At 69.9% G+C, this 45,495-nt stretch carries 44 protein-coding genes, 1 rRNA gene and 2 pseudogenes; 27 read left to right on the top strand and 20 right to left on the bottom strand.

Features of this window, described 5'->3' with window-relative positions:
* Nucleotides 1-155: 155 nt before the first annotated feature.
* Both HN013_RS27985 and HN013_RS27990 read right to left on the bottom strand, forming a co-directional pair.
* On the bottom strand, nt 156-1,040 hold the full coding sequence (locus HN013_RS27985; RefSeq protein WP_171171091.1) for a hypothetical protein: 885 nt from the start codon (nt 1,038-1,040) through the stop codon (nt 156-158).
* Complete coding sequence (locus HN013_RS27990; protein ID WP_171171093.1) at nt 1,037-1,420, bottom strand: RusA family crossover junction endodeoxyribonuclease; 384 nt, start codon at nt 1,418-1,420, stop codon at nt 1,037-1,039. Before HN013_RS27990 ends, HN013_RS27985 begins: the two co-directional genes overlap by 4 nt.
* Nucleotides 1,421-2,060: 640 nt before the next feature.
* On the opposite strand from HN013_RS27990, the gene HN013_RS27995 reads away from it, so the two are divergent.
* The 3 genes from HN013_RS27995 to HN013_RS28005 are packed head-to-tail and all read left to right on the top strand — an operon-like array spanning nt 2,061 to nt 6,125.
* Entirely contained in the window at nt 2,061-2,717 is a 657-nt protein-coding gene (locus HN013_RS27995; RefSeq protein ID WP_312018734.1) for a TnsA-like heteromeric transposase endonuclease subunit, read from the top strand.
* The gene (locus tag HN013_RS28000; RefSeq protein ID WP_171171095.1) at nt 2,714-4,981 is read left to right on the top strand and encodes a transposase; all 2,268 of its coding nucleotides are present in this window, start codon (nt 2,714-2,716) and stop codon (nt 4,979-4,981) included. Before HN013_RS27995 ends, HN013_RS28000 begins: the two co-directional genes overlap by 4 nt.
* On the top strand, nt 4,959-6,125 hold the full coding sequence (locus HN013_RS28005; protein WP_249375501.1) for an AAA family ATPase: 1,167 nt from the start codon (nt 4,959-4,961) through the stop codon (nt 6,123-6,125). The genes HN013_RS28000 and HN013_RS28005 overlap by 23 nt, the downstream gene beginning before the upstream one ends.
* A gap of 358 nt (nt 6,126-6,483) precedes the next feature.
* Here the strand turns inward: HN013_RS28005 and HN013_RS34250 are convergent.
* Nucleotides 6,484-7,029 (bottom strand): annotated as a pseudogene (locus HN013_RS34250) (TniQ family protein); the annotation flags it as partial.
* Nucleotides 7,030-7,155: 126 nt separating this feature from the next.
* Here HN013_RS34250 and HN013_RS33360 point away from each other — a divergent pair.
* Nucleotides 7,156-7,518 (top strand): hypothetical protein, encoded by a 363-nt coding sequence (locus tag HN013_RS33360; RefSeq protein ID WP_249375503.1) that lies wholly within the window; start codon nt 7,156-7,158, stop codon nt 7,516-7,518.
* An 839-nt stretch (nt 7,519-8,357) separates the two neighbouring features.
* On the opposite strand, the gene HN013_RS33795 is transcribed toward HN013_RS33360, so the two are convergent.
* Nucleotides 8,358-8,936, bottom strand: a complete 579-nt coding sequence (locus tag HN013_RS33795; RefSeq protein WP_312018738.1) for an endonuclease domain-containing protein — start codon at nt 8,934-8,936, stop codon at nt 8,358-8,360.
* Between the two features lie 157 nt (nt 8,937-9,093).
* Between HN013_RS33795 and HN013_RS28020 the strand changes: the two genes are divergently transcribed.
* From HN013_RS28020 to HN013_RS28030, 3 genes are all read left to right on the top strand, one after another.
* Complete coding sequence (locus tag HN013_RS28020) at nt 9,094-9,477, top strand: helix-turn-helix domain-containing protein (RefSeq protein ID WP_171171100.1); 384 nt, start codon at nt 9,094-9,096, stop codon at nt 9,475-9,477.
* A gap of 43 nt (nt 9,478-9,520) precedes the next feature.
* The gene (locus HN013_RS28025) at nt 9,521-10,141 is read left to right on the top strand and encodes a hypothetical protein (protein ID WP_171171102.1); all 621 of its coding nucleotides are present in this window, start codon (nt 9,521-9,523) and stop codon (nt 10,139-10,141) included.
* 116 nt (nt 10,142-10,257) lie between these two features.
* A complete protein-coding gene (locus tag HN013_RS28030; RefSeq protein ID WP_171171104.1) occupies nt 10,258-10,596 on the top strand; it encodes a DUF2516 family protein in 339 nt (112 codons plus the stop codon).
* Nucleotides 10,597-10,632: 36 nt separating this feature from the next.
* Here the strand turns inward: HN013_RS28030 and HN013_RS28035 are convergent, their stop codons facing one another.
* Both HN013_RS28035 and HN013_RS28040 read right to left on the bottom strand, forming a co-directional pair.
* Nucleotides 10,633-11,925, bottom strand: coding sequence for a PP2C family protein-serine/threonine phosphatase (locus HN013_RS28035; RefSeq protein WP_171171105.1), 1,293 nt, complete (start codon nt 11,923-11,925; stop codon nt 10,633-10,635).
* 520 nt (nt 11,926-12,445) lie between these two features.
* The gene (locus HN013_RS28040) at nt 12,446-13,471 is read right to left on the bottom strand and encodes an NlpC/P60 family protein (RefSeq protein WP_171171107.1); all 1,026 of its coding nucleotides are present in this window, start codon (nt 13,469-13,471) and stop codon (nt 12,446-12,448) included.
* 483 nt (nt 13,472-13,954) lie between these two features.
* On the opposite strand from HN013_RS28040, the gene pstS reads away from it, so the two are divergent.
* The 4 genes from pstS (at nt 13,955) to pstB (ending at nt 18,083) form a co-directional block, all read left to right on the top strand.
* A complete protein-coding gene (gene pstS / locus HN013_RS28045; RefSeq protein ID WP_171171110.1) occupies nt 13,955-15,085 on the top strand; it encodes a phosphate ABC transporter substrate-binding protein PstS in 1,131 nt (376 codons plus the stop codon).
* Nucleotides 15,086-15,196: 111 nt separating this feature from the next.
* Nucleotides 15,197-16,186, top strand: coding sequence for a phosphate ABC transporter permease subunit PstC (gene pstC / locus HN013_RS28050; protein WP_171171158.1), 990 nt, complete (start codon nt 15,197-15,199; stop codon nt 16,184-16,186).
* Between the two features lie 11 nt (nt 16,187-16,197).
* Nucleotides 16,198-17,265, top strand: a complete 1,068-nt coding sequence (gene pstA / locus HN013_RS28055; RefSeq protein WP_171171160.1) for a phosphate ABC transporter permease PstA — start codon at nt 16,198-16,200, stop codon at nt 17,263-17,265.
* Nucleotides 17,266-17,303: 38 nt separating this feature from the next.
* Entirely contained in the window at nt 17,304-18,083 is a 780-nt protein-coding gene (gene pstB, locus HN013_RS28060) for a phosphate ABC transporter ATP-binding protein PstB (protein WP_171171111.1), read from the top strand.
* 286 nt (nt 18,084-18,369) lie between these two features.
* Here pstB and HN013_RS28065 read toward each other — a convergent pair whose 3' ends face one another.
* Entirely contained in the window at nt 18,370-19,368 is a 999-nt protein-coding gene (locus HN013_RS28065; protein ID WP_171171113.1) for an inorganic phosphate transporter, read from the bottom strand.
* Between the two features lie 6 nt (nt 19,369-19,374).
* On the bottom strand, nt 19,375-19,995 hold the full coding sequence (locus HN013_RS28070; RefSeq protein ID WP_171171115.1) for a DUF47 domain-containing protein: 621 nt from the start codon (nt 19,993-19,995) through the stop codon (nt 19,375-19,377).
* Between the two features lie 288 nt (nt 19,996-20,283).
* On the opposite strand from HN013_RS28070, the gene HN013_RS28075 reads away from it, so the two are divergent.
* The gene (locus tag HN013_RS28075; protein ID WP_171171117.1) at nt 20,284-20,709 is read left to right on the top strand and encodes a metal-sensitive transcriptional regulator; all 426 of its coding nucleotides are present in this window, start codon (nt 20,284-20,286) and stop codon (nt 20,707-20,709) included.
* 141 nt (nt 20,710-20,850) lie between these two features.
* Here HN013_RS28075 and HN013_RS28080 read toward each other — a convergent pair whose 3' ends face one another.
* Together HN013_RS28080 and HN013_RS28085 are read right to left on the bottom strand one after the other, a co-directional pair.
* Nucleotides 20,851-21,039, bottom strand: a complete 189-nt coding sequence (locus tag HN013_RS28080; RefSeq protein WP_171171119.1) for a hypothetical protein — start codon at nt 21,037-21,039, stop codon at nt 20,851-20,853.
* A gap of 117 nt (nt 21,040-21,156) precedes the next feature.
* Nucleotides 21,157-22,149, bottom strand: a complete 993-nt coding sequence (locus HN013_RS28085) for a hypothetical protein (RefSeq protein WP_171171120.1) — start codon at nt 22,147-22,149, stop codon at nt 21,157-21,159.
* Nucleotides 22,150-22,271: 122 nt separating this feature from the next.
* On the opposite strand from HN013_RS28085, the gene HN013_RS28090 reads away from it, so the two are divergent.
* On the top strand, nt 22,272-22,454 hold the full coding sequence (locus HN013_RS28090) for a hypothetical protein (protein ID WP_171171122.1): 183 nt from the start codon (nt 22,272-22,274) through the stop codon (nt 22,452-22,454).
* 128 nt (nt 22,455-22,582) lie between these two features.
* A complete protein-coding gene (locus HN013_RS28095; protein ID WP_171171124.1) occupies nt 22,583-24,175 on the top strand; it encodes an FAD-binding oxidoreductase in 1,593 nt (530 codons plus the stop codon).
* An 83-nt stretch (nt 24,176-24,258) separates the two neighbouring features.
* Here the strand turns inward: HN013_RS28095 and HN013_RS28100 are convergent, their stop codons facing one another.
* From HN013_RS28100 to HN013_RS28115, 4 genes are all read right to left on the bottom strand, one after another.
* The gene (locus HN013_RS28100; protein ID WP_171171126.1) at nt 24,259-24,987 is read right to left on the bottom strand and encodes a phosphatase PAP2 family protein; all 729 of its coding nucleotides are present in this window, start codon (nt 24,985-24,987) and stop codon (nt 24,259-24,261) included.
* A gap of 191 nt (nt 24,988-25,178) precedes the next feature.
* On the bottom strand, nt 25,179-26,183 hold the full coding sequence (locus HN013_RS28105; RefSeq protein WP_312018735.1) for a bifunctional lytic transglycosylase/C40 family peptidase: 1,005 nt from the start codon (nt 26,181-26,183) through the stop codon (nt 25,179-25,181).
* A gap of 184 nt (nt 26,184-26,367) precedes the next feature.
* Nucleotides 26,368-28,101: a serine/threonine-protein kinase gene (locus tag HN013_RS28110; RefSeq protein ID WP_171171130.1), complete on the bottom strand. Its 1,734-nt coding sequence runs from the start codon at nt 28,099-28,101 to the stop codon at nt 26,368-26,370.
* Between the two features lie 114 nt (nt 28,102-28,215).
* Nucleotides 28,216-28,677 carry an ATP-binding protein gene (locus tag HN013_RS28115; RefSeq protein WP_171171132.1) on the bottom strand — a complete coding sequence of 154 codons (462 nt, stop codon included), beginning with the start codon at nt 28,675-28,677 and terminating at the stop codon, nt 28,216-28,218.
* 279 nt (nt 28,678-28,956) lie between these two features.
* On the opposite strand from HN013_RS28115, the gene HN013_RS28120 reads away from it, so the two are divergent.
* From HN013_RS28120 to HN013_RS28145, 6 genes are all read left to right on the top strand, one after another.
* Nucleotides 28,957-29,844 carry a helix-turn-helix transcriptional regulator gene (locus HN013_RS28120; RefSeq protein ID WP_171171134.1) on the top strand — a complete coding sequence of 296 codons (888 nt, stop codon included), beginning with the start codon at nt 28,957-28,959 and terminating at the stop codon, nt 29,842-29,844.
* 10 nt (nt 29,845-29,854) lie between these two features.
* Nucleotides 29,855-30,127, top strand: coding sequence for a DUF397 domain-containing protein (locus tag HN013_RS33365; protein ID WP_171171135.1), 273 nt, complete (start codon nt 29,855-29,857; stop codon nt 30,125-30,127).
* Nucleotides 30,128-30,137: 10 nt separating this feature from the next.
* Nucleotides 30,138-30,344: a DUF397 domain-containing protein gene (locus HN013_RS33370; RefSeq protein WP_171171137.1), complete on the top strand. Its 207-nt coding sequence runs from the start codon at nt 30,138-30,140 to the stop codon at nt 30,342-30,344.
* Nucleotides 30,345-30,658: 314 nt separating this feature from the next.
* Nucleotides 30,659-31,255, top strand: coding sequence for a cysteine hydrolase family protein (locus HN013_RS28135; protein ID WP_171171139.1), 597 nt, complete (start codon nt 30,659-30,661; stop codon nt 31,253-31,255).
* A complete protein-coding gene (locus HN013_RS28140; protein WP_171171141.1) occupies nt 31,252-32,205 on the top strand; it encodes a GlxA family transcriptional regulator in 954 nt (317 codons plus the stop codon). Before HN013_RS28135 ends, HN013_RS28140 begins: the two co-directional genes overlap by 4 nt.
* Nucleotides 32,206-32,369: 164 nt before the next feature.
* On the top strand, nt 32,370-32,588 hold the full coding sequence (locus HN013_RS28145) for a DUF397 domain-containing protein (RefSeq protein ID WP_171171143.1): 219 nt from the start codon (nt 32,370-32,372) through the stop codon (nt 32,586-32,588).
* A 35-nt stretch (nt 32,589-32,623) separates the two neighbouring features.
* Here the strand turns inward: HN013_RS28145 and HN013_RS28150 are convergent, their stop codons facing one another.
* Both HN013_RS28150 and HN013_RS28155 read right to left on the bottom strand, forming a co-directional pair.
* The gene (locus HN013_RS28150; protein WP_171171145.1) at nt 32,624-32,872 is read right to left on the bottom strand and encodes a hypothetical protein; all 249 of its coding nucleotides are present in this window, start codon (nt 32,870-32,872) and stop codon (nt 32,624-32,626) included.
* Nucleotides 32,869-34,299, bottom strand: a complete 1,431-nt coding sequence (locus HN013_RS28155) for a serine/threonine-protein kinase (protein WP_171171147.1) — start codon at nt 34,297-34,299, stop codon at nt 32,869-32,871. The genes HN013_RS28150 and HN013_RS28155 overlap by 4 nt, the downstream gene beginning before the upstream one ends.
* Nucleotides 34,300-34,702: 403 nt before the next feature.
* On the opposite strand from HN013_RS28155, the gene HN013_RS28160 reads away from it, so the two are divergent.
* The 6 genes from HN013_RS28160 (at nt 34,703) to HN013_RS28185 (ending at nt 42,195) form a co-directional block, all read left to right on the top strand.
* Nucleotides 34,703-35,011 (top strand): hypothetical protein, encoded by a 309-nt coding sequence (locus tag HN013_RS28160; protein WP_171171149.1) that lies wholly within the window; start codon nt 34,703-34,705, stop codon nt 35,009-35,011.
* A gap of 262 nt (nt 35,012-35,273) precedes the next feature.
* Nucleotides 35,274-36,149 (top strand): hypothetical protein, encoded by an 876-nt coding sequence (locus tag HN013_RS28165; protein WP_171171151.1) that lies wholly within the window; start codon nt 35,274-35,276, stop codon nt 36,147-36,149.
* The gene (locus HN013_RS28170; protein ID WP_249375507.1) at nt 36,139-37,548 is read left to right on the top strand and encodes a hypothetical protein; all 1,410 of its coding nucleotides are present in this window, start codon (nt 36,139-36,141) and stop codon (nt 37,546-37,548) included. The genes HN013_RS28165 and HN013_RS28170 overlap by 11 nt, the downstream gene beginning before the upstream one ends.
* A 2-nt stretch (nt 37,549-37,550) precedes the next feature.
* Entirely contained in the window at nt 37,551-39,104 is a 1,554-nt protein-coding gene (locus HN013_RS28175; protein ID WP_171171162.1) for an SCO6880 family protein, read from the top strand.
* A 77-nt stretch (nt 39,105-39,181) separates the two neighbouring features.
* Nucleotides 39,182-40,597 carry an ATP-binding protein gene (locus HN013_RS28180; protein ID WP_171171154.1) on the top strand — a complete coding sequence of 472 codons (1,416 nt, stop codon included), beginning with the start codon at nt 39,182-39,184 and terminating at the stop codon, nt 40,595-40,597.
* 2 nt (nt 40,598-40,599) lie between these two features.
* Nucleotides 40,600-42,195, top strand: a complete 1,596-nt coding sequence (locus HN013_RS28185; protein ID WP_312018736.1) for a type VI secretion protein — start codon at nt 40,600-40,602, stop codon at nt 42,193-42,195.
* 127 nt (nt 42,196-42,322) lie between these two features.
* Here the strand turns inward: HN013_RS28185 and HN013_RS28190 are convergent, their stop codons facing one another.
* From HN013_RS28190 to HN013_RS28200, 3 genes and pseudogenes are all read right to left on the bottom strand, one after another.
* A complete protein-coding gene (locus HN013_RS28190; RefSeq protein WP_171171156.1) occupies nt 42,323-42,814 on the bottom strand; it encodes a hypothetical protein in 492 nt (163 codons plus the stop codon).
* Nucleotides 42,808-42,990: a hypothetical protein gene (locus tag HN013_RS33375; protein WP_249375517.1), complete on the bottom strand. Its 183-nt coding sequence runs from the start codon at nt 42,988-42,990 to the stop codon at nt 42,808-42,810. The genes HN013_RS28190 and HN013_RS33375 overlap by 7 nt, the downstream gene beginning before the upstream one ends.
* 497 nt (nt 42,991-43,487) lie before the next feature.
* Nucleotides 43,488-44,015 (bottom strand): annotated as a pseudogene (locus HN013_RS28200) (response regulator); the annotation flags it as partial.
* 304 nt (nt 44,016-44,319) lie between these two features.
* Here HN013_RS28200 and HN013_RS28205 point away from each other — a divergent pair.
* Entirely contained in the window at nt 44,320-45,255 is a 936-nt protein-coding gene (locus HN013_RS28205; RefSeq protein WP_171171167.1) for a hydroxyacid dehydrogenase, read from the top strand.
* Nucleotides 45,256-45,326: 71 nt separating this feature from the next.
* Here HN013_RS28205 and rrf read toward each other — a convergent pair.
* Nucleotides 45,327-45,443 (bottom strand): 5S ribosomal RNA (gene rrf / locus HN013_RS28210).
* Nucleotides 45,444-45,495 lie beyond the last annotated feature (52 nt).

Below are 45,495 nucleotides of genomic sequence, written 5' to 3' on the forward strand. Positions count from 1 at the left end.
ATAGGGAACCAACGGGGCTCCTGTGCCGGTTGGTTGAGACTTCGAACACCTCACTCAACGGCACGGGAGCCTCGTGCGTTGCGGGCGCCGCAACCCTCACCCGATCAGTGGCCACGCTGAAAAAGCTCAGTATTTGATCCTGAAGTGATCACGTACTACCTCTTCGATACCCACTCATAGCATTCGCTCTCCAGTTCCCAAACGGCTTCGTCGATGTCTTTTTCATCTGCGTCAGGAAATTGCCCCTGGAGGACATCGCGAGCTTCGTATGGCTCGCTCCTGAGCAACCGGTATTCGTTTTCACATCCGTCATCTGGCATGTTCTCTGCTTCGTAGTGTTGCCGGAACCAGTCGATCATTCGGTCTGGCGAAACGTATGTTTCAGGCAAGATGCGCTGCAGGGCCTCCAGGAGGTTGCTTGCGAGAGCAGCGACATCTCCGTCAATGCGGAATCCATGAGCGATTCTATTTCTAGCGTCTGACGCGACCAGGAGGATCTCATAAATATCGTACGAGATGAGGCCAAGGCTTTGCGCCATGGCTACAAGTTGCTTGGGCGATCGCACCGCGCGGCGTTCTGAGATGGAGTCGTAGTCATCCGCAGTCGCTTGCTGGATCATCTGATCAAGAGTCACCTCGGCCGCAGCCCACGCCAGCAGCAAGGCAGCGCCGGGGTCTACCGCCTGTACTGCTCTCGCCCTAGACGTGATCTCGTCAGCCTGTTCGCGGCTGACCCGCTTTGCGGGTGGCGTTCCTAGCCAATGAAATTCAAGTTTCCAGTTAGGAAGGCGATCGATTACTCCGACCAACTTTTCCAGCTGTACTGCTTGTTCGTGATCTGAAGAGTCGGCTCCGCCCTTGAGTTCGACGACGATCGTTTCGTCGCCCTTTCGTAGGATCAGATCTGGCCTGAGTCTGCGAACCTCGCTGGGAATCGAGGAGGTGTCTTCTCGGGAGATCACCGAGTAGCCGCGAGCTCCATAGTCCGAAATGAGCTCTCGCAGCTTGACCCAGTCCTGTCCGCTAGATTCTCGGTTCACGGGAGCTCCTGTTCGTCTGGCGGGTCTTCGATCTTGATATGGACGAACGGGCCGCTAGACATGAATCCGCTTGCGAGGGCTTCGCTGAGTCCGAAAACTCGGAACGAGGCTTTTACGTCACGCACCCCAGCCCGAATGTCGGTGATCTGGGCATCGTCCTCGTAGACGACGCCGATCAGAGCATCCTGGATGGGCTTCAGCATGTTGTCGGTGTCCAGCGGGGCATCGACGTGGAAGAAGGTGATGCTCGCCAGGACCTTCTGGGTCAAGGGTGGATCGCCGGCGGGCCAGGCGGCTCTCGCTGCGCGTTCCGCCTCGGCCTTCCAGCGCCGCTTCCGGCTGCTCGAGCCCTGCACGGACGCGGGCACTCCGAGGACCACGACGTCCCAGGGTAGTTGCGGCATAGCCGCAGCGAGCCGACGTTCACTCGAATGGCGGTTCAAGGTCGGCGCTCGCGCCTCTGGTGCGCGGTTCCATGGTCGGCCTCTGTTAGACGCAGCCACTTGCAGTTGGCCGCGCTTGGACTGATCGCGACGCAGTTCTTGTGGGACTCGGTCATTTCACTGTGCAGGTGCGGCGGGAAACCGTCAGATGCGCTGGGAACGGACAACTATCGCCGCAAGTCACAACGGCTGTGACTTCCAGCGTTAGTTGTCACCAGTGACCGCACTTGACCTGGGCCGTTCGCCCCCAGTTTCAGGGCTTTCTGTCACCAGATTCACGCGGTAGTTGTCACTTCCGGCCACTTCTCAGCCCAGTTGTCACCAGGTTCGGAGACTGGGCCGCTGGCGGCGCTTGATGATGATCGTGTGGTGGCGTGAACGGAGCACACTCCCCCGTACAGCCGCCGTCTTCAGCTGCGGTGTGGGGCGGTGGTCTGTGGTCGCACAGTTGCCGGTGGGAGGACCTGCTCGTCCCGGTGTCGTGGCGCCAGGCAAGGACGGGCTCGTCCTGGGGCCGGAGTGGACCCGTCGCTGGACTGCGACCTGGCGGACAGCGGGTAACGAGGTGTCGTGCACCGTGCGGGACCTGGCCCACACGTCCATGGCGGCCGGCACGCCGGTGCGCTGGTTCTCCTGGCGCCGGGCTCAACGGCACCGTCCCGGCCTTCAGTTCCTTGTCAGCACCGGTCGCCATCACGGGACCGAGAGCCTGGAGGAGGCCCGCCTGCTCCTGACCCTCGACTTCGCGGCAGATCTCGTCGATGTGCTGTCGCAGCCCATGCGGCTACGGTTCGACACCGCGGCCGGGCGCCGGGGACACATCCCGGACTTCCTGGCGGTGACCAGGACCGGCATCTGGCTGATCGACGTACGGCCGCAGGCGCTGATCGCACCGGAGGACCTGGAGGCGTTCGCGGCGGCCGCCGAGGTCGCACTGGCCTGCGGCTGGCACTACACCGTCGCGGCGGGCTGGAGGGAGCATGCTGCCGCTGCGGTCGATGTCTTCTCCTCTCAGCGGCGGTCTTTGTCCGACCCTTTGGGGCTGCGGCCGGCGCTGGTGGCGGCGGCCCACGACGGCGGCACGTTCGGCCAGCTTGCGGACACCACCCGATTTCCGCCGCTGGCCCGTGCTCAGCTTCTGCATCTGCTCTGGCATCGGCGCCTGGGATCCGACCTGTCTCGGCCCTTCGGCGACCGGTCTCTGGTGATCAACCCCGTCCGGGAGAAGCGATGAGGACGGCCGCTGTCCTGGAACTCTCGCCAGGGGCGTCCCTGGTGCTGGACGGCAGGGAATGGACGGTCGAACGCCGGGAGCCGGAGCTCGGCCGGGTCCATCTGGTCCGTGACGACGGCACCCGGCAGCCGGTGACCTTCCGTTTCCTGGCCAACCATCCCAACTGCCGTCCCTCGTCCCGGACCGCAGCCCAGGGCTCCGGCCGGGGCCGCCAGCCGAAGACCGCGCAGGACCTGGAGCCGGGGCGGCGGGAGGTTGCAGCCTGTCGTCTGGCACATCTCCTGGAGGTGGAGACCGGCTTCCGCAGCGGCGATCCGCTGCGTCCCGGGCCAGGCGAGCCCAAGCCAGAGTACGACCCGGCCACCTCCACGCTGACCGCCCGTCGGCACGCAAAGGTGGCCGAACTGGCGGCGATGGACCGGCAGCAGGCGAGGCTGCTGGGCCTGGACCGGGTCGGCTACCGCACGCTGATCCGCTGGGACCGCCGTCGCCGCGAAGCCGGGCTGATGGGCTGCGCGGACGAGCGATGGCTGCGCGAGAGCGGAGGGCATCCCAGCGTCACCGAGGAGATCCGGGAGGCAATCTTCGCAGTCCGCGCGGAGACCCTGCACCGGTCGAAGGTGACCATGCGGACCCGGGCTCGCATGATCCACCAGTACGTACGCGAGACCTTCCCCGGCCGGGACATCGCCGTCCCCAGCTACCAAACTCTGTGGTTGGTCTGGCGCGAGTGGTTCGGACCAGGCGGATCCCGTCAGCGCTACGCGCGCTCAGCCGAACTGCCGTCGAAGAACGGACACGTTCTCGTCCACCGGCCCGGCCAGGTGGTCGCGCTCGACACCACGGTGCTGCCCGTGATGGTCCGCGAGAGCGTGTTCGGCAACCCGGTGAAGTGCCATCTCACCCTCGCCATGGACGTGCACACCCACTCCCTTTGCGCCTTCCGTCTCACCCTGGTCTCCGACCAGTCGGTGGACGTCGCGATGCTGCTGCGGGACGTGATGCTGCCGCTGCCCATGCGGGCCGACTGGGGCGAAGAACTGGAGTGGCCCTACACGGGTCTGCCCGCCGCGGTGGTCGCCGAGTTCGCCGGGCACAAGGTCGCCGGCCTTCCGTTCTTCGCCCCGGAGACCGTGACCACGGACCATGGGGCTGTTTACCGCAACCACCACCTGGTCGACGTCCAGCGGGTGCTCGGCTGCAACATCCTGCCCAGCCGTGTCCTGCGTCCCACCGACAAGTCCGCCTGCGAGCGGGCCTTCGGCGCGATCAGGTCGCTGCTGTTCGAGCAGTTGCCGGGCTACACCGGCGTCGACCCGGCCGACCGCGGGGCAGATCCGGAGGGCGACGCGGTGCTGACCATCGACGAGATGGAGCACGTGATCGCTACCTGGATCGTTGCCGTCTGGCAGCGGCGCAGGCTCGGCGAGTACGCGCCCAGCTGGGATCCCGGAGGCGACCACAGCCCCAACTCGTTGTTCGCCGCCTCATTCGCCCAGGCCGGCTTCGCCATGGAGATCCCTTCACCGGAGCTGTTCTACGAGCTGCTGCCTGTCCACTACGTCCGCAAGATCGATGCTCGGCGCGGGGTGAAGATCCGCGGACTTTGGTATGACGCGCCGGTTCTGGACCCCTACCGGGGCCAACGCTCGGCCCGTGGCGGACAGCACAAGGGCGAGTGGGTCATCCGCCGGGATCCCAGAGACCGCCGCGGTGTGTTCTTCCAGGACCCGCTCACCCACGGCTGGCACCGGCTGCCCTGGACCGGGCTGCCGCCCGACGGGCAAGCCCCCGCCTTCGGTGATGCACGCGTGCGCGAACTGCTCAAGAAAGCCGAAGCCTGTGGTCTGCGGCCTCGCACAGATGATGAACTCCTGGAAGTCCTGCTGGAATTGCTCGGCTCCCGCATCCCGGTGAGCCAGTGGAAGACCCGGATGCCGAAGTCCGCGCGGACCGAGCACGCCCGTGAGGTCGTGCAGGCCGCAGCCTCGCAGGCTGACCGGCCGCCGGAAAAACCAGCACCTCAGCCCGTCGCGGCTGCTGCTGCCGGGGAGACGGTGGTCACCCCCTTGCACTGGCCGGAGAGGAAGCTTCAGGCCGCGCAGAGCATCGACAGCCACCGCCGGCATCGCCGTGAACAGGCTGTCCGGGGCCGGCCGGAGCCACCGCCCCCGCTGGGTGAGGCATACCGGCAACGGGATCTGTTTCTCCTGCCCGAGGAGGACGAGAAAGAGGGTGGTCATGGCGGACCGAACGCCGGATGAGAGCGGGATCGTCCCTTTCCTGCGGGCGGGGCCGCCGCCGGACCGGACTAGGGTCGAGGGCTGGCAGCAGTGGCGGGAACGGCGGAACACGTTCATCCCGGCACCGCGGCTTTCCGCAGAGGAGTACGCGGCGATGAGCCCGAGGCGCCGGGTTCTGCACGACCTGCACCGGACGGCGACGCACGTGAACATGGGGCTGCTGGAGACCCCGATGAGCGCGAAGGTCACCAAACTGATGCGCGGGCGGCTGCGGAACAACGCGCTGAACTTCGAGCCGGGAACCCGTGACGGGCTGGTGATCAGCGGTGGCAGCTACCTCGGAAAAACGGAGACCGTCTGCGACGCCGCAGCCACGTTCGAGATGTTGTGGCGGGACCTGCACCGGCAGCTGCTGCCTGGCCCCGTCCCGGGCACGCGGGATCTGTTCGCGCCCGTCGCCTACTGCCGCACCCCAGTGCGGGCAACCCCGAAGGGATTGTGCGCGGCCATCCTGGACTTCTACGGGGCGCCGCTGCCGAAGACGCTGAACGGCATGGTCCGCGCGGTGCGGAACTCGTTGCGGGACCACCAGACCACGGCCTTGCTGCTGGACGACATCACCAGGCTCCGCCTTCACCGCGAGGACGACCAGGACACGCTCGACCTTGTCCGAGAGCTGATGGATCTCAACGTCACGCTGGTGCTGATCGGTGTCAACATCCCCAGGTCCGGACTGCTGCGGAGCGGCTGTCCCGATCCCCGCACCGGACAGTGGATCTTCTCGCCGGTCAAGTCCGGCAAGAGCTTCAATCCGTCGGCCGCCACGCAGACCGAGCGCCGTTTCGATCTGGTCGACCTCGATCCGTTCGACTACGACACTGCCGAGGGAATGACCGCGTTCGTCCAGCATCTGGCGGGCATCGAGGACGGGTTGCGGCTGCTGCGGGCCCGTCCTGGAATGCTCACCGAAGGCGAGATGCCGGAGTACCTGTTCCGCCGCACTCGCGGAATCGTCGGGCTCCTCAAACGGCTGATCGAGGACGGGTGCACCGAGGCGATGGAGTCGGGGGCCGAGGAGCTAACCGACGCCGTTCGGCCTCAACGTCGATCACCTGTGCCAGTTCAGAAGTGGCCGAGTGGGGCCGGGCTTCGGGCCAGGTCATGAAGATCAGAGCGACGACGCCGCGGAGGTCCTGGAAGTACTGCGGGGTGGGAGTGATCCACCCGACGCTGCTGACCTGTCCGGGACCGTCCGGGGAAAGGAACGAAAGGTACTTCCTTTGCAGCGCGAAGAGGGCATCTCGTGATCGGGGGTCCTTGAGCGTCGGCTCGCTGTCCCTGGGAGCCTGGATGAGGTCGGCTCCGCAGGCCGGGCTCACCGCCCGGAGCTTTCCTGGCTGCGGAGTCGCTCTGCACTGGAGCGGATGCAGTTCGCTGTCCCGTGGACGGGCGATGAGGTCGTTGCTGTGGCGGTTCTGGGCCGGCTCTCCGCAGTGGTGGCAGTGGCGGCGGAGGAACCGTTCGTGGCGAGGGCAGCAGAAGACCGGCGGGAGCCACCAGAGCCGGCGCCAGGCTCCGCCGAGATGCTGCTGGATCTCCGAGCCGTCTCCCGCAAGGCAGTCCGGGCAGTACTGGGTTCGCGTTGTCAGCACCCAGGGGTTGTTGTGATGCAGGCGCCCGGTGCTGAAGGTGTCCCGGCTTCGGTAGACGTTCCGGCCCCGGTAGTTGGGGTTCAGAGGACCGTAACGGCTCCCGAGTGAGGGCAGCAGCAGGCCGGCTGTCTCCTGGCGCGACAGACGGGTGCTTCGACAGAAGGCGGCAATGTCCGGTTCGCTCAGGCTGACCGCGCAAGAGAGCGGGATGCGGATGAGGGTGGTCCTGTCCTTCCGGCTGCTGGGAAGCCCTGTGTGGAGGACGAGCGGGCCCGGGCCGATACTCAGCCGGTAGGACAGCCGCAGCAGGAATCCGGGCAGTGACTCATCCTCCAGCGGATCTAGGCTCCGCGGCAACAGCCGCATGGCCGACAGCCCGGGCGGCTCAGCCATCGGCCGCGCTCCCTCCGCGGTCATCGAAGACGCTGTTGCGCCCCTTCTTGCGAGTCTTCCGAGCAGGGACAGGGACACACTGGGGAACTTCGCGTACCTCACCGGCTGTTGGGTCGCGGTCGTCGAGGTTGCCCAGTTTGATTTCGATCGTTGACAGCAACCCCGGGTGAGCTGCTCCTCCGTCGTGGCGCACAACACCGGCAGAACCTGCGTTCGACCGCATACACCGACCCTCCGGACGACCTCGTCGTCACCGGCGCCGTCCTCGAAATCGCGGACCGCATGCTCGGCTCGCCCAACGAAGACGCCGCAGCCGAGTTCCTTATCCCCCTCGCCGACGAGGCCACACGGATCCACCAGCCGATCAGCTACCCCCTTCGCAACCCCTGCGGCGCATCGACTCCGCTCCTGGTCGTCCTCGGCTACCGCCCCAAGAACGGCCGAAGCCGATGCGACGTCATCCAGGCCGTCGCGGAAGGACGCGCCACCCGCGCGACGGATAGTTGTGACTGAGCACTTCAGCTGGCGAGTTGAGCGTTGTGGTACGCGAGCGAGCCGATTTCGCCCCGCCACGCAAGCTCGCGCCACCCGAATCGACCGAGACGCCGCAGCCCAACCCACCCGGGGCATGGCGCATGAGCAGACAGGGCTCACGTGTCGGGGTGTCGTTGAGGCTCCGCGTCAGGCCGGGCCGACGATGCACGCTCGTGGCCCTTCGGGTCAGCCAGGCACTTCCACGGGACGTCGCCCTGGCCGGGGTCGAGGGCAAGACCTTGAGGTGCCTTGAGCGCACACGGCCTAGGGGCGGCTATGACAGCCGCCCCCAGAGCAGCTATTACTGCTGACGCTTACTCACGTGCGATGCGGCGGTCATTCCGGCGCCGTAGGTGAAGGCAAGAACGGCACCGCCAGAAGCTACGGCGGTGAGGGGGGTCTGGCCAAGAGCAGCGGAGCCGATCCCCGCAACCAGCCCAGTGATGACAGATACCAGAGCGACGACGACAACGTGATACACGCGGTGGTCGCAGGTAGAAGTGGTGGCAGACAAGTAGGGCCCTCCTGCACTCCGTCGGAGCGCCGTCACCTGAATCAGGGCAGGATGCAGCCTGCGCTGGATTCACGTCACAGCGTCGCCGCCCAGCGGGCGTCGCAACAGGGGAGCGCCGGCCAGGCGCGCCTATTGCTCCTCGACTGGGGCGCTGTGGCGGTTGGCCATCATCACCGATGCACCATGCCTTTCAAGGATCTCGTCAACCACGTCCATAGTAGCCACCAACACTGACATCCAGAAGGGTTGGAGCGCGCCTCCTGAGAGCCCAAGTGCTGTCCACAGCTACCCTCGTTTACCTGAGTCAGGCCAGACGGTCACGCACGATGTCGCCCAGCAGAAACTGGAGCCCTCCGGCAAGGCGAAGGCGACGGCCTGGTGGGTTGGTCAGGTAGTCGTTCATGCGGCCCCAGTCCCTACGGTCATGGGAAAGGAGTTCGTACCAGGCAACACCCCGAGCGTTGCACCCGATGCACAGCAAGCCTCGGACGCATCCTCCACAGATGGACCATGCGGCGTCTGACGGAGTGCAGCACTGGTGATCGTGATCAATGTGCCAGTACGAGGAGCCCGTGTCCCACCTATCCGGTTTCCCGCCACACAGGGCGCAAACACCGCCCTGAAACTCCAGAAGGGCCCTCACGTCGCCTGCTGTGAGGTTGTACCGGCGGCCTTGTCGGGCCATCTGGCTGCAGCTGGGGCAATGCCCCGAACGTCGCCCCTCTCCCCTGTACTTGACAGTGGTGCCACACCCCTCGCAGGCCCACAAGGTGTCGCGCGTCAAAGGGATTCCGTATGAAGCTCGCATCCCCCGACGGTAGCGGGAAGCACTGACACCGCTCTGGCCGTGGGGGCGCAGCCTCTCTCCCAGGGCTTGGCCCATCCGTCTCGCCGCGTAGGGCACGGTCTAAGTCATGGCGTGACAACAAGCGCTGAAATGTGACAGCTAACGCTGGAAGTCACAACGGCCGCGGCGCGACACCGCCAACTCCTGCAAGCAGGTGCTTGCAAAAGTTAGCAAGGTGCGGCAGCATCGCCTCATGGCATCGCTCAACGTCGGCAACCTCGGCGAGTACCTGCGCGAGCAGCGTCGCAACGCGCAGTTGACGCTGCGTCAACTCGCCGATGCGGCGGGAGTGTCCAATCCCTACCTCAGCCAGATCGAGCGCGGTCTGCGGAAGCCGAGCGCGGAGATCCTGCAGCAGCTGGCCAAGGCGCTGCGGATCTCGGCGGAGACGCTGTACGTGCAGGCCGGGATCCTCGACGAGCGGGCCCGGGAGGAGGCGGAGGTGCGCAGCGTGATCCTTGCGGATCCCTCGATCACCGAGCGGCAGAAGCAGGTCCTGCTGGACATCTACGACTCGTTCCGCAGGGAGAACGGGCCGAAGACGAAGGACGACGACGACAGCAAGCCCGCCGGCTGACCCTTTCCGGGGCGGCCGCGTCGGGAGACGGGAGACCCATCGCATGGCCATCACCACTCAGGACGTGCTCAAGGCAGCCACCGACACCGCCTACGCGGCGGCCGGCGCCGCCGACCTCGCCGCCGAGAAGCTCGGTCAGGCGGTCGTCGAGGCTCCCGGGCGGCTGGAGCAGCTGCGGAAGACGGACCCGAAGGAGCTGGGCGACCGGGTGACCAAGGGGGCCAAGGAGGCTCAGACGCAGGTCACGGCCAAGTTCGGGGAGATCGTCGGGTCGCTCGACGGGGACCTGAAGAAGCTCGGGCAGAACGCGCAGGACCTGCTGCTCCAGGGCGTCGGGCAGGCGGTCGGGCTCGCGGCCCGGGGTGGCGAGACCTTCGAGAAGCTGGCCGACCGCGGCCGGGAGGCCGTACGGACCTGGCGCGGCGAGCCGGCCGCGGAGGTCACCGAGATCCCGGTGGCCACCGAGCCGGCCGACCAGGCCGCCGCGGAGGACGCCAAGGGCGAGAAGGCCAAGGACGAGAAGGCCGCCGCCGCGGACGAGGACGCCAAGCCCGCCGCCCGGAAGACCGGCACCCGCAGGTCCACGACGGCCAAGAAGGCCGAAAGCAAGGCGGACGACAAGGCCGGCGACAAGGCGGCCGGCGACAAGACCGGCGCCCAGTAGCAGCGCTCCGGGGAGCGATCCGGGCACCTCCCACGTGTCCGGGTCGTTCCCCGAGTACGGTGGGCAGCAGCGGGCGGACCGTACACGTCGCACGGACGGACGAGAGGTGGGCGGCAATGCTGGTGCAGGGCTTCAACACGATCTGGGCCTACGTGACCCTGGGCCTGCTGGTCTTCGCCGTGGTCGCCTTCGTCAACGCGGCCATCCACCGCGAGGACGCCTACCGGGCCGCGGACAAGCAGAACAAGGGCTTCTGGCTGATCATCCTCGGCCTCACGGTCGCGGTGAACGTGTTCCTCGGCGTGTGGGGCTTCCTGCCCATCCTGGGCCTGGTGGCGACGATCGTCTACTTCGTGGACGTGCGTCCCGCCCTCAAGCAGGTCACGGGCCGCGGCCCGCGCCGCCGGGGTTCCAGCTCGGACGGCCCGTACGGTCCGTACAACGGCGGGCGCTGAGCCAAGCTGAGCCAAGGGGGGCCAGGGCGCAGCTCCTCAGCGGTCGAGCAGCAACACCGCCAGATCGTCCGTCAGTTCCTCGCCGTTCAGCGTCCGGACCTCCGTGACCGCGGCATCCAGCAGCGCCTCCCCCGCCAGCCCTTCCTTCATCTGACGGGCGATCATCTCGATCATCCCCTCCTGCCCGAGCCGCCGCGCCCCCTCGCCCACCCGGCCCTCTATCAGGCCGTCCGTGTACATCAGGAGGCTCCAGGCGTCGCCGAGCCCGACGTCCAGCCGCGGCCAGTCGGCCCGCGCCAGCAGGCCGAGGGCCGGGCCGCCGCCGTCCTGGGGCAGCAGGCAGGGCGGTTCGCCGGGACGGACCACGAGCGGGGCCGGGTGGCCGGCCAGGAAGAGGCCGGCGGAGCGGCCGTCCGGCGCGATGTCGACCGCGCAGAGGGTCGCGAAGATCTCGTGGTCGGCGCGCTCGTGCTCCAGGACCTCCTGGAGGGTGCCGAGCAGCTCGCCGCCGCCGATCCCGGCGAGCGTCAACGCCCGCCAGGCTATCCGGAGTTCGACGCCGAGCGCCGCCTCGTCGGGGCCGTGCCCGCAGACGTCGCCGATCATCGCGTGCACCGTGCCGTCGGGCGTCCGGACGGTGTCGTAGAAGTCGCCGCCGAGCAGGGCGCGGCTGCGGCCGGGCCGGTAGCGCGCGGCGAACCGCAGGTCGGAGCCGGCCAGCAGGGGGTTGGGCAGCAGCCCGCGCTCCAGCCGGGCGTTCTCCTGGGCGCGCAGCCGGGACTCGGAGAGCTGCCGCTGCGCGAGATCGGCGCGCTTGCGCTCGACGGCGTAGCGGATGGCGCGGCTGAGGACGCGGCCGTCCAGTTCGTCGCGGAAGAGGTAGTCCTGCGCGCCGACGCGGACGGCCTCGGTGGCGCGCTCCGCGTCGGTCTCGGAGGTCAGCGCGAGCACGGCGTGCCGCGGGGCGAGCCGCAGCACCCGGCGCAGGGTGTCCAGCTCGTCGCCAGGAGCACCAGGAGCACCGGGAGCGCCGGGCGCGCCGGGCGCGCCTGCGTCACCGGGATCACCGGAGTCACCGGAGGCGCCGTCCCCCGCGGGCAGGCCGAGGTCGAGCAGGATGCACTGCACGTCGTCGGTGAGCAGCCGCTCGGCCTCGGTGAGGTTGCGCGCGGTGCGGATGCGGACGGGCTTGCCGGCCACCACGGTCATGTCGGCCATCTCGGGCATGGAGAGCGACCCCGCCGGGTCGTCCTCGATGACCAGCAGGGTCAGCCCGCCGTCGGACGGTCCGGCGGCGGACGCCACCGTGCCGGGTGCGGATACGGGCATCACGTCGGTTTCCTTCCTCCCCCGGCGATCACCGGGAGGCGCCCCACCCCCGAGGGCGGCGCCGCACGGAACCGCGGCGCCCGACGCGACAGTAGCGGGGAGCCGCGGGCGAACGGAATGGTACGGAGCCACCCGCCTCTGTCATATGCCGTCGCCAACGCCGCTTTTGGGGCGGGCCGGGAGGAAAACGTCATGAGAAACGTCACGTCGCATACGTACGTACGACAACGCCACACCCCGAGCTGCGATAACCGTGCGACGGCCGATCTGGAGCACGAAACGACCGGCCCGGAGCGCGAACGGAAGCGTGCACGCCGATATCGCACCTCCGCGCTTCCGCACGGCGCAAACCGAACGCCCCACGGCGTGACGTGGGTTACGTGATCCGGCTTACGTGACGCCCGTTACGTGACCGCCGTTACGTGACGCGGGATACACGCCGGAGCACCGGCGGAAGGAGGGCGCGCACCCCCAACCTCCCCCACCCGTAGGCCCGTAGGCCCGTCAGCCCGTAGGCCGGTCAGCCCGTCGGCCGCACCACCCCGAGGATCGGCATCGACCCGGCCCCCGCCATCGTCACCTGACGGCCGGGCCGCGGCGCGTGCACCATCATCCCGTCGCCGACGTACATCGCCACGTGGCTGGCGTCCGAGAAGTAGATGATCAGGTCGCCGGGGCGCATGTCCTTGACGTCGACCTTGGGGAGCTGCCGCCACTGCTCCTGCGAGGTGCGCGGTATCCCGCGGCCGGCCGTCGCCCAGGCCCGGGAGGTGAGGCCGGAGCAGTCGTAGGTGTCAGGGCCCACGGCGCCCCAGACGTAGTTCTTGCCGATCTGGGCGGTCGCGAACTCGACCGCGCGCCGACCCTCGGTGGTCGCCGTGCCGGCGTCCTTGAGGGAGACGCCCTTCAGGGCGTCCGAGGCGAGCCACTGCTGCTGGGCCTGCCGGGCCTTCTCCTCCTCCAGCTTCCGCAGCCGCTCGCGCTCCGTCTCCTCCAGGCGCGACTCCAGCTTCCTGGCGGCGTCGAGGCGGGCCTCGATCTCCTTCTTCGCGTCTTCCTTCTTCTTCCGCTCGCCCTTGAGCCGCTTCCACCGCTCGTCGGCGGCCTTCACATACTTCTCGAGCTCGGCCTTGGCGGACTCGGTCTCGGTCAGCAGCCGCCGCGTGGCGTCCTGCCCCCGGCGGGTGGTGTCCAGCGAGGCGAGGAACTCCTCGGGCGAGCGGGCCAGGAACAGCTGGGTGGAGGGCGCCAGGCCGCCGGTGCGGTACTGGATCCGGGCCAGGGCGCCGACGCGGTCCTTGAGCTCCTGGACCCGCTCCTCGGCGACGGACACCCGCTTGGTGAGGTCGCCGACGTTCTTCTCCTGGAGGCGGCTCTGCTCGTCCGCCGCGTTGTAGGCGTCCGTGGCCGACTCGGCCTTGCGGTAGAGGGCCTCCACCTCCTGGTGGACCTCCTCCAGGCTCTTCCGGGGCGGCGTCGGGTCGGCCCAGGCCGCCTGCGGGAGCGCCGCGCCGGCGGCGCAGGCGACCGCGGTGGCGACGATCACCCGGCGGAGACCGGGGACCCTGGTCCGGGGTCTGTCCCTCCCGGGCACCCGGGTGATGTCCGTACCCCCGTCACCAACGGCTCCGCCGTTCCGCCCCACCGGATACCTCCGCGACTCGAACGCCCCAGTCCTCACATGCCGCAACGCGCGGAAGGGATCGTGTCATGGGCGTGACCAAAGCAACAGAGACCTGCGTCACAGATGACCGGAATCCCGCGGCGGCGCGATCCGACCGGTTCCACCGCCCTGACGGCCGAGGTTCACCCCTCGTTCACCTCACTCCTTCGACGGCTTCACCTGATCTGCTTAATTTCGGCCGTAGAACAGGGGCTGCACGGTCACCACCTGTGCGTGGCCGCCCTGCGTGAACCACGGGGAAGCGCAGAATCCCGACACCGCCCCACCGAAACCGCACCACCGGTACCGCACCACCCACTTCTCGCACGCCGCCCCAGCGGCGGCTCCCGGAAGGAACACCAGAAAGTGAAGCTTCAGCGCAAGAACCGGCTCCGGGCCGTCGCCTTCGGCGCCATCGCCGTCTCCGGCGCCCTGGTCCTCACGGCGTGCGGCTCGGACGACAACAGCGACGGCGGCTCGGGGGGCAACGGCACCTCCAAGACCGCCTCCAACGTCAAGTGCGAGGGCAAGGGCCAGCTGCTGGCCTCGGGCTCGTCCGCGCAGAAGAACGCCATGGACCTGTGGGTCAAGAACTACATGGCCGCCTGCAAGGACGTGCAGATCAACTACAAGGCCACCGGATCCGGCGCCGGCATCCAGGAGTTCCTGCAGGGCAAGACCGCCTTCGCGGGCTCCGACTCGCCGCTGAAGCCGGAGGAGGTCGCCAAGTCCAAGGACGTGGTCAAGGGCGGCCAGGGCATCAACCTGCCCATGGTGGGCGGCCCCATCGCCATCGGCTACAACCTGCCGGGCGTGGACAACCTGGTGCTGGACGCCGAGACGCTCGCCAAGATCTTCGACAACAAGATCGACAAGTGGAACGACCCGGCGATCGCCAAGCTCAACAAGGACGCGAAGCTCCCGGACACCAAGATCCAGGCGTTCCACCGCTCCGACGAGTCGGGCACCACCGACAACTTCACCAAGTACCTCAAGGCCGCGGCCGGCAACTCCTGGCCGTACGCGCCCGCCAAGGCGTGGGCCCCCAAGGGCGGCCAGGCGGCCGACGGCTCGGCCGGTGTCTCGTCCCAGGTCAAGCAGGTCCAGGGCGCCATCTCGTACTTCGAGCTGTCCTACGCCACGGCCGGCGGGATCAAGACGGTCAAGCTGAACACCGGCGCCTCCGCCCCGGTCGAGGCCACCTCCGACAACGCCTCCAAGGCCATCGCCGAGGCCAAGATCACCGGCACCGGCAAGGACCTGGCCCTCAAGCTCAACTACACCACCAAGGCCGAGGGCGCCTACCCGCTCACCCTGGTGACCTACGAGATCGTCGGCGACAAGGGCAACAAGGCCGACTCGCTGCCGGCCACCAAGTCCTTCCTGACCTACGTCGCCAGTGAGGACGGCCAGTCCGTGCTCAAGCAGCTCGGCTACGCCCCGCTCCCGGCCGAGATCGCGAAGAAGGTCCGCGAGACCGTCGCGAGCCTCTCCTGACCCCGTGCGGCCGCTCCCCGCGGGCGGCCGCACGATCCGGTGCACCGCCGCGCCACGGGCCGGACGCCACACCGCGTCCGGCCCCGCAGACCGGAGAATTCCGTGAATGACATCGACATAGCCGACTCGGCACCCGCCGACCGACCACCCCAGCCGGCCCCCGCCGCCCCCGTGCAGGCGACGAAGGGCACCGTCCGCCCCGGCGACCGGATCTTCCTCGGGCTCTCCCGCGGCTCCGGCCTCCTCCTCCTGGTGATCATGGCCGCCATCGCGGTCTTCCTCACCGTCCGCGCGACGCACGCGCTCTCCGAGGACGAGGGCAACTTCTTCACCACCTTCGAGTGGAGCGCCAACACCGACCCGCCCGTCTTCGGCATCGCGGTCCTCGCCTTCGGCACGGTCGTCAGCTCGCTGATCGCGATGGTCATCGCGGTCCCCGTGGCTGTCGGCATCGCGCTCTTCATCTCGCACTACGCGCCGCGCAAGCTGGCCGCGCCGCTGTCGTACGTCATCGACCTGCTGGCCGCCGTGCCGTCGATCGTCTACGGCCTGTGGGGCGCCCTGTTCCTCGTCCCGCACCTCGGCGGGTTCTACAGCTGGCTCGACGACTACTTCGGCTGGACCGGCGTCCTCGCCTACCACGACGGTGCCGCGCGGTCGCTGTTCACCATCGGCATCCTGCTGGCGATCATGATCCTGCCGATCGTCACCAGCGTCAGCCGCGAGGTCTTCCGCCAGGCGCCCAAGATGCACGAGGAAGCCGCGCTGGCGCTCGGCGCGACCCGCTGGGAAGTCATCCGGATGTCGGTCCTCCCCTTCGGCCGCTCCGGCGTCATCAGCGCCTCGATGCTCGGCCTCGGGCGCGCCCTCGGCGAGACGATGGCCGTCGCCACCGTCCTCTCCCCCAGCTTCCTGATCTCCAAGAGCCTCCTCGACCCGGGCGGCGGCACGTTCGCCCAGAACATCGCGAGCAGCTTCAAGGAGTCCGGCGAGACCGGCAAGGACGCGCTCATCGCCTCCGGCCTCGTCCTGTTCGTCCTGACCCTGCTGGTGAACGGCGCGGCCCGGATGATCATCGCCCGCCGCAAGGAGTACTCGTGAGCGACGTGACCATGGACCGTCCCGCGGTGGCCGGCGACGCCCCCCGGCCCACGGCCTCCCTGCACCAGCCCCGGCTGCCGCGCTGGGCCCCGGCCGCCCTGGCCGCCCTCGCGGTCGCCGCCGGCTGTGGGATCGGCCTCGGCGCCGGGCTGAGCAGTCGCGTGCAGTGGGGCCTGATCGCCGCGGTGCTCTTCGTCGCCCTGACCTACGGGTTCACCGCCCGCGTCGAGGGCCTGCGGCAGGCCAAGGACCGGCTCGCCACCAGCCTCGTGTGGATGTGCTTCCTGATCGCCGTCGTCCCGCTGGTCTCGCTGATCTGGGAGACCGTCGCCCGCGGCTCGAAGGTCCTCGACGGGGGCTTCCTGTCGCACTCCATGTCCGGGGTGCTGACCATCCAGCCCGGCGGCGGCGTCTACCACGCGATCATCGGCACCCTGGAGCAGGTCGGCATCGCCACCGCCCTGGCGGCCCCCGTGGGCCTGCTCACCGCCATCTACCTGGTCGAGTACGGGCGCGGCCGGTTCGCCCGCGCCGTGACGTTCTTCGTGGACGTCATGACGGGCGTCCCGTCGATCGTCGCCGGCCTGTTCGTCCTCAGCTTCTGGATCATCGCGCTGGACTTCGGGTACTCCGGCTTCGCCGGCTCGATGGCCCTGGCGATCCTGATGATGCCCGTGGTGGTCCGCTCCACCGAGGAGATGCTCAAGCTCGTCCCCAACGAGCTCCGCGAGGCCTCCCTCGCCCTGGGCGTGCCCAAGTGGCGGACGATCCTCAAGGTCGTCCTGCCGACGGCCATCGGCGGCATCACCACCGGCGTCATGCTCGCCGTCGCCCGCGTCGCCGGCGAGTCCGCGCCGATCGTGCTGCTGGTCTTCGGCTCCCAGGTGATCAACAACAACCCGTTCGACGGGGCGCAGTCCTCCCTGCCGTACTACATCTACGAGCAGTGGGCGGCCGGCAACGACGCCAGCTACGACCGCGCCTGGGCGGCGGCCCTCGTCCTGATCGCCTTCGTCATGATCCTCAACCTGGTGGCCCGCGGCATCGCCCGCTGGAAGGCCCCCAAGGCCGGTCGCTGACCGCCCCCGTACGCTCCTGAGAAAGAAGCAGTGATCCCATGGCCAAGCGCATCGACGTCAGCGGCCTCTCCGCCTACTACGGCTCCCACCGGGCCATCGACGACATCTCGATGACCGTCGAGCCCCGCTCCGTGACCGCCTTCATCGGCCCGTCCGGCTGCGGCAAGTCCACCTTCCTGCGCACCCTGAACCGCATGCACGAGGTCACCCCCGGTGGCCGCGTCGAGGGCAAGGTGATGCTCGACGACGAGAACCTCTACGGCTCCGGCGTCGACCCCGTCTCCGTCCGCCGCACCGTCGGCATGGTCTTCCAGCGGCCCAACCCGTTCCCGACCATGTCCATCTACGAGAACGTCGCCGCCGGCGTCCGCCTCAACGGCGGCCGCATCCGCAAGTCCGACCTGGACACGGTCGTCGAGAAGTCCCTCAAGGGCGCCAACCTCTGGAAAGAGGTCAAGGACCGGCTCAACAAGCCCGGAGCCGGCCTCTCCGGCGGCCAGCAGCAGCGCCTCTGCATCGCCCGCGCCATCGCCGTCGAACCCCAGGTCCTGCTCATGGACGAGCCCTGCTCGGCGCTCGACCCGATCTCGACGCTCGCCATCGAGGACCTCATCGGCGAGCTGAAGGAACGGTTCACGATCGTCATCGTCACCCACAACATGCAGCAGGCCGCGCGCGTCTCCGACCGTACGGCCTTCTTCAACCTGGCCGGGGTGGGGCAGCCGGGCAAGCTGGTCGAGATCGACGACACGGAGCGGATCTTCTCGAACCCGTCGGTGCAGGCTACGGAGGACTACATCTCGGGGCGGTTCGGCTGATCGCCGGGGGGTGTTGCCCCGGTCCCGCCCTTTCACCGTTTCTGCGGGGGGTGCCCCGGGCGCGAAATCCAGCCCGTCCGGCGTTTGAGGACGCGCGCCGCAGGCGTGCTCGGGGGGTGCGGGGGCTCGCCCCCGCAAGAAACGGTGAAAGGGCGGGACCGGGGCACCCCCACCAAGCCGCCTTGCGGCGCTGCATGGCGGTGCCGCCGCAAGGCAAAGGGCCCGCCCCCTGCTCGTACCAGGGGGCGGGCCCGATCCATTCACCGAAGGTGATCGGAACAGCAGGTCAGCCGAAAGCCAACTGCACGATCCAATAGCTGAACGCGGCAACGGCAGCCGCAGCCGGCATCGTGATGAACCACCCCATCACAATGTTCTTCGCGACCCCCCACCGCACGGCCCGCGACCCCTTCGTGGACCCGACACCCATGATCGCCGAGGTGATCACATGCGTCGTGGAGATCGGCGCGTGGAACATGAACGACGCCGTGTACATCACCGAAGCGGCCGTCGTCTCGGCGGCGAACCCCTGCGGCGGATCCAGCTCGATGATCCGGCGCCCCAGCGTCCGCATGATGCGCCAGCCACCCGCGTACGTACCCAGCGACAGCGTGATCGCACAGGCCAGCTTGACCCAGAGCGGAATCGCGGCGTCCTTGTCCTGGACGTCACCGATGACCAGGGCCATCACCACGATGCCCATGGTCTTCTGGGCGTCCTGCAGACCGTGGCCGAGCGCCATGCCCGCCGCGGAGACCGTCTGGGCGATACGGAAGCCGCGCTTCGCCTTGTGCGGGTTGGACCTCCGGAACATCCACATGATCGCGACCATCACCAGATAGCCGATGATCAGGCCGACGAACGGCGAGAGGAACATCGGGATGACGACCTTCTCGACGACGCCCGACCAGATGACGGTCGTACCGCCCGCGAGCGCCGCGCCCACCATGCCGCCGAACAGGGCGTGCGAGGAGGACGAGGGCAGGCCGAAGTACCAGGTGACCATGTTCCAGACGATCGCGCCGACCAGCGCGGCGAAGAGGATGCCCATCCCCTTGTCGCCCACCGGCGTCTCGATCAGGCCCTTGCTGACGGTCTTGGCGACGCCGCTGCCAAGGAAGGCACCGGCGAGGTTCATGACCGCCGCCATCGCCAGGGCCGCGCGCGGGGTCAGCGCCCGCGTGGAGACCGAGGTCGCGATGGCGTTGGCGGAGTCGTGGAAGCCGTTGGTATAGGTGAATCCGAGCGCGACCGCGATGGTCACGACAAGTGCGAACGTATCCACCGGAGGTCAGGACTCCTTGACCGCGATGGTCTCGACCGTGTTCGCGACGTGCTCGAACGCGTCGGCCGCCTCTTCCAGCACATCCACGATCTGCTTCAGCTTGAGCACCTCGATGGCGTCGTACTTGCCGTTGAAGAGGTGGGCGAGCAGCTTGCGGTGGATCTGGTCGGCCTGGTTCTCCAGACGGTTGACCTCGATCCAGTACTCGGTGAGGTTGGTCATCGTGCGCAGGTTCGGCATGGCCTCGGCGGTGAGCTCGGCGGCTCGCGCGAGGACCTCGATCTGCTGCTCGACGCCCTTGGGCAGTTCCTCGACCTGGTAGAGGACGACCAGGTCGACGGCCTCTTCCATGAAATCCATGATGTCGTCGAGCGACGACGCGAGGGCGTAGATGTCCTCGCGGTCGAACGGCGTGATGAACGAGGAGTTCAGCTGGTGGAAGATCGCGTGCGTCGCGTCGTCCCCGGCGTGCTCCGCTGCCCGCATCCGCTCGGCGATCTCGGCCCGGGCGGACGGCTCCGCTCCGAGCAGTTCCATGAGGAGCTTGGAGCCCGTGACGATGTTGTCCGCGGACGCGGCGAACATGTCGTAGAAGCTCGTCTCCCTGGGGGTCAGACGAAAGCGCACGTGGGATCCTCGGGGTGCAGCGGATTCGGTCTCGTTGATGCTAGGCGCATCATCCGGCCACAGCTAACTGGCATTCCCTCAGTGTCGCCCATCGGGCAGAGTGCACACCAAGCCGGTACCACCTCATCACGGCCCAGGGCCGTGGATTTCGGTAACATATACCCGGCAGGGGTATACCCATGGGGTATAAGCCCGGGCAACACCACGGAAGACGCCACGGACCCGCCCCCGGGCGGACGGCGACGCGCCGGCCGACGGCGTGGAACGCGCGGGACAACGGAGGACGCCATGACCACCACGGGAACGACAGCGGCCGGCCCCGGCGAGCCGGCCACGGCGTCCTGCCACGGCACACCCGACGCCGCGGCCGGGAGCACGGCCGGGGGCAGCGCGGCCGGTGGCACCGGAAGCGATAAGGGTCACAACCACGGCCCGCACGGCTACAGCCATCAGAAGGACCAGCACCTCAAGCGACTGCGCAGGATCGAGGGCCAGATCCGGGGCCTCCAGCGCATGGTCGAGGAGGACGTCTACTGCATCGACATACTCACCCAGGTGTCCGCCGGCACCAAGGCGCTCCAGTCGTTCGCCCTCCAGCTGCTCCAGGAGCACCTGCGGCACTGCGTCGCCGACGCGGCGCTCAAGGGCGGCGACGAGATCGACGACAAGGTCGCCGAGGCCACGGCGGCCATCGCGCGGCTGCTGCGCTCCTGAGGGCGGGCGGGGCGGGGGCGGGGCAGGGGTAGAGGCGGGGACGGGGACGGAACGTCGGGGCGAAGCCTCACGGTGAACCCCCTGGGGGTACCCGCCCCCCGCCCCACCCCCGCCGGGCCGGCCGTCCGATCAGCCGCCGGGTCAGCCGTCGGCGTCGCCGGGCGGGCCGGGCCGCCGCGACCGTACGACTCTGAGCACCTCATCGATGCGGTCCGGACTGAGCCGTTCCTCGGCCGCGCCCGTTGCGGCGATCATCAACTCACCGTAGAGGTCGATCTCGATGAGGGCCACGGGATCCGGACCGGGCGACGAACCGCGCCGCGAAACCACGTGATTCACCTCCTCGGGCCTTGCGTCTTACGGGTCCGGCTTCCAGGTTAGTGATCGGTACACACGCCGCGCATGGCACAGAAGGACCATTTCCATGGCCAATCAGGCCCGGCCCCGCTATTTGCGGGGGGAGGCGACGGTCCCCGCATAGATATCGCCGGGTGCGGGCAGGGCGATATGGGGCGTCAATCCGAAGGAGCTGAGTTCGACCGTGGAGACCACGGTCATCGGCGCACCGGCGGCGGGTGACGCGGGGCCGGCCGGAGCCCCGCTCTTCCTCCCCGCTTTCCCCGTTCTCTCCCCCTCATCCCCTTCTTCCGCGTCTTCCTCCCCGTCCGCGACGCTGAACCGGTAACGCAGGACGCGCGGCAGACCCGCGTCGTCGAGGAAGGCGTCGAAGGAGACGGTCCCCGAGGAGAACCCTTTCGCCGCCGCGAGGAGCGCGGCCCGGTCGCGGGCGGGGGCGAGGCGCGCGGCCTCGGCGAGGTCGATCTTCCCCCAGTAGTGGCGCACCGGGACGCCGTCCACGCCCTCGTCGCGCATATAGGTCACCTCCCGTGCACCGCCCAGGAGTTCGGCGGCGGCGAGGGGGTCCGTGGCGCCGCTGGTGAGCAGGTCGCCGTCGGCGAGGGTGCCCGTGTCGATGCGTACCCATTTGTCCACGGGGACGCCCGCGCCCCGGTTCTTCATGTACAGCGCGCCCGGTGTGAACACCTCGGTGATCGGCCGGTGCTCGGCGGCGCCCCGGGCGTCCTTGGGGACCAGCACGGTCAAGGTGCCGATGGGCCGCGCGAAGTCGTAGACCCCCACGCCCTGGATGGTCAGCCGGGTGCCGCCGCTCTCCGTCTCCATGGTCGTACGGACCCGGGCACCGCCCGCCCCCACCAGCGCCTCCCGCACCCCGCGCATCGCCTCGACCGCCCGGCCGGGCCGCACCGCGTCGGTCGTCCGCACCGCCCGCCGCACCCCGGCGCTCCCGCCGCCGAGCCCGTCCTGCGGCTCCTCGCCCTGGTCGGACTCGGCACAGCCGCCAGCCAGCAGACCGAGGGCGAGGCCACCCGCCACGGCCATGGCCACGGCGATCCTGCGTCTGTGCCCCTGCACCGCCATGACCGTCAGCTCCCTGCCGCGTGCTGGTGGAACCTGTTCTCTTCCAACGACCGCGTCCGGGCCGCCGTCACGGCCCCGGGGCGACGGCGGCCCGCCCCCGCCCCGGCCGGTAGCGTGGTGGCGTGTCCGAGACGCACTCCGCGCAGCCCGCGCACTCCACCGCCGAACACCGCATCAGCACCAGCGAACGCGGCTCCTTCTGCACCGCCCGCTGCACCTGCGGCTGGCTCGGCCCCGCCCGCCGGGCCCGCTCCCTCGCCCGCACCGACGCGGACGGGCACCTCGCGGAGGCCACGCGGGGGTAGCGGGGGTAGCCGGCGGGAACCGTTCCCGCTTCCCGATCATCTGTTCCTTAAGCCGGACGGGAAACACGGGGAAGACCGGAATTCCGGGGAACACGGGGAACACGGGAACTATGGGGGCGAACACGGCCATGAACAGGCGCACTCTGCTGACGGCGGCGACGGGACTGACAGCGGCGGCCTGGGCCGCCCCGACCGCCCTGGGCACCGCCGTCGCGGCCCCGGCGGCCCCCGCGGGCCGTACGGCCCCCGCCGCCCCCGCCGCCTCCGGTACGTCCGGCGCCGCGCGCGCCGCCAAGGTCCGCGCCGCCGACTGGACGGCCCTGGGCAAGGGCCTCAAGGGCGGCCTCATACGACCCGGCGACGCCGACTACGCGACCGCCAGGCAGCTGTACAACACCCGCTTCGACACCCAGCGCCCGGCCGGCGTCGCGTACGTCGCGGGCACCCAGGACATCGCCGCGTGCCTGTCCTTCGCCCGCCGCTTCTCCATACCCGTGTCCATACGCAACGGCGGCCACAGCTACGCCGGTTGGTCCGGCGGCGACGGCCGGATGGTGCTCGACGTGTCGCGGATGAAGACCATCCGCACCCCCACCTCCTCGTCCGCCGTCATCGGCGCAGGGGCCAAGCTCATCGACGTCTACACCGGTCTGGCCGCGCACGGCGTCACCATCCCCGCGGGCTCCTGCCCCACGGTCGGCGTCTCGGGCCTCACCCTCGGCGGCGGCCACGGCGTCCTCTCCCGGGCGTACGGCCTGACCTGCGACAGCCTCACCGGCGCCACCCTCGTCACCGCCGACGGCAAGACCGTCGAGTGCGACGCCAAGCACAACGCCGATCTCTTCTGGGCCCTGCGCGGCGCGGGCAACGGCAACTTCGGCGTCGTCACCGAACTCCGGTTCCGCACCCGGCGGGTCGGCGACGGCGTGACCGGCTACGTCTCCTGGCCCTGGGCCAAGGCCGCCGACGTCATCCGCGCCTGGCAGGAGTGGGGACCGACCCAGCCGGACGAGATCTGGTCCGCCTGCGACCTCGCCGTCACCCCCGGCCGGACCCCGCGCATCGCCGTCGCCGCCTTCTCCCTCGGCACCAAGGGCGGCCTCGCCAACGCGCTCGACAAGCTCGCCGCCAAGGTCGGCGGCGGCAAGGCGAGCATCTCGGTGCGCAGCCGCTCGTACCTCGACAGCATGCGCCGCTACGCCGGCTGCGCCGACCTGACCCTCCCTCAATCCCACCTGCCGGGCCGCACCCCCGGCCGCGACAAGGCCGGCAGGCTCGGCCGCGAGACGTACGCCGCGCGCTCCGACTTCTACGACCGCTCGCTGAACGCGGCCGGCATCCGCACGCTCCTCGACCAGACCGAGCGGTTCGGCCGCCGGGGCGGGGGCGGCGGCGGATCCATCCAGCTGACGGCGCTCGGCGGCGCCGTCAACCGCGTCAAGCCGCTGGACACGGCGTTCGTGCACCGCCGCTCGCGGTTCCTGGCCCAGTACCTCACCTCATGGGGGACCGCGGCGTCCGGCGGCCCGCAGGTCGCCTGGCTCGACGGCCTCCACGCGGCGATGCGCCGTCACGCGTCCGGCGCCGCCTACCAGAACTACGCGGACGCGGGTCTGAAGGACTGGCGCCGGGCCTACTACGGGGACGCCTCGGACCGGCTGACGAAGCTGAAGCGCCAGTACGACCCGCAGCGGGTGTTCAGCTTCCCGCAGGCGCTGTAGACGCGGATACACGCCGCGGCCCCGGCCCCCGGTGGATGGGGACCGGGGCCGCGGCGCGCGCCCGGGGGGTGTGTGTTCGCCCCCTAGGCAGCCAATCCCTTATCGCCATGGTGCGCCTGACGGCCCGTAACCGCCTCCGGCTCCTCGGCGACCACGATCGGCGCGGGCGCCCGACGGGAGTGGACCAGCCGCCCCGCCCTGGTCCCGGCGACCCGCACGGTCAGCGGCGTCAGCAGCATCATCGCCAGCGGCGCCAGGAGCAGCACCACGGCGGTCCCCAGCGCCAGCCCGCCGATCACGTCCGTGGGGTAGTGCACACCCATGAAGACCCGGCAGAAGCCCTCCAGGAACGCGAGGCCGATGCCGACCAGTCCGTATTTACGGTGCGCCACGAACAGGCCCACGCCCAGCGCCATCGTCAGCGTGGCGTGGTCGCTGACGAACGAGAAGTCGGTCTTGCCCTTGACCAGGACGTCGATCCCCTGGTGCTCCAGGAACGGCCGGGGCCGCCGGACGAAGCCGCGGATCGGCACGTTCACCAGCAGCGCGAGGCCCGCCGCCAACGGCGCCCACAGCAGCGCGGCCACCCCGCCGGCCGCGTCCGGGCTCCGCCGCACGCTCCACCACGCACAGACCATCAGAACGCCGAGGCCGAACACGATTCCGTACTCGCCGATGAACTCCATCGTGCGGTCCACCCAGCCCGGGGCGTCCTTGGCCAGTCCGTTGATGTCGTAGAGCAGGCTGACGTCGGGGCCCGACGAGCCTCCCTTGGCATCCGCCAGGGGATGGACCGCCTCGTGTCCGGGCATGTGGTGCCCCCTTATCTGTCGCCTGTAGCTCGGTGCAGCTGCCAAACCCCCGTGGTCCGTGCGCCCATGGTGAGGCGCGGCTCGCCCACCCCCATGGAACGCGCCTCTCCGACCCGGCGTTCCGCTCTCCACCCAATGATCACCAGGACGTTATCCAAGGGTGACCGGGGCTGGAGCAGGAGGCCCAGGGTTCACACGCCGTTCGGCCTGGGCAACGCTTTCGCCCCCGCATCCGTCACGCGCGTGGCACCGATGTAATCCGGGGTATCGATTTTGTCGAACCGGTTCACGGCACCCGTGTGAGGCGCGTTGATCATGTACCCGCCCCCCACGTACAGCCCCACGTGATGGATCGAACGCGGGTCGTTCAGGTTGTGCGCGAAGAAGACGAGGTCCCCCGGCATCAGCTCGTCCCGCTTCGGGTGCGGCCCGGCGTTCCACTGGTCGTTCGCCACCCGCGGCAACTCGATCCCGACGGACGCGTACGCCGCCTTCGTCAACCCCGAACAGTCGAACCGCCCGCCGTCCTCTTTACCACCGTCCCCGCCCCAGAGGTAGGGCTTCCCCAACTGCGCCTGCGCGAAGTAGATCGCCCCGGCCGCCTGCTGCGAGGGCGCTACGCGGCCCACGGGGCGGGCGAAGCTCTTCTCCAGGCTGCGGATGGATTTGACGTAGCCCTGGGTCTCGGTGATCGACGGGACGCCGGACGCCTGGATGACGCGGTAGGGCCCGGCGTTGTAGGCGGCCAGCATGTTGTTGGTGGCGTCCCCCGGCACGCCCTTGACGTCCTTCGCCAGCGCGCAGTCGTAGGTGGCGGCGGAGGCGATGGCATCCGCCGGTTCCCATATGTTCGGCCTGCCGTCACCGTTGCCGTCGACGCCGTACCGGGCCCATGTCTCGGGGATGAACTGCGCCAGGCCCAGAGCACCGGCGGGGCTCTTCGCGTCCGGCTTCCAGTTGCTCTCCGTGTAGAGCTGGGCGGCGAGCAGGGCAGGGGTTATGGCCTCGCACAGATTGCCCCACTTCTCCAGGAACGGCTGGTAGGCGACCGGGACCGCCCCCTTCGCCAGTCCCACCGCGCCACGCGCCCCGCCTCCGAGGTTCGTGGCCATGCTGAACATCGCGAAGAAGAGCAGCCCGAGGAGACTCAGGCACATTCCGATGCCTACGCCGACACCCACCCACCACTTCCGCACCCCGCGATTCTCCCCCACTGGCCCGTCATGTACCCGTAGTTCAGGGGAGGATCAGGGAAAGCCACAAGGTGGCTCAGGGGCGCATCCCGGAGCGTGCCCGCGCCCTCCCCGCACCGAAGCCCGTGCGCCCCCTGCTCCGACGGCCGCTCACGCCTCTCACGGCGCCCCCGACCGGTTGCCTCCTCTATTCCACGAGGAATCCGCCGCACGCGAAGCTGGCGTACTCCTTGGGGCTTTTGACGTGGAGAAAGTTCACTGTCCAACTACCCGGGTCGTTGGTGACCGGGACGCGCGTCGCCTCCGTCCCACCCCGCACCGTCCTGCCGAAGTCGTCGGGAAAGGTGCGGTACACCCACTTTTGCGGGTCATCGGCGAAGAGGTTCACCGGCTCGGTGGTGTAGCCGAGATCGAGATTTCCGATGTTCCCCTGGTGCGGGTGCGGCTTGCCGGTCTTCTCGTCGATCCAGTGAGGCGACTTGACGGCCACCGAGACGTAGTAGGGCGTCTTCGGCTTGTCGTCCACGTACTTGAGGCGGAACCCGATCCTCACCTTGCCCGGAGGCGTCTCCCCGTCCGGGTTCTGCGGGTCAGTGATGGAGATCTGGAGGTTGTCGATGCCTTCCGTGGGCGGGGTGCTGCACTCGCCCTCGAAAGATTGGCCCCCCTCCTTGTGTTGCCAGGAGCCGCGGTAGCCGTCCGTCGCCTCCACGTACGCGGGAGGCACCTTCGGCCCGCCCCCGCCCCCGCTCCCACTGGCGCCCCCGCCGGCGCCCGAAGCCCCGGGAGTCGGCCGGCCGACGTCCTGCGCCACGGCCTCCGACGCCTTCCGGCCCTCGGACGCCTCCCGGTCCTCGCTCCCTCCCGGCTTCATCACGCCGTACGCCGCCACCCCTCCGACGACGACCGACGCCACGGCCGCCGCGGCATAGACCAGCCCCCGGCGCGAACGCCGCTGCTGCGGCGGCCCGGGCGGCATCTGCGGCACGTACGTCGGCGTGTACGCGGCCCCCGTGGGCCGCGCGGGTATGAGCCCCGCCGCGACCGCCGCCGGGACGTCGTCCGGCGCCCGCTCGCCGAGGTCGGCCAGCGACCGGTACACCGGGTCGTCGACGAGCGAGGACGTCACCGCGCACCGGGCGATGACCTCGGCGGGGGCGGGCCGCACGGCCGGGTCCGCGGCGGTGCAGGCGCGGATCAGTTCGGCGAGGGCGGAATCCACCCCCTCCGCGTCGACGGCGCCGTGCACGACCCGGTAGACGACGGACTCCAGGGACCCCTCGCCGTACGGCGGACGGCCGGTCGCCACGCAGGCCATGGTGGCGCCCAGGGCGAACACGTCCGCCGCGGCGGTGACTTCATTACGGGTGATGACCTCGGGGGCGGTGTAACCGGGGGTACCGGGCGCGACACCGGTCCGGGTGAGGGCCGTCTGTTCGGCACCCCGGGCGATCCCGAAGTCGATCAGTTTCGGGCCGACCGGCGACAGGATGATGTTGTGCGGCTTCAGGTCGCGGTGGGTGATCCCGTGCCCGTGCACCTGCGCGAGCGCCTCCGCGAGCGCGGCGAACAGCCGGAAGCAGGTCTCCTGCGGGAGCGGCCCGCGGGCGCGCGTCACCTCGGTCAGGGTCGGCCCTGGGACGTATTCGGTCGCCAGCCAGTACGGCGTCGTCTCCAGCGAGGCGTCCACCAGGTTGGCCGTGTACGCGCTGCGCACGGCCCGCACCGTCTCCACCTCGCGCCGGAAACGCGCCAACGCCTCGGCGGACTGGGCGAAGTCGTCCCGGACCACCTTGATCGCGAGCTGCCGCCCGCCCGGCGACCTGCCCAGGTACACCTGTCCCATCCCACCGCTGCCGAGCCGGGCGAGAACGGTGTGCGGGCCGATGACCGGAGGATCGTGAGGGCGCAGGGGTTCCACGGCCCAGACTTTGCCATAAGGAGTGCGGTCCGGAGGGGCCTCGTCCCTGTGGGACCGGCAACAGTTCAGGCCTCCCCTGGGCGGGCGTTCACGAGCCGCGCGCCGCGCGCCGCGTCAGGAGGCGAGCCGGAACCAGACCGTCTTCCCCGTCCCCGGCCCGTGCCGGCAGACACCCCAGTCCGTGGCGCACGCCCCGACGATCAGCATCCCGTTGCCGCGCTCCGGCCGCTCGTCCGGCTCCCAGCGCCGCGGCATGACCGGCACGGGCAGCCCGGGGGCGTCGTCCCGCACATGCACCCGCACCCCACCCGTCGCCCACTCCACGTGCAGCCCGACGGGCGTCGGGCAACCGGTGCGCTCGCAGGCGTCGATCGCGTTGGTGACCAGCTCGGACGTCAGGAGCATTGCCATTTCGGTCAGTTCCGCCGCGTGGACCTCGCTGATGGCCGTCCGGACGGCCTCACGGGCAGCCCCCACCCAGGCGGGGGTGGGCGGGAAGAGGAGGGAGAAGTCGGTGCGGGGACGGAGGTGAGGGTACGGGTCGGCAGCCGGGGCCAGGGTGGTGATGGGACACATGCGTGACTCCTTGGGTTCACCGGTGCCCGCCCGTTCACGTGCGGTGGCATTGCCGTCGACACGCACACGGCGCGGCCAGCCCGGTTGTGGGATGGCAACCGGGCGGACCGGGCCCGCGCGACGGTGCGCTTCCGGCTTACGGCGGCGGGGAGGGCGGTCGGATCGACCGTAGGGGATTGAAGTTTCCTATCTGCAACCCACCAAGGGAGATTGCCACCAACGAGTGGTCCCCGCCGGCCAAAACCAGGCAGACTGCTGACGATCCACAGGAGGGCTTGCATGGGCCTACGCGCCAACCCGACTCAACGACAGCGCCGCTTGGGCATCGAATTGCGCAGACTCCGTCTTTCCGCCGGACTGTCCGTCGGCGAAGCCGCGGCAGCGGCAGGGCTCGGCCCGCCCCACTTGGGGCACATCGAGGCGGCTCGTACAGCCATTCCCGAGGTGAAGTTGCGGGCTCTGACTGACGCGTACGGTTGCGGATCAGAGCCCTTGGTTGATGCTCTGGCGACCATGAGTCGGGCAACCGGGCGCGGGTGGTGGTCCGATTACAAGCGCCACATGGATGCCCAGGCCCTCGACCTGGCCGAGCTGGAGTCGACCTCCGTGTCGTGCCGCTCCTTCCAGTGGCTGTACGTGCCGGGCCTGCTTCAGACACCCGAATACGTCCGGGCGCTCATCGAGAGCGGCGGACCCAACACTGACCCGACACTTCGCGACAAGTACATCGAATTCCGGCTGCGGCGACAGCATGCCGTCCTGTCGGGCACCCTGCGGTTCCATGCGGTGATCCACGAGACCGCTCTGCGCATGCAATTCGTGCCGCCGGACGTCATGCGTGATCAGATCGAGCACCTGGTCCGCATGGCGCGCCTGCCTCATGTGCGGATCCAGCTCCTGCCGTTCAAGAACGATGTCCGTCCACCCATCTTCAGCACACCCTTCCTCGTCTTCGAGGCGGCCGTCCCGGAGCTCGGCACCGTCTACGTCGAACAGCCGGTGACATCTCCCTTCCTCAACGAGCAGCAACATCTTGGGGGCTTCGCCGAGTTGTTCGATGACCTACAGAAACTGGCTCTGCCGACGATTGCCCCTCGAAGTGAATGCGAGTTCCCTTCGAGAAGAGACTCACTGAGCCTCATTCAACACTTGCTGTACACCCTCTGAAAGGCGTCCCATGCGAGAGGCACCCTGGCAGAAGTCGAGCTTCAGCGCCCCCGGTGGCAACGGCGATTGCGTGGAGGTGACCGCCCTCGCGCCCGGCACCCTCCACCTCCGCGAGAGCAACCACCCCGAGACCGCCATAACCTTCACCCCTGCGGCCCTCCGCTCCCTCCTCTCCCAAGCCCGGAGCGGGCGCCTCGACCGCGAGCTCGACTTCGGCCGTCCCAGTCGATGGCGATCAGGCGGTCAGAGAACCGCACCCAGTGCTTGCCATCCGCCCCTGTGAGGACAGACACGTGTCAGGTTCCCTTTGGAGGAAGTCGAGCTTCAGCAGCGGCATCGGTAGCCAGGACTGCGTGGAAGTAGCCCGTGTCGGGCCCGGCACCCTCCACCTCCGCGAGAGCGACCGCCCCGAGACCGTTCTCACCCTCACCCCCGCTTCCCTCCGCTCCCTCCTCTCCCAAGCCCGGAGCGGGCGTCTCGGGGGCCCCGGCCGACGGTGATCGGACGGCCGCCGCCCGGGCGGCAACGGTGGGCGGTTTACATGGCCAGTGCTCTGCCGTCCGCCCGCATCGTCGTTGCGCGCGTCGAAAGGCGGCCGGCTGGGGAAGGGCGGGCCCGGGGGTGGCTGGGGATGGTTGACGGTTGGAGAGTGGTGGATCGGGGCGGGGCAGCGACCCTTTTGTCCGGGAATCGTGCTACGGAATCTCCAATTACTGAGGACGGAGCGGCACCCTGCCACCCATGACCGGATCGTTCCGGGTCCGGGCACGATCGAGCCTTCAGCGAGGCCCCCTCCGAGCCACAAGATGAACGCATGAACAGCGCACTCATCGTGATCGACGTCCAGGAATCCTTCCGGCAGCGGGCCAACTGGGCCGCCACGGACAACCCCGACATCGTCGGGAAGGTCAACCGCCTGGTGGAGGCCCAGCGGGCCAAGGGCGAACTGGTCGTCTGGATCCTGCACTCGGAGCCGGGCAGTGGCTCCGTCTTCGACCCGGAGCGGGGGTTCAACCGGCCGATCGAGGGGCTGGAACCGGGGGCGGACGAGCCCGTGCTCGTGAAGTCGTCGCACAATGCCTTCACCACGACCAACCTCCAGCAGCTCCTCACTCAGCGGGGTATCCGCGAGGTCCTGATCAGCGGAATCCGCACTGAGCAGTGCTGCGAGACGACGGCCCGGGTGGCCTCGGACCTCGGGTACGACGTGACGTTCGTGACCGACGCGACCGCCACGCACCCGATCGAGCACTGGGACGCCCCCGAGGGCCGCACGCTGGAGGAGATCCTGGCGGACCCGCGTACGCTGACCACCGATGCGATCGTGGCCCGCACCGAGTACGCGCTGGCGGGCCGGTTCGCGCGGATCGCAACTGTCGACGAGCTGACCGAGGAGCTGACCGGATCGTGACCCGGGTCGTCTTCCTGCTCGTCCCGCAGCTCCACCTCCTGGACCTCGCGGGACCCGCCCAGGTGTTCTCGACGGCGAACGACCTCGGGCACGGCTACGACGTCGCGTACGTGGGCGAGCAGGAAGACGTCCCATCGGCCCAGGGGATCACCCTGCGGGCCGCGACCGACTGGCCCGCGCTGGCGCCGGACGACCTGGTGGTGGTGCCGGGCTGGCGCTCGCGCCTCCTGCGGGAGAACGGATGGGTGTCCCGGGCGACGCTCGACCGGCTCGTCGCCCATCACGCGGCGGGCGGCACGGTCGCCAGCATCTGCGCCGGGGCGGACGCCCTGGGCCGGGCCGGTCTCCTCGACGGGCGGCGCTGCACCACGCACCACGACGTCCAGGACGAACTGGCGCGGCGCTACCCGAAGGCACAGGTGGTGCGGGACGTGCTGTACGTCACCGACGGGCGGATCATCACCTCGGCCGGGATCGCCAGCGGCATCGACCTGGCCCTCCACCTCGTCGCCGCCCGCCACGGCGCGGCGAGCGCGGCGCGTGTGGCCCGCGAGATGGTCGTGTTCGCCCGGCGGAACGGTGACGACCAGCAGCACAGCGCCATGCTGCGGCACCGCGCCCACCTCAGCGACGCCGTCCACCACGCCCAGGACCTCATCGACTCCCGCTACACCTCCGTCCTGCGCCTCGCCGAACTCGCCTCGTCCGTCGGCCTCAGCGAACGCTCCCTCACCCGTCACTTCACCCACGCCACCGGGCTGACACCCCTGCGCTACCAGCAGGAGCTGCGCGTCGAGCACGCCGAACACCTCATCGCCCAGGGTTCGACGGTGGAATCGGCGGCACGCGCCGTCGGCTTCCAGGACGCCCGCATGCTGCGCCGGCTCAGGGGCAGGGCTCAGAGCTGCCCGGCCCCGGAGAGGGAACGCGAGCCGGCCGGCTACCGGTAGGCGGTAGTCAGTGGGCAGTAGGCAGTAGGCAGTAGGCAGTAGGCAGTAGGACGAGCATTCGTGGCAGCCCTCTTCCCCGCTCCTCTCCTCTATCGTGGGCGGACGTCAGCGTCGCAACTGGTCCCCGTCGCCCCGGGCGTGGGGACGTCACGAGAGGGGGCTACGTGCCGCAGCGCGTACCGGACGGCCTGAACTGGATCCCGGCCACGGACGATCCGACGGACACCACGTACCTCGAAGTCGCGTTCGACGGCGACGGGCACGTCTACCTCCGCGAGAACACCACTCCGGAGAAGGTCGTCATCACCACGGAGCGCAAGTGGGACGCCTTCATCCTCGGCGTGAAGGCGGGCGAGTTCGACCACTTCGTCGAGGGCGTCTGAGCACACGCGCCGGCAGTCGTCACTGACTGAGCCGGTCAGTCGTCGCCCTCGTCACCCTCGTCGTCGTCCTGGGCGTCCGCGTTCCGCTCGTGCCGGTCGGACTGCTCGTGCTGGCCGTGCCGGGCGGGACCTTGCTCCTTCTTCCCTTTCTTCTTCTCGTTCCCGCCGTCCTTCTTCACGCTCCCGGCGTCCCGGTTTCCCTGCACTTGCGGGGGCGCGGCCGTGGGTGTCACGTGCCGGGCGTTGTCCGCGCCATCGCCGTCCTGCGGCAGCCGCTCGCTCATCTCCTCGGACTGCCCGCCGTCCCGGCGGCCCCCGCTGTCGTCGCCACCGTCCGAGGCGAACACGGACGCCCCGATGACCGCCGCCACGGCGAAGGCGACCACCCCCGCCACCACACCGGCCAGGGTCTTCGGGTTGCGCAGGCCCTTGCCGGGCGCTCCGCGCCCAGGCTTGGCCCGGCCTGCGTCGNGTCGCCACCGTCCGAGGCGAACACGGACGCCCCGATGACCGCCGCCACGGCGAAGGCGACCACCCCCGCCACCACACCGGCCAGGGTCTTCGGGTTGCGCAGGCCCTTGCCGGGCGCTCCGCGCCCAGGCTTGGCCCGGCCTGCGTCGCTCCGGCGGTGTCCGGGCAGAGCGGGGGTCGAGCGCGTCGCCGGGGAGCCCGGGAGGGCGTACGTCGTCACGCTCTCCTGGTGGAGCATCGCGTCGTGGACGGTCCCGGGCATGACCGGCGGGTGGCCCGGGTGCGGCGGCTGTATGGGGGCCGGGGCGTGCGCGGGACCGGTGGCCGGAGCCGCGAGCGGACCCGGTGCAGCCGAGGGTATGGGCGGGGGCATGGGCGAGGGGGGCGCCGCGGCGGGTGATGCCCCCATGGGCAGCAGCGGCTGCTGGCCGTTCCGCCAGGCCCCGCTCGCGAACCAGTCCGCCACCTCCTGCGCCGGCGGCCGTGCCTCGGGCTCCTTGGCGAGCATCCGCAACAGGTAGTCGTCGAGGGCCTGCGGTACGTCTGCCCGGTGCTGCCGCGGCGGCGCCGGCGGCGTGTCGACGTGGAGGTAGAGCAGCGCGGTGGGGCTCTCGGCCCAGAACGGCGGCTGGCCGACCAACAAGTGGTAGAGAACGCACCCCAGCGCGTAGACGTCCGAGGCCGGTCCCGCCATGCGCCCCAGCGCGCGCTCCGGGGCGAGGTAGGTGCTCGTACCGACGATCTGACCGGCCCGGGTCAGCCCGGCCGACGTCTCGTCGACGAAGCGGGCGATGCCGAAGTCGCCGATCTTCACCGTGCCGCTGCGGTCCAGCATGAGGTTGCCCGGCTTCACGTCCCGGTGGACGACCCCCTGCTGGTGGGCGGCCGCCAGGCCCGCCGCCGCCTGGGAGGCGACGTCCGCGACCCCGGCCGGCGACAGCGGACCGCGGGCGGCCAGCTGCTGGGCCAGGCTCGGGCCGTTGACCAGTTCCATGACGAGGTAGAAGCGGCCGTCCCAGGACCCGAAGTCGTAGACGGAGACCACTTGAGGGTGATTCAGGCGGGCGGCGGTCTGGGCCTCCAGCCGGAAGCGCTGGGCGGCGGAGTCGTCGCCGTCGTCGCCGAGCAGCAGCTTTACGGCGACCTGACGGCCCAGCACCTCGTCCTGGCCGCGCCAGACTTCGCCCATTCCGCCCCGGCCGAGCAACTCCCCCAGCCGGTAGCGTTCGGCAACCAGCACCCCTACCACCCTTGAACTCGACGCACCCCACGAACCAGGCGATGAGTGCGATGAACGCGATGAACCAGCCCGGCGGCCGCGTTCCGCGGCGCGTACGAAGGCGGCCCCCACAGACTACCGACCGAACGAGCAGATCCCCGAACATCCGTACCCCCCCCTGCCATCACACCCATTGCCCACCGTGGGCTTGCGTGATACACAGAGTCACCATAGGGCTACCCACTGACAACGACGGGCGCATCGACGGGGCGTCCGGGCCGGGGGTGCCGTCGGCATATGCAGGTCCCGTCAAAAAATGCCGCCAAGTCGACATGCAAGTGCGGCATCGTCAGCGAAGATAGGTACCGACCTTTGCCGTGCGGCAGGCGCGGCACAACTACCCTCTAGGGGCGGTGAGTTACGAATGTTCTTGGCGGCCGGAAAAGGCAACATCAACACCATTATCGGTGGAATCGCCCCGAACTGGGGGCCGTTCGGCAGCCTGGGCCGTGAGGCCCGGGTGATGATCGAGGTCATCATGGCCGTATCGATCCTGCTCTGCCTCGCCATCGCGATCTGGGGCGCGGCGAAGCAGCGCATCGGAGCGACGGCACTCCGCGACACCTTCAGCGCGGAACAGGGCAAGGGGCTCATCGTCGCGGGCCTGACCGGTGTGTTCATCATCGGCTCGCTCGGGACGCTCTTCACGATCGTCTACGGCATGGCCGTGTGATCCGGTGTCCGCCGGGTCCGACCGCCCCGGCCGGCGGACACCGCTGCCCTCCGGCCGCCCCTCGGCCGTGACCCCCGTCCCTCCACGCGACCGACCGGCGCCCCCGCCCCGCGCGAAACCGCTCACCCGCGTGTCCCCCCACCCGAGGCTGCTTCCTGATGCCCCCTCACTCCCTCACGCCCTCCCCCCGGAAACCGCCCGCACCGCTACCGTCGTCTCATGGCGGCACGCCCGCGACGACGCATGAGGGAGCAGGCACGCGATGAGTCTCGGTGACGACGGCTACCGAAGCGGTCAGGGCTCCGGCGGTGACCACGGTGGCTACGGCGGGTACGACGCCGACGACCACCACCTGACCCGCACCCGGCTGCCCGAGGGCGAGGTCGATCCGTACGCCCCCCAGCGCCGCACGGTACGGCCGAGCCGGAACCTGATCACCGTCGTGGCGGTGGTCGTGCTCCTCATCGCTGCCATCGCGTTCGCCAACAGAGGCGGCGATGAATCGTCGTCGGACGACGACAGCGGGGGGTCGTCGGCCAAGGGGTCGAGCAGTGCGACGGCGCCTTCGGGTGTGAAGCCGGTGGAGGGGAAGAACGGGGGGATTCCTTCGGGGTTCGCTCATGACGAGCAGGGGGCTCAGTCCGCGGCGGCGAACTACGCGGCGGTGCTGGTTTCCGCCGACATCGTCAAGCCCGACCGGCGGCACGAGATCATTCCCAAGGTCTTCGCGGGCGATAAGACTTCCGAGTTGCAGGACAAGTTCGACAAGACCTACTCGAAGGACTTCCTGGCCAAGCTCGGCTTGAACGAGCAGGGAAACGCCGCCAAGGGTATGACGTACGTATCCCGCACGATGCCCGTGGGTTCCAAGATCACCGAATACAGCGCCTCCGCCGCATCGGTGGAGGTCTGGTGCACGGGCGTCTACGGCACTGCGGGCGTCGGATCGACGAACCCTGTGGCCAATGACTGGTTCACCATGACGATCGCGCTTCGGTGGGTCGATGGTGACTGGAAGGTGGACTCCTTCTCCCAGAAGAGCGGCCCGGCACCAGTCAGCGGGGACAAGGCTGCTTCACCGGCCGACGAGATCTCCAAGGCAGTCCAGCAGTACGGAGGGTTCACCTATGGCCGCTAGGCCCCGCCGTGCCATGGCACTGACTGCCGTTCTGGCAAGTGTTCAAACTGCCGTCGTTCTCCTGGCGAGCCGTGCCATCGCAGCGCCGACACCACCTCCGACGCCGGGCGGTAGTCCTGGGCCAACCCCCGGGAGCAGCACTGCTCCCTCGCCGGGGACCAGTGTGACACCGTCACCCGGCGGCAGTGTGACGCCGTCACCCGGTTCTTCCACGAAGGACAGCTGTGACCTGATCGTCGGCCCCGCCCGCCAATACTGCCAATCCCCCACCGACAAAGCCCCCAAAGGCCCCCCCGACTCCGCCACCGCCATCGACCCCGCCGCCGCCCTGGCCAAGGGCTGCGCGGAAGCGGCGCAGTGGACGGTCCAGAAGTTGTCCGAGGCGGTCAAGAACACCAGCAACGTCGACTTCACCAACGGCACGTTCCTCCGCCAGTACGCCGTCGTCTTCGCCGCGTCCACGATCCTGACGCTCGTCCTCTGGCTGCTCGCGGTCGCCAAGCGGGCCGTGCGCGGGGTGCCGTTCACGGAGGCGGTTACGGAGGCGGTGGGGTTCCTGTGGCTGACGGTGCTGGCGTCGGCGTTTACGCCGTTGATCCTGTACACGGTTGTGCAGGCGACGGATGCCGTGACGGATGTGATCGCATCGGGCAGCGGAGCGAAGAACGACCAGTTCTTCGGCGGGTTCGCGGAGGCGCTGAAGAAGGGCGAGGGCATCGGCGGCGGCCCGATCATGCTGATCGTGGTGTCGATGGTCTCCGTCCTGGCGGCCGGGGTGCTGTGGCTGGAACTGGTGATCAGGGCCGCCCTGCTCTACGCGGGGGCGCTGCTGGGCACGGCGGTCTACTCGGGGCTCGTCGACAAGAACATGTGGGGACACGTCCGCCGCTGGGCGGGGATCATGATCGCGGTGATCCTGGTGAAGCCGATCATCGTGATCGTGCTGGCGCTCGCCGGGGCGCTCTCCTCCGGGCAGGGGCCGAAGGAGCTGTCGGCCGTCGTGTCCGGGCTCGCGATCATCATTCTGGCCATCTTCGCGAGCGCGATGATCTACCGCTTCGTCCCGGGCTTCGGTGACGAGATCATCAGCAGCCGCAACGCCAGCAAGGACGTGGCGTCCCGCCAGGCCGCCGCGGTGATCTCCTCTCCCGCCTCGCTGGTCAAGCAGGGCATCACGACGCACAGCGCCCGGGGCAACGGAGGCGGAGGCGGGGGCGGAGGCGGAGGCGTCCAGGCCGCCCGGCCGGCGAACCCCGTCTCCGGCGGTGTCGCCGCCCACAGCGCGCGCCGTCCCCCCGGCGGGGCGGGCGGGGGCGGAACCGGAGGAAGCTCCTCCGCCTCACCCGCCCCACCCCGCGCACAGAACAACGGCAATACCTCTGGAGGTGAGCGGAGTTGACGATCGAGGCGCAGTCCCAGCCGGTCGCGGCCCGCCGTACGTATCTGATCGGCCGGGCCCGCCCCAACGCGGTCGTCGGCAAGAACCGGGAGACCGGGGAGATCGGACTGATCATCGCGGGGGCGTTCCTCGGGATGATGTGCGGCCTGCTGGTGCCGATCCTCCCGCTGCGGATCCTCACGCTCACCGGCTTCCCCGCGCTCGCGCTCGCCGCCGTGTACGTGCCGTACAAGCAGCGCACGTTCTACAAATGGTTCGAGATCAACCGCAGCTTCAAGCGCAGTGTGCGGCGCGGCGTCGCCTACCGCTCCGGCGCCGTCGAGGCCGGCACCCGGCTGGACGGCCGTGAGGTGGAGGTCGGTCCGCCGCCCGGCATCGGGCGGATCAACTGGCTGTCGGCGCCCTTCGGCCCGGACGAGATCGCCGTGCTGCTCCACGCCGACCGGCGCACCGTCACGGCGGCGATCGAGATCGAGGGGCCCGGGGTGGGCCTGCGCGACTCGGAGGACCAGGAGGCGCTGGTCGAGCGGTTCGGCACGCTGCTGAAGCACGTCGCCAACGGGGACGGGTACGTCACCCGCCTCCAGATGCTGGCCCGCACCCTGCCCGCCGACCCCGACGCGCACGCGAAGGACGTCGAGCGGCGCGGCGACAACAAGTCGCCGGAGTGGCTGAAGGACTCCTACGACCAGCTGCAGTCGATGGTGTCGACCTCGTCCGAGCAGCACCGGGCGTACCTCGTCGCCTGCATGCACTTCACCCGGGACCTGTCCGCCGAGGCCCAGGCCATCGCCCGCGCCTCACGGCACGGCGGCGGCAAGCGCAAGCTGGACCGGGACGGCGGGCTGGCCGTGGTCATGGCCCGCGAGCTGACGGATATCTGCGCGCGGCTGGCGGAGGCGGACATCCGGGTGCGGCAGCCGCTCGGCCAGAGCCGGCTGTCCTCGCTCGTGCACTCGATGTACGACCCGGACCACCCGATCGACCACATCCAGGCCATGACCCAGCGCAATGCCTGGCCCGCCGAGCTGGACGCGATGCAGCCGACATACCTCCAGGCGAAGACCCGTGAGTCCTCGACCCGCGAGCCCTGGTGCCACGCCACGGCATGGATCAAGGAGTGGCCGATGACGCCGGTGGGCGTCAACTTCCTCGCCCCGCTGCTCGTCCACACACCGGACGTGATCCGCACGGTCGCCGTCTGCATGGACCTGGAACCCACGGACGTCGCCATCGAGCGGATGCTGACGGAGAAGACGAACGACGACGCCGACGCCTCCCGCGCCGCCAAGATGAACCGGGTGGTCGACCCGCGCGACGTCGCCCACCACTCGCGCGTCGACCAGCGCGGCGAGGACCTCGCCAGCGGAGCCGCGGGCGTCAACCTCGTCGGCTACATCACCGTCTCCTCGCGCTCCCCCGAGGAACTGGCGCGCGACAAACGGACCATAAGAGCGTCGGCCGGCAAGAGCTACCTCAAGCTGGAGTGGTGCGACCGCGAGCACCACCGGGCCTTCGTCAACACGCTGCCGTTCGCGACCGGCATCCGACGCTAGACGACGCCAGCCAAGGCCGGCCGCCGTCAGAGGCCGCCGGCCGACGCCTGCCGACGCTATACCTAGGGGCGACTGCCGTGCTCGATCCGCTCACGTCCATCTCCAACGCCTTCACCAGCTTCCTCTTCGGGAAGGTGGAGACGACGCGCCTGCCCGTGCGCACCTCCACCGGGCAGGCGCAGGCCGTCTACCTCCCCACCGCGGCGCCCGGCCTGGGCGACTCGGGCGTGATCATCGGGCGCGAGGTGTACTCCGGCAAGGGCTACATCTACGACCCGTTCCAGCTCTACGGCCAGCAACTGCCCGCCCCGCACTGGCTGGTCCTCGGCGAGTCCGGCAACGGCAAGTCGGCGCTGGAGAAGACGTACGTCCTGCGCCAGCTGCGCTTCCGGGACCGGCAGGTCGTCGTCCTGGACGCGCAGGGCGAGGACGGCGTCGGCGAGTGGAACCTCATCGCGCAGCAGCTCGGCATAACCCCCATCCGGCTCGACCCCATGGCGGCCCTCGACGGCGGCATCCGGCTCAACCCGCTCGACCCGTCGATCACCTCGACCGGACAGCTCGCCCTGCTGCGCACGATCATCGAGGTCGCGATGGGCCGCGGTCTCGACGAGCGGTCCGGCTTCGCGCTCAAGGTGGCCCACGCCTACGTCAACGAGTCGGTGACCGACCGGCAGCCCGTCCTCACCGACATCGTGGAGCAACTGCGCCACCCGGAGGCCGAGTCGGCGGAGTCGATGAATGTCGACATAGACGACGTACGGGCCTGGGGCCTGGACGTGGCGCTGGTGCTGGACCGGCTGGTCGACGGTGACCTCCGCGGCATGTTCGACGGGCCGACGACGGCCGGTATCGACCTCGACGCCCCGCTGATCGTCTTCGACCTCTCGCACATCGACCGCAACTCCATCGCCATGCCCATCCTGATGGCGATCGTCGGCGTCTGGCTCGAACACACCTGGATCCGCCCGGACCGCAAGAAGCGCATCTTCCTCGTCGAGGAAGCCTGGCACATCATCAACTCCCCGTTCGTGGCACAGCTGTTCCAGCGGCTGCTGAAGTTCGGCCGGCGGCTCGGCCTGTCGTTCGTCGCGGTGGTGCACCACCTCTCCGACGTCGTCGACGGCGCCGCGGCCAAGGAGGCCGCGGCCATCCTCAAGATGGCGTCGACCCGGACGATCTACGCGCAGAAGTCGGACGAGGCACGCGCCACCGGACGGGTGCTCGGCCTGCCGCGCTGGGCCATGGAGATCATCCCGACCCTCACCCCCGGCATCGCCGTGTGGGACGTCAACGGCAACGTCCAGGTGGTCAAACACCTGATCACGGACGTCGAACGGCCGCTCGTCTACACCGACCGCGCCATGACCGAGGACGGCGGCCCCGACCGCGACCTGCTGGCCGAGGCCGCGGCGGCGGAACGGGCCGCCGCGGCGATGGAACGGTATCCGGACGAGGCGTACGGGTCGTCGCCCCGGTCGACGGTGGCCTGACCGTGGCCCACGGTTCGGGGCCCGCGGACGGGCGGGGCACCGGCGGAGTACCGGACGGCCTGCTGGTCGGCGTCCTGGCCTTCCTGCTGGGCGTGACGCTGCTGGTGTGGTCCGCGACCGGGCTGGCCGGCCTCTTCGTCTCCGGCGGCTGGCCGGACGGCGTCTCCCTGATGCAGACGCCGCAGGCGCTGCGGCACCTGATGTCCGACCCGCGCGACCTGCCCGCCGCCTGGCCGGAGACCCCGCCGGACGAGCTGTCGGGGTACGGGCTGTTCTGGGGCGTCGCGATCAGCGAGGCGCTGGTGATGGCCGTGCTGCTGGTGTTCGCGCTGGGCACGTTCGCACGGTGGCGACGGGTCCGGCGGGTCCAGAGGGTCCGGCGGGTCCGGCGGGACGCTGTGGTGGGGGTCGACGGGCCGGTGGCGGCAGCGCAGCGTGAGCAGGGCGAGACGCAGGGGCGGGAGGTGCGGCCCCTGAACACCCCGGAGCCACCGCAGCCCCCACAGGAGCACGTCCCGGCGAACCCCACCGAAGCAGCGGCGCCGCAGCCGGAACCACCGCGACCCCAGGCACCCGCACCCGCGCCCGCGCCCGCCCCCACACCCGCCCCCGGCCGTCCGGCGCAGGACACCCCCGAGCCCCCCGCCCCGCACGTCCCGTCCCCGCGCACCCCCGCCGCCCCCGAACGCGTCGTCTACGGCACCGACCGCCGCGCCGTCGCGACCCGCGCGATCCTGGAAGCCGCAGGTCCGGTACTGGTCACCACCAGCGATCCCGGGCTGTGGGCGGACACCAAGGACTCCCGCGCCAAGCTCGGCCCGGTCCGGGTCTTCGACCCCGGGCACCTCCTCGACACCCCCGACCGGCTCCGCTGGAACCCGGCCGCCGGCTGCGAGTCCCGCGCCACGGCCGCCGCCCGGGCCGCCGCACTGCTCGCGCCCGTACGGCCGCTGAGCGCCCTCGACTCCGTCACCGCGGAAACGGCCGAGACACTGCTGCGCTGCTGGCTGCACGCCGCGGCCGTGGACGGCCGACCGTTCCGGCAAGTGCACCGCTGGGCCCAGGGCACCTCGGCCCACGAACCCGTACGGATCCTGCGGACGAGCCCCAAGGCGGCGGGCGGCGCGGCGGGCGAACTGGAGTCGGCGCTGACCGGGCACCCCGAACGAAGGGACATGGCCCAGGAGTTGACGGCCCGTGCACTCAATGCGCTGACATCAGTCCATATCCGTGATGCTTGCAATCCAAATCGGTCGGATGCGCTCGCGCTGGAATCATTCGTCGCCGAGATGGGAACGCTCTACGTGGTGGGTGAGGCGATTGAGGATCCCCGCACCCGCCCGGGTGCGATGCCCTTGCTGACCGCACTCGCCGCGAACGTGGTCGAGCGCGGCCGGGGCGTGGCCGAACGGTCACCCTCCGGTCGGCTCGACCCACCACTCACCCTGGTGTTGGACGACATCGCGGCCGTCGCACCCCTGCCCGCCCTCCCGGACCTGCTGGAGGACGGCGCCGAACTCGGCATGCCGACGCTGGCGCTGATGCGCTCCGAGGAACAGGCCCGGTCCCGCTGGCCCCGCCGCACGCTGACTGGATGAACGCTGCCCCCCTGGACGCCGGCCGACTGAACGCTGATCAGCTCAACGTTCGTCGACTCAAGGTCCGTCGACTCAACATTCGGTGACTTCACACTCATCGACCCAACGTTCACTCTTTCAGCGTTCGTCAGTTCAACGTTCGACGGTCCAACGCCCCGTAGGCGCACGCCCCTTCACTCCCGCGCCCGCCGACCACAACCTCGCCGTCCGCGGCGGGCGCGCGGCCCGCAGCCGACCGGTACCGGCCGAAGCCGGCCGCCGACCAGGCGTGGCCCACCGCGCGCCAGGCCCGGGAGGACGTACGGCCACCCGGCGCGCCCCCAGCCACCGTGGCGTCGAAGCTGCGGTCGGCCATCACCCTCCCCGTGGCGGCCACCCAGGCGACCGTAGGGTCCGGGAGGGACGCCGGGAGGCGCGCGCGGTCGCCACGCGGATCGGCGGGCACGAGGACGGTCGGTGCGGTGGCGAAGCGCTGCGGACCCGGGGGCGGGGTGCCGAAGGTGGCCGCGAGGGTGAGCGCCATCGTCGCGATCACCGCGGTGCCGAGGACGAGCGCGAGGAAGGCACCGGCGAACCCGGCCCGGCGGGTGCGCAGGGTCGCCAGGGCGAGGGTCAGCACGCGGCCGCCTCCAGCCCCGTCATCCGGGCGGCGACCCCGCCGCCGACGGCCGGTCCAGTCGTCCACGACCCTGCCGTCGGCCAGGACACCACGCGGTCGGCGGTGGCCGCGGCCACCGGGTCGTGGGTGACCATGACGACCGTCCGCCCGTGTCCGTCCACCGCCCGACGCAGCATGGCGGGCACCCTGCGGGAACGCGATTGAAGTGCTGGAACACGAAGCCGACGCGGGAGCGGCGCAGCACGGTCAGCTCCATCTCGGGCAGCGCCGCCCGGGTCGGCCCCCGCGAGCTCCACCCGTCCGCCGTCCACCCGGTCAAGTCCGGCCGCACACTGCAACAACGTCGACTTGCCCGACCCCGAAGGGCCCATGACGGCGGTGAAGGTCCCGGCCCGGAAGCTCAGATCGACTCCCGCGAGGGCGGTGACCTCGTTCTCCGGATCCGTAAGTGTTGCGCGCCCCGACGAGGCGGACGACGGCGGGGAGGTACAGGGCCACGGTGGTTCCCCAGACGGGGGGCGGCTCGTCCTCCATGCTGGGCGCGGCGGGGTGCCGGGCACATCGCCGACGCGGGCGATCCCGCGCGGGGCGGATGCCCCTCGCGTGGGGGAGGGAGACCGCGCGCCTCCGGCAGAAGCTCCGTCCAGCCCGCTCCAGCCCTGACGAGCCAGCCCGCTCCGGGCGCGATGAGCCCCGTCTCGTACGCGCAGGTGACCGCCTGGACCAGGTCCCGCAGCCCCAGCTTCGTCTGCTCGCTGACCATCAGTTGAGCGGCGACCTCCGAGTTCGACAGCCCCTGCCCGAGGAGCAGGAGCGTCTCGCGCTCCCGCGCCGCCAGCACGTCCCGCCGCCCGCCGTCCTCCTGGGCCTCCGGCCCGCGCCGGGTGAAATCCGCGACCAGCCGGCGCGCCACGGACGGCGCCAGCAGCGCGTCCCCGGCGAACATCCTTAAGAAGGAAGCCGCTCGCGCCGGCGTGCAGCGCGTCGTAGACGTAGTCGTCCTGGTCGAACGTGGTCAACATGACCGCCTTGGTGGGCGATTCCGCACAGGCGATCCGAGCCGCCTCGATCCCGTCCATGCCCGGCATCCGGACGTCGAGCAGCACGACGTCCGGCGCGTGCGCGCGGACCGCGGCGACCGCCGCCGCACCGTCCCCGCCTCCGCGACCACCCCCATGTCGGGCTGCGCGGACAGGATCATGGCGAAGCCGCCGCGCACCAGCTCCTGGTCGTCGCCACCATCACGGGGAGGGTGACGGCAACGCGGAAGCCCTGCCCGCCCAACGGCTCGCAGGCCGCCATGGACGACGAGCACGTTCCACGGCGGCGGTGGAGCGGGGGGGAAGGGTGCCGAATCGGCCACGCAGGATGTGGTGCACTCGAAGATGGTGGCGGGTTCTCACCCTCTGGAACAACGGCGGATATCGGCGGACGTTTCCCCCACAGGGGGGACGGGCAAAGCGCGGAAGGTGACGGACGTGAAGCATCTGCGCGTACTCGTGGCCATGGGCCGCGACCAGGAAGCCGCCATCCTGCCCCCGGACCTGCGCGCCCGCCTCGCCGCCTGCACGGCACCGGCCGGCTCCCTGGCGGACGCGCACGTCCTCGTCACCGGCTGGGGCACTTCCCTCGTCCTGGACGGCCCCACCCTGGCCGACGCCCCACGGCTACGGGCCCTGGTGCACGCGGGCGGATCCGTGAAGCACGTCATCACCCCCGCGGTGTGGCAACGCGGGCTCACCGTCTCCTCCGCCGCCGCAGCCAACGCCGGCCCGGTCGCCGAATTCACCTTCGCCCAGATCACCTTGGCCCTGAAGAGGGCCCTCGGCGCCACCGCCGGATACCGTGCCGGCCACTGGCCCACATTCCGCGAACGGGAAGGCGCGGACGGCAGGACCGTGGGGGTCCTGGGCGCGTCACGTATCGGACGACGGGTCGTCTCCCGTCTGCGCGCGTCCGACGCCAGCTACAGGGTGCTGGTGCACGACCCATACCTCCCGGCCGCGGAAGCGGCACGGATGGGCGTCGAGCTCGTCGATATACACACCCTGTGCACAACCAGTTCCGTCCTCACCCTCCACGCCCCGGAACTCCCGGAAACCCGCCACCTGCTGAACGCCGAGCGGCTGGCTCTGCTGCCTGACGGCGGAGTGGTCATCAATACGGCCCGCGGATCACTGATCGACACGGACGCACTGGTACGGGAATGCGCCTCGGGCCGCCTCGACGCCTTCCTCGACGTGACCGACCCCGAGCCTCTGCCGGTCGGGCACCCGTTGTTCTCGCTCCCGAACGTCTTCCTCACACCGCATATCGCCGGCTCGCAGGGGAGCGAGGTTCGGCGGCTCGGTGTCTTCGCGGTGGACGAGGTGGGGCGACTGGCTCGTGGGGAGCCTCTGGTGGGGGCGGTGCGCCAGGAGGAATTGGCGCACATGGCGTGAACGCAGAACGCAGAAAAGCCCCGGGCCGGATCGTTTTCACGATCCAAGCCCGAGGCTTTTCATCAAATTTTGTTCGGCGGCGTCCTACTCTCCCACACGGTCCCCCATGCAGTACCATCGGCGCTGAAAGGCTTAGCTTCCGGGTTCGGAATGTAACCGGGCGTTTCCCTAACGCAATGACCACCGAAACACTATGAAATTAACCCAACCAACCATCACTTGCATGGTTTCGGCTGTTCG

It is taken from the genome of Streptomyces sp. I05A-00742 (assembly GCF_013055795.1).
GTDB lineage: Bacteria > Actinomycetota > Actinomycetes > Streptomycetales > Streptomycetaceae > Streptomyces.

Bases quoted from the DNA above. Each gene is read 5' to 3' on its own strand.
- HN013_RS28000 (WP_171171095.1), top strand. From the start codon at position 2,714: ATGAGGACGGCCGCTGTCCTGGAACTCTCGCCAGGGGCGTCCCTGGTG.
- HN013_RS28005 (WP_249375501.1), top strand. From the start codon at position 4,959: ATGGCGGACCGAACGCCGGATGAGAGCGGGATCGTCCCTTTCCTGCGG.
- HN013_RS33795 (WP_312018738.1), bottom strand. From the start codon at position 8,936: ATGGGCCAAGCCCTGGGAGAGAGGCTGCGCCCCCACGGCCAGAGCGGT.
- HN013_RS28020 (WP_171171100.1), top strand. From the start codon at position 9,094: ATGGCATCGCTCAACGTCGGCAACCTCGGCGAGTACCTGCGCGAGCAG.
- HN013_RS28025 (WP_171171102.1), top strand. From the start codon at position 9,521: ATGGCCATCACCACTCAGGACGTGCTCAAGGCAGCCACCGACACCGCC.
- HN013_RS28030 (WP_171171104.1), top strand. From the start codon at position 10,258: ATGCTGGTGCAGGGCTTCAACACGATCTGGGCCTACGTGACCCTGGGC.
- HN013_RS28035 (WP_171171105.1), bottom strand. From the start codon at position 11,925: ATGCCCGTATCCGCACCCGGCACGGTGGCGTCCGCCGCCGGACCGTCC.
- pstA (WP_171171160.1), top strand. From the start codon at position 16,198: ATGGACCGTCCCGCGGTGGCCGGCGACGCCCCCCGGCCCACGGCCTCC.
- pstB (WP_171171111.1), top strand. From the start codon at position 17,304: ATGGCCAAGCGCATCGACGTCAGCGGCCTCTCCGCCTACTACGGCTCC.
- HN013_RS28075 (WP_171171117.1), top strand. From the start codon at position 20,284: ATGACCACCACGGGAACGACAGCGGCCGGCCCCGGCGAGCCGGCCACG.
- HN013_RS28085 (WP_171171120.1), bottom strand. From the start codon at position 22,149: ATGGCGGTGCAGGGGCACAGACGCAGGATCGCCGTGGCCATGGCCGTG.
- HN013_RS28095 (WP_171171124.1), top strand. From the start codon at position 22,583: ATGAACAGGCGCACTCTGCTGACGGCGGCGACGGGACTGACAGCGGCG.
- HN013_RS28100 (WP_171171126.1), bottom strand. From the start codon at position 24,987: ATGCCCGGACACGAGGCGGTCCATCCCCTGGCGGATGCCAAGGGAGGC.
- HN013_RS28115 (WP_171171132.1), bottom strand. From the start codon at position 28,677: ATGTGTCCCATCACCACCCTGGCCCCGGCTGCCGACCCGTACCCTCAC.
- HN013_RS28120 (WP_171171134.1), top strand. From the start codon at position 28,957: ATGGGCCTACGCGCCAACCCGACTCAACGACAGCGCCGCTTGGGCATC.
- HN013_RS33365 (WP_171171135.1), top strand. From the start codon at position 29,855: ATGCGAGAGGCACCCTGGCAGAAGTCGAGCTTCAGCGCCCCCGGTGGC.
- HN013_RS28135 (WP_171171139.1), top strand. From the start codon at position 30,659: ATGAACAGCGCACTCATCGTGATCGACGTCCAGGAATCCTTCCGGCAG.
- HN013_RS28150 (WP_171171145.1), bottom strand. From the start codon at position 32,872: ATGAGCGAGCGGCTGCCGCAGGACGGCGATGGCGCGGACAACGCCCGG.
- HN013_RS28160 (WP_171171149.1), top strand. From the start codon at position 34,703: ATGTTCTTGGCGGCCGGAAAAGGCAACATCAACACCATTATCGGTGGA.
- HN013_RS28165 (WP_171171151.1), top strand. From the start codon at position 35,274: ATGAGTCTCGGTGACGACGGCTACCGAAGCGGTCAGGGCTCCGGCGGT.
- HN013_RS28170 (WP_249375507.1), top strand. From the start codon at position 36,139: ATGGCCGCTAGGCCCCGCCGTGCCATGGCACTGACTGCCGTTCTGGCA.
- HN013_RS33375 (WP_249375517.1), bottom strand. From the start codon at position 42,990: ATGCTGCGTCGGGCGGTGGACGGACACGGGCGGACGGTCGTCATGGTC.
- HN013_RS28205 (WP_171171167.1), top strand. From the start codon at position 44,320: ATGGGCCGCGACCAGGAAGCCGCCATCCTGCCCCCGGACCTGCGCGCC.